We start from the raw sequence: 57,671 nt of genomic DNA on the forward strand, positions 1-57,671 counted from the left end.
CGCGGCGGGCCCTTCGGCCGCGCCCAACAGCAGTCGGGTCGCCACGAGGACCCCGAATCCCACGTTGGCCACCATCGGTAGCTGGGCGGCGGACCACAGCAGAGCCATGATCAAGAGGAGTGTCGTGGTCCTCATCCGGCGCGTGAGGAACGACCCCAGCAAAGCCGACAGGCTGAACAGTGCGAAGAACGCCGTGGAGGCCGCGCCGAACTCGCTCCGGGTCAGGTCCATCTCCTCCATGATCGGCGTCGCCGCCAGGCCGAGCACGGCTTTGTCGGCGAAGTTGACCAGCATGAAGCCCAGGAGCAGCCAGGTCGCCCGCCAGCCCTGTCGCAGCACCGCGTCGTGTCCGGGCGTCGCCGGGGCCCCGGTCCGGGTGTCCGACGTCATGACGCACCGCCCGTGGGCGGGATCCTGGGGACTGTCATCTTCATCGCTTCCTCCGCGACGCCGGGGCGGGCCGCGGGCTGCCATGACGCCCCCCGACCGGCGGCGCTGCCACGTTCGACCGGGGACGGGGCGATGCGTCGGGGAGCGCTTCCCGGCAGTCCGGGGCACGCGTTTCGGGGATTGTGCTGACCTCGTCCCGCGGGGGCCATGGGCCGCGTTCACACGGCCGTGGAGGCGGGCGTGTGACGGGTCACAAGCCGGCTGGCGATCTCGGGTCGCTCCGGCTGAACCCCGGTAAATCCAAATGATGAATCGCTAGTTCTGCATGCTGTAGATCCCTTGACATCAGGCAACAACGATCAAAAACTAAATCTCCATGCACATCATCTCTTGGGAGGTGCGATGAGTCGACGAGTCCTTGTCGCGGGTGTCGGGATGATCCCGTTCGCCAAGCCGGGTCGCAGCGACGACTACGACGTCATGGGGGCCTGGGCGATCCGCGCGGCCGTCGAGGACGCCGGGGTCCCCTACGGCCAGGTCCAGCAGGCGTACGCCGGTTACGTGTACGGCGACTCCACCAGCGGACAGGCCGCGCTCTACCGCGTCGGCATGACCGGCATCCCCGTCGTCAACGTGAACAACAACTGCGCGACCGGCTCCTCCGCGCTGTGGCTGGCCCGCCAGGCCGTGGAGTCCGGCGCGGTGGAGTGCGCGCTCGCGGTCGGCTTCGAGCAGATGCAGCGCGGAGCGCTCACCACCCACTGGGACGACCGGCCGAGTCCCACCGCGCGCTTCAACGCCCTGTTGGACGAGTTGCACGGCATCGAAGAATCGCTGCCGCGCGCAGCCCAGCTCTTCGGTGGCGCGGGCGTCGAGTACGTCGAGAAGTACGGGGTGGATCCCCGGCTGTTCGCCAAGGTCGCCGTGAAGTCCCGGGCGCACGCGGCCGACAATCCGTACGCCGTGTTCCGGGACCCGGTCACCGAGCAGGAGGTGATGGACTCCCCGCACATCTTCGGCCCGGTCACCCGTCTCCAGGCGTGCCCGCCCACCTGCGGTGCGGCAGCGGCCGTCGTGTGCAGCGAGGATTTCGCCGAACGCCACGGCCTGCGCGCCGACGTGGCGATCAAGGCGCAGGCGATGGCCTCGGACCTTCCCGGGACCTTCGAGAAGAAGAGCATGATCGAGCTGGTGGGCGCCGGGCTGACGCGTTCCGCTGCGCAGCAGGTCTACGAGACGGCCGGCGTCGACCCGAAGGACATCAAGGTCGTCGAACTGCACGACTGCTTCACGGTCAACGAAGTCCTGACCTACGAGGCGCTCGGGCTGTGCGAGGAGGGCGGGTCGGAGAAGTTCGTCGCCGAGGGCGACAACACCTACGGGGGCCGGGTCGTGGTCGGGCCTTCGGGCGGGCTCATGTCCAAGGGCCACCCGCTGGGCGCCACCGGCCTCGCGCAGTGCACCGAACTGGTCTGGCAGCTACGAGGCGGAGCGGGGGCACGCCAGGTGGACGGCGTCACGCTCGCCCTCCAGCACAACCTCGGCCTCGGCGGCGTCGGCGTCGTCACCCTCTACGAGAAGGTCTCCTGAACATGCCCCTGGACCGATCGCTCATCGGCACCACCTCGCCCGAACTGGTCGTCGACGTCGAACGCGGCCGGCTGCGCTTCTTCGCCAAGGCCACCGGCCAGACCGATCCCGTCTACCGCGACCTGGCCGCCGCCAGGGCCGCCGGCCACCGCGACCTGCCGGCGCCGCCGACGTTCCTGTTCTGCCTGGGCATGGAAGTGCCGAACCCCTTCGAGTACCTGGAGGAGTTGGGCATCGACCCCGTCACGGTCCTCCACGGCGAGCAGGGCTTCGAGTACCTCGCTCCGGTGTACGCGGGCGACACGCTCACGTACTCCACCCGCATCTCCGACATCTACGACAAGAAGAGCGGTGCGCTCGAATTCCTCGTGCGCACCACCGAGGTGACCCGCGAGGGCGAACTCGTCGCCCGACTCACCGCGTCGGCCGTCATCCGCAACAGGACCCACCAGGAGGCAGCCGCATGAGCGCCCCGCGACTCTCGCCCGGCGACACCGTCCAACTCGACGTGCCGAGGATCAGCCGGACGACGCTGGCCCTGTACGCCGGCGCTTCGGGCGACCACAACCCGGCCCACGTCGACATCGATGCATGCCAGGCCGTGGGCATCCCCGACGTCTTCACGCACGGGATGCTCTCGATGGCGTACCTGGGCCGTCTGCTGACCGACTGGGTGCCGCAGGACCGCATCCGCGCCTACCGCGTGCGCTTCGCCGCGATCACCCCGGTGAACGCGGAGCCAGTGTGCCGCGGGGAGGTGACCGTGGTCGAAGACGGCCTCGCGCACCTCGACCTCACCATGAGCCTGCCCGACGGCACGGTGACCCTGAAGGGTTCCGCCGTCGTCGCCACCGACTGACCACCACGCACCGCCCACCACGTAAGGACGTCACACCATGGGAACCCTGGACGGCAAGGTCGCCCTCGTCTCCGGCTCCGGCCGCGGCATCGGCCGCGCCATCGCCCTCAAGCTCGCGTCCGAGGGCGCGGCCGTCGTGGTCAACGACCTCGACCCGGCCCCGGCCGAGGAGACGGCCGCGGACATCAAGGCCGCCGGCGGTCAGGCCGTGGTCTGCGCGGGCTCCGTCACCGAGGACGACTTCGCCGAGCGGTTCGTCGCCACGGCGGTCGAGTCCTTCGGCGGGCTGGACATCATCGTCAACAACGCCGGGTACACCTGGGACACCGTCATCCAGAAGATGTCCGACGAGCAGTGGGACGCCATCCTCGACGTCCACTTGAAGGCGCCCTTCCGGATCCTGCGCGCGGCCCAGCCGTACTTCCGCAACAACCCCGTCGACCACCACCGCAAGGTCGTCAACGTCTCGTCCACGTCCGGCCTCGCCGGCAACCCCGGTCAGGCGAACTACTCCTCCGCCAAGGCGGGCGTCATCGGACTCACCAAGACCATGGCCAAGGAGTGGGGCCGCTACAAGGTCAACGTCAACGCCGTCGCCTACGGATGGATCCTCACCCGCATGACGGAGGCCACCGCCGGCGACAACGCCTTCGTCGAGATCGAGGGCCGCAAGCTCCAGGTCGGCATCAACCCGCAGGTCGCCGAGACCCTCGCCCGCACGATCCCCCTGGGCCGCCCCGGCACCCCGGAGGAGGCCGCGGGAGCGGTGTACCTGCTGTGCACCCAGGAGGCCAACTACGTCTCCGGCCAGTGCCTGACCGTCGACGCCGGCCAGCGCTGACCCCTTCCGGCGCATCGCCGCCCTCCTGTCCGGCCGTGCCTCCTACGGCCGGACAGGCCCCGCCCCGTGCTCCCCATGGCCCGTCGACGCCGCCGGGTCGTCACCGGAGGATGTCGTGTACCTCACCCAACCCCTGCACAGAGCACTCCAGCACGCACCCGACGCACCGATGACCGTGTGCGGCGAACGGACGAAGTCCACCCGGCAGGTCGTCGACAGGGTCGCCCGGTTGGCCTCCGCCCTCCAGGAACTAGGCGTCGCCGCGAAGGACCGCGTGGGGATCCTCACGCTCAACTCCGACCGCGTCCACGAGTCCTTCCTCGCCATCTGGTGGATCGGCGCGGCAGCACACCCGCTCAACGCCCGCTGGTCGTCCGCCGAGATCGCCTACGCCCTCAACGACTCCGGGGCCGAGGTCCTCCTCGTCGACGACGACTTCGCCGGACTCGTCCCCGAACTCCGCGCGCGCTGCGTCGAACTGCGCACCGTCGTCCACTGCGGCGACGGCCCCGCACCCGACGGAATGCTCCGCTACGAGGACCTGATCCGCTCCAGCACCCCGGTGCCCGACGGGCGCCACGGCGGGGACGCACTCGCCCTGATCCTCTACACCGGAGGGACGACAGGGCTGCCCAAGGGCGTGATGATCAGCCACCGCAGCCTGTGCAGCTCGCTCTTCGGCTCCATGCTGGCCATGCGCAACGTCGACCGGGGCGGGGTCACCCTGGTGACCGTCCCCCTGTTCCACATCGCCGCGGTGTGCAGTTGGTACGCGCAACTCCTCATGGGCGGCACGCTGGTCTTCCTGCCCCTCTTCCGCCCCGCGGACTTCCTCCAGGCCGTGGAGCGGCACCGCGTCACCACCTGCATCCTGATCCCCACCATGGTGCAGATGCTCTGCGAGCACCCCGAACTCGGCGACCACGACGTCTCCAGCCTCCGCAGCATCACCTACGGCGGCGCGGCGAGCTCCGACACCCTTCTGCACCGGGCGATGGAGACCTTCCCCGGGGCCGGTTTCTCCCAGGGGTACGGCATGACCGAGACCGGGGTGCTGTGCACGCTCGGCCGGGAGGAACACGTGCGAGGCGGCGCCCGACAGCGTTCGACCGGACGCGCCACCCCCACCGTCGAGATCGCCGTGCTCGGCCCGGACGGCTCCCGGCTCCCGCCGGGGCGGGTCGGCGAGATCGCAACCCGCGGCGACCACGTCATGCTCGGATACTGGGGCAAGCCGGACGAGACGGCCCGGGCACTGCGCGACGGTTGGATGCACACCGGGGACGCGGGACGACTGGACGACGACGGCTACCTCTACGTCGTGGACCGACTGAAAGACATGATCATCACCGGTGGGGAGAACGTCTATTCCGCCGAGGTCGAGAACGCCCTCGCGGCCCATCCCGCCGTCGCCTCGTGCGCCGTCATCGGGGTGCCCGACGACCGCTGGGGCGAACGCGTCCACGCCGTCGTCGTCCTCCGGCCGGGCCGCACGGCCACCGCCGAGGAGATACGGACCCACGCCAAGTCCCTCATCGCCGGCTACAAGGCGCCGCGCACCGTCGAGTTCGCCGAAACCCTGCCCACCTCCGCGGCCGGGAAGATCCTCAAGCGCGTCCTACGAGACGCACCCCGCCCCGCCGCAACCTGAGACCTCAGCCAACCACCCCTGCACAGGAACGAGACGAGATCCATGAAGCGCTCCGTCTTCACCGAGGACCACGAAGCCTTCCGGGCCGTGATCCGCGACTTCATCCGCAACGAGGTGGTGCCCCACTTCGACGCCTGGGAGGAGGCCGGCCTGCCGCCGCGCGACCTCTTCCGGAAGCTGGGCGCCCTCGGCGTGATGGGCTTCGGCGTCCCGGAGGAGTACGGCGGACCGGGCGAGACCGGCTACAAGTACCAGGCCGTCCTCAACGAGGAGTGCGCGTACGCCGGCGTCATGCTCGGCCACTACGGCGTGAGCACCAGCATCGTGCTGCCGTACCTGCTGCACCTGGCCGACGCGGAGCAGCGGCGGCGCTGGCTGCCCGGCATCGCCACCGGCGACATCATGCTGTGCATCGCCATGACCGAGCCCGGCACCGGCTCGGACCTGGCGGGCATCCGCACCACCGCCAAGCTCTCGGCCGACGGCACCCATTACGTCCTGAACGGCGCGAAGACCTTCATCACCGGTGCCCGCAACTCGGAGTTGTGCGTCGTCGCCGCCCGCACGTCGCCCGCGACCGCCGAGGACCGTCGGGCGGGGCTGAGCCTCCTCGTCGTCCCCACGGACAGCGAGGGCTTCGCGTTCGGCCGCAAGCTGGAGAAGATCGGCCTGCGCTCCTCCGACACCAACGAACTCTCCTTCACCGACGTCCGCGTCCCCGTCGAGAACCTCCTCGGCGAGCAGGACCGCGGCTTCTCCTACCTGGGGAACAACCTCGTCCGTGAACGCCTCGCCATCGGCGTCGAGGCCGTCGCCCGGGCACGCGCGGCCGTCGACTTCACCCAGGAGTACGTCCTTCAGCGCACCGTCTTCGGTCAGCGCGTGGGGGCCTTCCAGAACACCAAGTTCGTGCTCGCCGAGTGCGACACCGACGTGACCGCGGCGCAGGCGCTGTGCGACCGGGCCCTGGACCTGGAGGAGACCGGGGACCTCACGCCCGCCGACGCGGCCCGCGTCAAGCTGCACGGCACCGAGGTCGCCGGCCGCGTCATCGACAAGTGCCTCCAGCTGTACGGCGGTTACGGGTACATGCTGGAGTACCCGATCGCCCGGATGTACGCCGACGTCCGTGTCAACCGGATCTACGGCGGCACCAGCGAGGTGATGAAGACGATCATCGCCAAGGACATGGGGCTGTGAGCGCGCCCGCCTTCCGGCCGCTCCTGCGCTCCGACCAGCACGCAGGGCCAGTCGGATAGCCTGGTCGGCCGGCGGGGGCGGGATCGTCCCGGCCCGCCGAGCGGACCGGCTCCAACCGGCATGGGCACCGGCATTCGGCATAGGCATTCGACGGAAGAGCGAAGACGTGGCAGCGCGCAGACCCCCCAACCGCAAGGCGCTCATCCGCTCCGCCGCCACCGGTCTCTTCGTCCGCCACGGCTACCACAACGTGTCCATGGCCGACATCGCCGAATCCGTCGGCATCACCCCGGCCGCGCTCTACCACCACTACCGCAACAAGCAGGACCTGCTGCTACACACCGTCCTGGAAGCCCTCGACGCCGTCGACACCACCATCCGCGAGGCCGACGACCTGGACTCCGCGATCCGCACCATCGCGGCTCTCGTCGCCGGCCCCGGCAACCTGCTCGCCGTCTGGGAACGGGAGTCCCGCCACCTGGAGGACTCCCAGCGGACGGCGGTCCACGAGCGCGAGTCGGACATCGTGGCGGACTTCCTCCACCTGCTCCGGGTCGAGCGCCCGGAACTGGACACCGCCGATGCCGAACTCGTCGCGCGCGCCGTCCTCGGCGCCCTCGGAGGCCAGTCCCTGCGCCGTGGCGCCCCTCGGCGCAAGGGCGCGACCTTGATCTTCCGCCTGGCGTCAGCGGTGGCACGCGCCCCGTTGACCCCGGCTGCACCGCAGCGGGCGGAGCCGGGGCCCGAGCCGTACGGCGCGGTCCCCCCGGTGGCCCGCCGACGCCGCGACCAACTGCTCGCCGAGGCTGTCCGACTCTTCGACGAACGCGGCTACCAGACCGTGACCATGGCTGACATCGGTGAAGCCGTCGGGATCGTGGCCTCCGGCGTCTACCGGCACTTCCCCAGCAAGACCGACATCCTGGTCACCGCCATGTACCGCGGCGGCGAACAACTGCGCACCGGCACGGACCGGGCCTTCGCCCTCGCCCGCACCGCCGAGGAGGCGCTCGAACTCCTCCTACGCGCCCACATCGCCGTCACCGTCGAACAGCGCCACCTCGTGGGGCTCCTCAGCCACGAACGCAGCCACCTGCCGGACAAGGAACGCACCGCGCTGCGCCACTACCAGGTCGACTACATGAACGTCTGGCTCCAGGCCCTCGACGCGGTCGACGCCGGGCACGACAGCTCCGACCTCCGCACCGTCGTCCACGCGGCCCACACGATGATCCACTTCGTGGTCCGCACGACCGCCGTACCCCCCTCACCCGATCTTCCCGAGCGCCTGACCGAGCTGGGCAAGGCCCTGTTCGCCTCGTTGTCCTCCGAGTGACGAGCTTCGCGGCCTCGCCGATCGACCCGGCAGGAGGCGGCGGTGGCTCTTGAGGGCGCTGTCGAGGCTCCTGTGGCCCATCCATGGGGCGACGTCGGTGATCAGGATGCCGTTTCCCCGGCGATGACCGAGCGGCCGTCGACGACGGTCCGCAGACATCCGGTGACGCCGTGACCGTCACCGCTTGGTGTCGCAGACTTCGAACTTGCCCCCGCGCCGATGCACGTCCTGTAGCCGCGGCCGTGCGGGAGCTTGACTCCGACGTCGGCGGCTCCGATGTCGGCAGCTTCGGCAGCTTCGACAGCGGGTGTGCCCTGGCGTCGACACGAGGCTCCAACGGCATCGAAGGGCGAACTCGCAGCCCCGATCGGGGGCGACGCAGAGGTAGCCGACCTCGCCGTCGTCGACCTTGCCGGAGACGGTGGCAACGGGCTCGTCGAAGTCCGTCGGCTCGCTCCCGGTGGTCGGCAATGGCCCGCGCCGGCGTGCCTGGGCCCCGCATCGCGTCGGCGGTTCCGCGGCCGCAGGTCCAGCGGGACGGGCCCGCCCAGAACGTCGGCTGTCCGTGCGGCGCTGAAAGGGGCGAAGCGCGGACGGCGGGCCCGGAGCTGCTTTCTGGTCCCGCCGGACGGCACCTCGTGGAAACCAAAGCGCCCTGCCATCCGACTACATGTCAGAGACGGCAGCCGCACGGCCGTCGCCCCCCACTCAGCACCGAGGAGACACCCCATGACGGAGCAGCAGTACCAGGTGACGGGCATGCCCTGCGGCCACCGCGTCGAGCACATCACCAAGGAGGTCGGGGTGGAGCAGGTGGACGTCGGTCTCGACGCGAAGGCCGTCGGCGCCGGCGGCGCTCCCCTCGGCGATCACGTGATCCGGCAGGCGATCACCGAGGCCGTCCACAGCGCCAACCTGGGCTGACCTCACCCGGCACGTCATGGGAATCGGAACCGGAGCGGGACCCGGCGCACCCGTCGTCCGACTGCGTGGGCACGACGGGGCGGAAGTCCGGCCCGGTTCCGCCACGAGGCGGACGAACGAGGGGCTGAGGATGGACGGACTGGACATAGAGATGCGTGAGGTCACTTGCCGGCACGGACGGGTGGCTGCCGTCGCCGGTGTGGATCTGGAGGTCCCGGCCGGTGAGCGCGTCGCCCTGACCGGTACCAACGGTTCGGGGAAGACGACCCTCCTGAGGGCGGTGCTGGGACTGCACCGGCAGTTGTCGGGTTCGATCCTGGTGGGCGGGCGGGACACCCGTTCGTCGGCCGAGTGGGCGTGGCGGCGGCGGTCGTGCGCCTGGATCCCGCAGAAGCCGGCGGCCGGACGGTTCCCACTGCTCGGTTCCGAGCTGCTGGCCAGCAGCGGCGCACCCAAGGAGGCCGGCCGAGCGGCGGACCGGCTCGGGGTGGGCCCGCTCGTGGAGCGGGCCCTGCACACCCTCTCGGGAGGCCAGTTGCAGCGGATGTACCTGGCACGGTCGATCGGCTGCGTCGCCGCGGGCGCGCAGGTGCTGCTGGCTGACGAACCCACCGCCGCCCTCGACTTCGCGGGCCAGGCAGCGGCGGCTGAGGTGCTCGTCTCGCTGCCGGTGACACTGGTCGTGGTGACGCACGACCGCGCGCTGGCCCAGCGCTGCGACCGGGTGCTGGAGATGGCCGCTGGCAGACTGCGGGAGGTCCGGTGACGCTCGCCCTCGCCGACGTCGGTGCCCTGCTGGAACTCGTACCCGTCCAGCGCGCCGGATTCGCCCTGCTGCTGGCCGCGATCGGGCTGCCCGTCGTCGGAGTGGTCATCGTCGGGCTGGACATCATGCCGGTCCGGTTCGCGATGATGCACGTGGCCCTGCTGGGCATCGCGATCGGCATGCTCACCGGGCTCGACCCCATGCTGTGCGCGCTGGCCGCCTGCGCTCTGGCCGGTGCGGGGGTCGCCCCGCTGGCCGGCACCCCGAGTGGGCTGTCCGGGGCGATGGGGCTGCTGATGAGCCTGGCCATCGCGGCGGCGCTGCTGCTGCTCTCCGTGTCCGGGGTCAACGCGTCCGGGGCGTTCGCCCTGTTGTGGGGATCGATCCTGTCGGTCGACACCGCCGACCTGGTCGTGCTCGGCGTGCTCGCCGTCGTCGTCCCGGGACTGTTCTGGTGGCGTCGGCGGGACATCGGGCTGCTGCTGTACGACCGCGAACTCGCCCACTGCTCCGGCGTCCCGGTCCGGGCGCTCACCGCCGCGCTCCTGGTGCTGGTCGCCGTCGCGGTCGCCGGGGCCATCAAGCTCACCGGAGCCCTGCTCGTCGACGCCCTGACCCTGCTGCCCGCCCTCGCCGCCCGCCGACTCGGCACCTCCCTGCGGTCGATCACGCTGTGGGCGGTCGGCATCGGCATCGTCGTCAACGTGACGGGGTTCCTGCTGGCCCTGTGGCTGGACTGGCCACCAGGACCAGTCCTCGTCCTGACGGCGGGGATCCTCGTCCTCGCCGTCCACTGCATACCCGAACGGAGAATCACGGCATGGCGCGCACCCGCGTCCGCACCCCTTCCCTCCTCGCGCTGACCCTGACGGCGGCCCTGATCTCGGGCTGCGGCAACGACGACACCTCCTCCGACGGCGCCGCGAACGCGGGACAACCGCACGAGGGGAAGCCCGCGGTGGTGGTGACCACCACCTGGGAGGGCGCCATCGCGAAGGCAGCCGGCGCCGAGGACATCGAGGTCATCGTCCCGCAGTCGGTGCACCACGCCCCCGACTACGATCCCAAGCCCTCCGACCTCGCCACCGTCGCCAAGGCGGACTTCGTGCTCTACGCCCCGTTCGAACCGTACGCGGCGAAGATCAAGGAAGCGGCGGGGTCGAAGGCGGAACTGGTCGAAGTGAAACTCGACCACGACCCGGACGAACTCAAGGCCGAAGTCACCCGGCTGGCCGGTCTCTTCGGCACCGAGGACGGTGCCACCCGGTGGAAGGAGGAGTTCGACACCGAGTACACCAAGCTGCACAAGGACCTCCGGGCGGCCTGGCCCGGCGGCAGGAGCCCGTCCGTCGTCAGCCAGGTCTTCACCACCTGGGCGGCCGAGTTGGCCGGTGCCACCGTCGCGGGTACCTACGGCCCCGAGCCGGTCACCCCGGCCCAACTCGCCGACTTGTCCGCGAAGAAGCCCGTGCTGGTCCTGGAGAACGCCCACATGTCGACCGGTACGGTCCTGCCGGACTCCGGCGCCAGCCAACTGGAGATCGTCAACTACCCCGCGGACGACCTCGATCTGCTGGCCGTCCACCGCGACGCGGCGGCCGAGCTGAAGAAGACCATGGCCGGTTCCTGACGCTCCCACCGGACCGGGTGGGGCCTGACCGAGCCGGGCACGGGTGATCGGGGCTTCTTCGCCCTGGGCCTGTTGCCGGCCGAGGGAGCCGGGCGGCGCGGGCCGCCGCTGCCGTAGGTCGGGATCACCGACCGCCGGGTCAGCGGCCGGTGATCAGTCGGGGCAGGTCCGCCAGGGCGGTGCTGATCCGGTCGGCGGGTGGTCCGCCGCCCTGGGTCAGTTCGGGGGAACCGCCCGCCCCGTTCCCGCAGGCCCCAGCCGTCCGTCCGGAGCACGGCCACTCCGCTCACGAGACGCCGTCGGTCGTACGGGCGACGGGGTGCAGGGCCGCGTACTCCAACGGCGCGGACGGGTCGACGGACAGGTCGAGCTGTGCCGGATTCGCATCCGCGCGCACCAGGAGGTCGCCGACGGCGGCGATCATCGCCCCGTTGTCGGTGCACAGCGTCAGCGGCGGCACCCGCAGCTCCACCCCGGCGTCGGCGCACCGCTCCTCCGCCAGCGCGCGCACCCGGGAGTTCGCCGCCACCCCGCCCACCACGACCAACGTCCCCACCTCGTACGCACGGCAGGCCGCCAGCGCCTTGCGGGTCAGCACGTCGGCGACGGCCTCCTGGAGGGAGGCGGCGCCGTCGGCCAGCGGTAGGTCCTCGCCCGCCAGCCGGTGGCCCTCGGCCCAGCGGGCGGCGGCCGTCTTCAGCCCGGAGAAGGAGAAGGAGTACGGGTGGTCCTTCGAGCCCAGCAGCGGACGGGGGAAGGCGACGGCGCAGGGGTTGCCCTCGCGGGCGGTGCGGTCGATCGCGGGACCGCCCGGATACGGCAGCCCGAAGACCCGGGCCACCTTGTCGAAGCACTCGCCGGCCGCGTCGTCGACGGTGTCGCCCAGATGAAGGATCGGGTCCCGCACCAGGTCCCGCACCAGCAGCAGCGAAGTGTGTCCGCCCGAGACGATCAGCACCATGCACGGGTTGGGCAGCGGCCCGTGCTCCAGGGTGTCGGCCGCGACGTGCCCGGCCAGGTGGTGCACCCCGTACAGCGGCACCCCCGCGGCATAGGCCAGCGCCTTCGCGCCGGACAGACCGACCTGGAGCGCTCCGGACAGCCCGGGACCGGTGGTCACCGCCACGGCGTCGACGTCCCGCAACCGCAGGCCCGCCTGCCCCAGCGCCTCCTTCACCACCGGATCGAACGCCTGGAGATGGGCACGCGAGGCGATCTCCGGCACCACCCCGCCGAAGCGTGCGTGCTCGTCCATGCTCGACGCCACGACGTGCGCCAGCAGCCGTCCGCCGGAGACGATGCCCGCCCCGGTCTCGTCACAGGACGACTCGATGCCCAGCACCACCGGAGGAGAACCCACCGCGGGCCCCTTTCGCCATTGCCATGCACTTGCGAGCGATGTGCAATAAGGATACCGGGCGGACCCGGTCGGCCGGCTCGTCGGCGTCGTACCGCTGGTCGCGCTCCTCCAGGCCGATCCCACGGGCCGGTTGGCGGACCTCGCGGACCCGGGCCCACCGCGCCCCCGACCTCCGCATGAGCGAGGACGAGCAGCCGATCGAAGGCGAGCCGTCGCCCAGGGGCGTGCCGGGCGAGGCGGACGAGGTCCGCGGGGCGCTCGGCCGGGTGCGGACCGACGCGGGCTACGGGCCGGAATGATCCTGCTGCGCTGCTACCTGCTGCTGCTCGTGAAGGCCGTCCGCCTCGGTACGGGTTGACTACCCGTCAGCAGTGGGGGAGCGCTGCCGGGCGGACCGCACCAACACTTCGGCGGTCTCGTGCGACACCCCCAGCCGGCTGGTCAGCCACGCCACTCCGTAGCCGTGCCGGGCCAGCACCCACGCCTCCTCGACCCGCGCCGCGTCGACACCGGTCAAACGGCCTGCCCGCGTCAACTCGGCCTCCGGGAAGCCCTCCAGAAACCGGGGGGAGAACCACGCCCCGCCCCGGTCGCCGACCGTCCGCAGCCGGTCGTGCTCCGCCGTACGACGTCGGTGCAGTACCACCGCCCACCACGCCAGCGACCCCAGCGCCACCACGCCCGCCGCGACCATCCCCACGTGAGGACGCACCGATGACGGTACGGCGAAGGCCACCAGCTCCGCTGTGAGCGCGAGCACCCCCACCAGCAGCACCACGACCCCGTCCCGAGGCGGGTGGCTCGTCCTGGCCACGGTCACCACCTCCACACCTCCATCATCACCCCGCGACCCACGAGGAGGCGGCCTCACGCACCGTCGTCCAGCAGTACGAAGCGGAGGCCAGCGCGGGTTCGCACACGAGCCTGGAGGTGCGTTGCCAACATGACCGGCGGCCTGCACAAAAGCTCGGCCCCGAACCGGAGGACCCGCGAAAGCGCGCACCGTGGGCGGCCGCGGGTCCGCCGTTCATCAAGACGGCGACCCCGAGGCCGCTGCGGTGATCGACTCACGTCTTACGGCGGACGAGTGGAGGCCGTCCCCCGCATGCAGGCCGCGACCCGTGGTGCAACGCGTCACCGCCGGCCACGAGGAGATCCTGGGGCGTGCACAGAAGAACCCTCCTCTCCGCAGGTGCCCTGGGCGCGGGCGTGCTGCTCGCCGGTACGGGGCAGTCACGGGCCGTCGCAGCGGCCCGCCGGTTGCCCGCCGTCAGCGACCCCCGCTACCTCACGCCGATCGCGGACGCCCGCGCCGTCCCCCGTTTCGTCAACGCCCTGCCGCGCCCGACCCGCCTCGATCTGGGCGAGCGGGGCAGTGCGACCCTCGCCATGGTTCCGACCACCCAGGACGTCATCGGTGGCGGCCTCGGCCTACGGACGCCCGTGTGGGGATTCACCGCGGCCGGCGAGCCCGGAACGGGTCGTCCACCCGCGTCCTGGCCCGGCCCCACGCTCGTGGCAAACGCCCACCGGCCGGTCAGGGTGCGCTGGGTCAACGCCCTCCCGTACCGGCACTTGCTCCCGGTCGACACCACGGTCCACTGGGCCTTCGCCGGCACGGACCGGACCATCGAGGCCGATGGCGTCCCCGCGGTCGTCCACCTGCACGGCGGCCACACCGCCGCGGACAGCGACGGCCACCCGGACGCCTGGTACACGCCCGGTGGCGTCACCGGGCCGGCTTTCAGCGGCACGCGGTTCACCTACGACAACAGCCAGGAGTCCGCGACGCTCTGGTACCACGACCACGCCCTCGGCATCACCCGTCTGAACGTCTATGCCGGCCTCGCCGGCTTCTACCTGTTGAGGGACGAACACGAGAAGGAACTCGTCGGGCGGGGCGAACTGCCCGGCGGTTCCTACGAGGTGGAACTGGCGATCCAGGACCGAGACTTCCGCCCCGACGGCGCGCTGGCCTTCCCCGACCTTCCCGCGGCGGCGCAGGACTGGCCCGGCGGCCCGTCCGTGCGGCCCGAGTTCTTCGGCCAGGTCATCACGGTCAACGGTGCCGCGTGGCCGGTCATGGACGTGGAGCCGCGCCAGTACCGACTGCGTCTGCTCAACGGGTCGAACTCCCGCTTCTACCGGCTCTCGGTCGGCGGCGCCTGGCCGTTCCCCACGACCCAGATCGGGACCGACGGAGGCTTCCTGAACGCTCCGGTTCCCCTGCGACAGCCACTGCTCCTCGCACCCGGGGAGCGGGCCGACGTCGTGGTGGACCTCCGGGGCCGCGGCGGGCAGTCCTTCGACCTCACGAACGACGCCCCCACCCCCTTCCCGGACGGCACCGCTGTCTCTCCGCCCGCGGACCGGGTCCTACGGCTGAGGGTCGGCCTGCCGTACGACCGACGGGTCCCCGAGCCGTCGCTGCCCCGCACGCTGCGCGCCGCCCCCTGGCACGAAGGAGGCGACCCGGTGCGCACCCGTCGGCTGGTGCTCACCGAGGGCATGGACCAGTACGACAGGCCGAAGCCCATGCTCGGGACCGTGGACAAGGGCATGCTGGAGTGGATGGATCCGGTCACCGAGACTCCGGCCCTGGGCACCACGGAGATCTGGGAGTTCTACAACACCACAGCGGATGCGCACCCGATCCACCTCCACCTCGTGCGGTTCCAGGTGCTGGACCGAGCGTCCTTCACCGCGGTGAAGGACCCGGAGACGGGCGCGTTGTCGGAGATCCGCACCGGCAGGCGGCAGCCGCCCGAGGGGGGAGAGTCGGGGCCCAAGGACACCGTGCGGGCGCTCCCGGGCCAGGTCACCAGGGTCAGAGCCGTCTTCGACCGCCGGGGCCGCTACGTCTGGCACTGTCACATGCTCGACCACGAGGACCACGAGATGATGCGCGAGTACGAGGTCACGTAGAGGTCGGTCACGTGTGCGTTCGGTACGCCGGGGCGGGTGGACCGGTCGTCCCGTACGAGGGGGCCGAACGGCTCAATGCGGGTCCGTGCGCCGCAGGGCAGGCTGGAGGGAGAGGTGGTCCGCCACGATCCCACGGGAGCGGAGCATGCTGCATCACCGGACCGTAGCCGACCTCATGACCAGGGACGTCGTGTCCGTACGGCGTGAGACGGCGTTCAAGGAGATCGTCAAGGCACTCACGGAGAACGACGTGAGCGCAGCGCCCGTCCTGGACGTGGACGGGCGGGTCGTCGGGGTGGTGTCCGAGGCCGACCTGATGCGGAAGACGGCCGATCAGGCCGGCCCGTTCGGTCGGATCCCGCTGCCGGAGGTGTCCGCGGAAGACCTGACCAAGGCCGCTGCGTTCCGCGCCGAGGACCTGATGTCGGCGCCCGCCGTGTGTGCCGGCGCGGAGTGGAACGTCGTGGAGGCCGCCCGACTGATGACGGTGCAGGGCGTCAAGCGTCTCCCCGTGGTCGACGACACCGATCGCCTGGTGGGCATCATCGGTCGGGCCGACGTGCTGCGCGTGTTCCTCCGCAGGGACGAGGCGATCCGCGAGGAGATCCAGCGGGACGTGCTGGAGGACGCCCTGGCTCTGGCGCCGTCTGCCGTCACCGCCGAGGTCAAGGAGGGCAGGGTCACCCTGACGGGGACGGTCGGCCGTGCTGCGGTCATCCCCGTCGTCGAGCGGCTCTGCCAGAGCGTCGACGGGGTCGTCTCCGTGCAGAGCCGCATCACACCCAGTGACGAAGGCTCGGCAGCGGTCCTGGACGACCGGTCCGCCGACCCGCCCCGCGTCGGGAAGTGACCGGCGATGGCCTCCACCCCAGTCACCGTCGGACTCGACGGCACCCGAGAAAGCCTGGCCGCCGCCCACTGGGCAGCCGAAGAAGCAGTGGCGCGCGGCACCTCCCTGAACCTGCTGCACGCCTGGGTGCTGCTCACCCTCGAACGCACCGATCCGCCGCCGGAGCAGGACCCGGACTACTGGGCCAAACGCATCGTGGCGACGGCGCAGAAGGAGATCACCGCCCGCTTCCCCGACTTGAGCGTCACCGAGGAACTGGTCGCCGAGGACCCGAGGGCAGCACTCCTGCGTGCTGCCGAGGAGTCCCGCATGGTGGTCGTGGGCTCGCGGGGACTGGGCCGGTTCGGCGGGTTCTTCCTCGGTGACACCGGCCTTGACATCGCCGGCCGGGCGGGAGCGCCGGTCGTGCTCGTACGCGCCCCCAGCGCCCCGCCCCCGAACACCGCCGGCGGCGCTGCGCGCGTCGTCGCCGCGCTGAGCCTGCACGGCCCGTGCGGTGGCCTGCTCGACTTCGCCCGGGCGACCGCGGACGCCCGAGGGCTGCCCCTCAGCGCGGTGCACTGCCGCCCGTTGCCCCCGCACGCCCACGGCCCGGGGGCTCCGAGCCGGCAGGCGCGGGACGACGCGGCCGCGCAGGCCGAACGCGACCTCTCCCGAGCGCTTGCTCCCTGGCGCGCTCGGAACCCGGCCGTACCGCTCCCCACCGAGGTCCACCTCGGTAGCCCGGCGCGCGAGACGGTTGCGGCCGTCGAGGGCGCCGCCCTCCTCGTGATCGGCAGGCGCACCCCTCCGCTGCCCGTCATCCCGCACCTGGGCAACGTGGCGCAGTCCTGTCTGCACCACGCGTCGTGTCCGGTTGCCGTGGTGCCGCACGAATGAGGACGCCCCCGCTGCCGCACTCGTCCCGTCCGGACGGGGCCGCGCAGCAGTGGACGGGAGGTCCCATCCACTTCTCGCGGATCCCGATCGTGTGGTGAACGGTCCGCGTTCGACCGCTTCTCCACATCCCTCACAGGGCCTCCCGTCACCTCCAGTGCACCACCTTGCGGCGACGGACACCAGGGCCGAGCGGGCCCCTGCGAGGACCGTGCGACCCCTCGACCGGGCCGGCCTCCCCACGGCGGGGTTCGTCCGCTGGCCCGGTCGGGCCGGTGGATCGATAGTGGAGGAGAGGAGCGCCCCGGGCCGGGACGCCCCGGGGAGGAGCGCCCTACGGTCGGGAGTGATGCTGCGTGCATGCACACATCGGTGACCGACTCATCGTCGAGAGTCCGACGACGGGAGCCACCAGGAAGGACGGCGAGATCGTCGGACTCCACCACGCCGACGGCACACCGCCCTATGACGTGCGATGGTCCGACAGCGACCGCGTCACACTGGTCTTTCCCGGCCCCGACGCCCACGTCCACCACTTGGTGCCGGGGCCGGAAGCACGAGGATGACCGGTTCGACGGAGGCGGCTCCCGCCGTGGCGGGAGCCGCTCGGCGTCAGCCGCGTGTCCGTCGTCGGCACCCAGGACCGGACTCGCGCTCGCCCACTCGCATGAGGACGAGGACGGAGTCGAGGTCGTCGCCCTGGCGCGGATCGTGGGCCATGCGGTTGCGTCGGCGGGCGCCGCAGCCGGTGCACTGGTGGACGAGCATGTAGCCCTTGGCCGAGTGGTGCTCGACGGCCACCGGGCGCATCAGCGCGCGGCAGTCGTTGGCACGGTCCCCGGGCGAGACGTCCACGTGCAGCGAGTGCAGGCAGAACGGGCAGTGGTTGCGATAGCTCCCATTGACCAGTGGTGCGACCGTCGTGCCGCAGTTTTCGCAGGTGAAGCCAGTGTTTTCAGTTGTTCTGCTGATGGCGCTGCTCCTCAGCGAGTCGAAGGGGTCTTCAACTCGGAGGCGCAGGGTTCCGTTCGCTCTCCCCCTGCTGGAACAGGGGTCGCAGGCTTGACCGGGGAGTGACTCGGTTCACCGCCCCTGCGGGGCGATTACTTCCGGCTCCAGCTTCACCAGGGCGCTTTCGCGTCCCTGGATCCGGACCACGACTGGGTTTGTGTGTTTGCCCCAGCCACTGTCACGCGGGTGTCCCACGTGCCGCCGGTAGGTGTCCATCCGGTCTCACTGCCGTCGGCGTCGTCCCCTACTCGGCAGCGCCGGCAGCTACGCGCTTCAACGCGGTCACGTCACCTCCTGGGTCTCGGTCCTCTTCGGCCCGCGGACGGCCACCGAACTCGCACGATCCTACGGGGGACGACACCCGGACCCGTCGTCCGTCGGGGGCGGTACCCGGGTCCGCGGGCGGCGCAGACGGTCACGACCTACTGTGGAGGGTGATCTCGCTTCCCGGACCGCGGCACCTTCCCGGAGGGCTCATGGCAGGGGACGGCAACGGCTCCGGTCGGGTCCCCCGGCTGCGGCTCGACGAACTGCTCGACGAACTCCAGTCGCGCATCGACGAGGTGCGGGGCACGCGGGATCGGTTGAACGGCCTGCTGGAAGCCGTGCTCGCGGTCGGTAGGGAGCTCGATCTTCCGCAGGTGCTGCACGGGATCGTTGAGGCCGCGGTCGTGCTGGTGGACGCCGAGTACGGGGCGCTCGGCGTGATCGGCGAGGACGAGCAGTTGGCGGAGTTCTTGCCGGTGGGGATCGGCCCGCGGCAGCGCGAGGAGATCGGTGCCCTGCCGTCGGGACACGGACTGCTCGGTGAGTTGATCAGACACCCGGAACCGCTCCGCCTCGCCGAACTCTCCGAGCACCCCGCCTCCGCCGGCTTCCCTGCGCGCCACCCGCCGATGCACTCCTTCCTGGGGGTGCCGATCCGGGTGCGCGACGAGGTGTTCGGCAACCTCTACCTGACGCAGAAGCGCGGCGGCGCGGAGTTCGACGCGGAGGACGAGGCGGTGCTCGCCACGCTGGCGGTCGCGGCGGGCATCGCGATCGAGAACGCACGCCTGTTCGCGGAGGTCCGCTTCCGCGAGCGCTGGCTCGCGGTGAGCGCCGAGGTCACCAGCGCCCTGCTGTCGGGCACCTCCGAGACCCGGGTGCTGGACATGATGCTGGAGCGGGCGCGCGCGATCACCCGCGCTGATCTCGGCGTCGTCCAACTGGTGGAGGGCGACGGCGGCTTGCGGGGGGCCGTGGCGCAGGGGGAACGGGCCGCGGCCCACCGCGGGAGAGTGCCGCCGGGCCCCGGCTCGCTGGCGGGGGAGGCCCTGCGCTCGCACGGGCCGGTGACCTCCGTCGACGTCGCGGAGGACGAGCGGATCACCGTCGATCCCGCGCGGTGGCAGGGGTTCGGCCCCGCGGTCGCCGTCCCGGTGGGCACCGGGACGTCCGTACGGGGCGTCCTCCTCCTGGCCCGGAGGACCGGCGCCGCCCCGTTCACGGAGGTCGAGACGGCGCCCCTGTCGGGGTTCGCCGGGCAGGCCGCACTCGCACTGGAACTCGCCGACCGGCGGCGCGACGCCGAGCGGATGGCCCTGCTCGCCGACCGGGACCGGATCGCCCGGGACCTGCACGACCTGGCGATCCAACGGCTGTTCGCCACGGGGATGACCCTCCAGAGCACGCGGCGCTACGTGACGCAGCCGGCCGGAACCGAGCGTTTGACCAGGGCCATCGACGACCTCGACGACACGATCAAGATCATCCGCTCGACGGTGTTCGGACTCAGGGAACGCGAGCCAGCCGCGGGAGTGCCCGGGCTCAGGTTCCGTGCCGTGCGCGCCGTGGAGAAGGCCGCGCCCGCCCTCGGCTTCACCCCCGCGCTGCGCATGGAGGGGCTGGTGGAGACCGACGTGCCGCCGGCCGTTGCGGACCACGTCGTCGCCGTGGTGGGGGAGGGCCTCACCAATGTGGCCCGGCACGCCCGCGCGACCCGTGCGGAGGTCGCCCTGGAGGCGACCCGGGACACGCTGACGGTGCGGATCACGGACGACGGCGTAGGGATCGGACCGGCCGAGCGCCGTCGGTGCAGCGGACTGCGGAACCTCGCCGAACGGGCGGCTGGGCTCGGCGGGAGCTTGGACGTGACGCCGCTCGACGCCCGCGGGACCCGGCTGACCTGGCAAGTACCGCTCAGCCACCCGACACCGGAGTGACGCGCCGAACGGCGACGAACGGGTCGTAGGGCGTCGGAGTCACTCTGCTTCGTCGTCGTGCGCGGCGATCACCGCGGCCTGCACCCGCCGCTCCACCCCCAGCTTCGCCAGCAGTCGGGAGATGTGGTTCTTGACCGTCTTCTCCGAGAGGAAGAGCTCCTTGCCGATCTCCCGGTTCGTCAGCCCCTCCTCGATCAGACGCAGCACCGCGCGTTCCCGGTCGGTGAGCGCGGCCAACTTCCCCTCCCGGGGCGGGGTCGGCTCCCGGTCCTCCCGCAGGGAGCCGATCAGCCGGGACGTGGTCGCCGGATCGAGCATCGACTGGCCGCTGGCCACCGTGCGAACGGCAGCCACCAGGTCGGAGCCGTTGATCTGCTTGAGGACGTAGCCGGCGGCGCCCGCCATGATGGCGTCCAACAGCGCGTCCTCGTCGTCGAACGAGGTCAACATCAGACAGGCGAGCCCCGGCACGCGCGATCGCAGTTCGCGGCAGACCGTGACCCCGTCGCCGTCGGGCAGACGCACGTCGAGGACGGCCACGTCGGGGCGGAGCGCGGGGCCCCGCGCCAGTGCCTGCGCCGCGTCCCGCGCCTCCCCGACGACCTCGATGTCCGCCTCGGCGTCGAAGAGGTCGCGCAGCCCGCGTCGCACCACCTCGTGGTCGTCGACGAGGAACACCCGGACGGGTGCGTCACGTGCTTCGGTGTCGTCGGGCATCTCGTCCCCTGGCGGTCTGGCCGTGTCTCCGATCATGCCCGGAACCCGGGGGCGCGCAACGGGACCGAACGGGCCGAAGGCCCGCGGGCACCCCGGCCGGCACCGGTCACGGGCCCGCGGGCACCGGTCGGGACAGCTCCAGGCGGATGTCGACGGTGCCCTCCACCGCTCGTACGGCGCGGGCGAGCAGGGGCACCAGGGTCCGGTCCGGGAGGTCGCCGCCGAGGGTGACCACGCCGTCCTGGACCGTCACCTCCAGGCGCTCCGCCGCCGGCACCCGGTCCAGGACGTCGCGGCGGATCTCGGCCGCGATCTCCTCGTCCGTGCGCAGGAACACCTTCAGCAGGTCGCTCCGGCTGACCACGCCCTCCAACAGGCCGCCCGCATCGACCACCGGCAGCCGCTTGATCCGGCGGCGCGCCATGATCCGTGCCGCCTCCGCGATGGTGGCGTCGGCCCGCACGGTGACCGCCGGGGCGGACATCAGGTCCCCGGCGGTGAGCGCGGCGGCCTTGGCGGACCGCTCCGGCGGGGTGTCGGTCCTGGTGGGGTCGTCGTCCCGGTGCTCTTCCTTCAGCAGCAGGTCGGCTTCGGAGACCACGCCGATGACGCGTCCCTCACCTGCGAGCACCGGCACCGCGCTGATCTTCCACTGGGCCATGAGCTCGACGACCTCCTTGTACCCGGCGTGGCGCCCCACGGCGACGGCGGTGTGCGTCATCACGTCACTCACGGAGTGCGGGGAAGCGGCCATCACGGCCTCCCAGGGTCGGCTCGTACGCTGTGTTGCCCATCTCCCGCCAGCGTGGACCGACCCGGGGCGGACGGGGAAGGGCCGCCCGGCCCAACCTTCGATGCGTTTCGGCACCGGCCGGTCAGTCGGTCCCGTCGCGCTGCGTGTTCCGATACCTGCGGTACGCGGCCACCGCGGTCGGCAGCGTGGGGAAGACCCGGTCGGGGTCGACCACTTCGGTGAGGCCGTACGCGTCGAGTTGGTCGAGCAGGTCCTGTTTGACCCGGGCCATGGCGAACACGACGCCCCGTCGGGCCAACTCGGCGCGCAGCGAGGCGAGCGAGTCCAGCGCGGTGATGTCGACCTCCACGTTGGCCTCCGCGTTGAGCAGGAACCACACGACGCGGTCACCGCGCTCCTCCTGCTCGACGACGGCCGCCAACGCGCGCCGTCTGAAGTCCTCCGCGTTGGCGAAGAACAAGGGCGAGTCGTACCGGTAGACGAGCAGCCCGGGCACGGTCTCGGCCTGCGGATAGTCGTCGACGTCGTGCATGCCCGCAACGCCCGGCACCAGGCCCTCCACCGCGTCGTGCGGGCGGGCGACCCGAGCCAGCAGCTCGGCCACCGACAGCCCCACGGCCAGCAGCACCCCGTACAGGATGCCCAGGGCGAGGACCCCGATCAGACAGGCCAGAGCCAGGGCGAACTCGCGGCGCCGGAAGGACGCCAGGCGGCGGAACCCCGCCAGGTCCACCAGCCGCACCGCCGCGTAGATCACGAGCGCGCCCAGCACCGGCACGGGGACGAGCGCGAGCGCCGGCCCGAGGAACAACAGCACCGCGAGCACCACGGCGCCGGTCACCAGCGAGTACGCCTGGGTCCGCGCCCCCGACGCGACGGCGAGCGCCGTACGGCTGGCGCTGCTGCTCACCGGGAAGCCGCGCAGCAGCGCAGCGCCGACGTTCGTCGCGCCGAGGGCGAGCAGTTCCCGATTGGCGTCGGGTCGGTCGCCGCCCGCGCGTCCGGCGAAGGCGCGCCCGGTGAGGATCACGTCCGTGTACCCCACCAGCAGTACTCCGACCGCGGGCAGCACCAATTCGGGCAGGTCGGCGAAGGACGGCAGTTGCGGCCGGGGCAGTCCCGCCGCCACCTCTCCGACCACCGCGATGCCGTGCTCCCGAAGGGGGAAGACCGCGACCGCCGCCGTTGCGACCACGACCACCAGGAGAGGGCCCGGCAGAGTGGGCACGAACCGGGCCGCGAGGAAAAGGAAGACGAGCGCGGCCACGCTCAACGCAGTGGTGGCGGGCTGGAGGCCCGGCAGCCCCCGGGCGAAGGACACGAGCCGGGGAAAGAAGCCCTCGCCACTGGTCGGCACCCCCGTCACCTTGGGCAACTGATCCACGATCATGATCAGCGCGATCCCGGTCAGATAGCCCACCAGCACCGGCCGGGAGAGCAGATCGGCGACGAACCCCAGCCGGACCACCCAGGCCACCAGGCACAGCAGCCCGACCGCCAGCGCCAGCCCGGCGGCCAGCGCCGCGTAGCGGTCGCTGCTCCCGGCGGCGAGCGGTGCGATCACCGCGGCCGTCATCAGCGCCGTGGTCGACTCCGGCCCCACGGAGAGCAACCGCGACGTGCCGAGGACCGCGTACAGCACCAGCGCGGGCAGCGACGCCCACAGCCCGGCCACCGGCGGCAGTCCCGCCACGCCCGCGTACGCCATGACCTGCGGCACCAGATAGGCGGCGACCGCGAGCCCGGCGAGCAGGTCGCCGCGCAGCCAGGCCCGCCGATACCGCCGTAGGACGGCCGCTCCCGGAGCCACGGCGGAGAGGAAGCCGCCCCGCGCCCGGTCGTCGCTGCCCTGGGACATGCGCCTCCTTAACCCGTGTCCCCTCAGCATCCCGCCGGGGGCGGGCGGCTGCGACGTACGACCGGGAGCGCCGCGGGCCGGACCTGCGTCAGTCGCGGGGCCGGGGCGTCGCGCCCATCCTGGAAGAGAGCGAAGACGCACCCGGCACGGGAGGTGCATGCGATGGTCCGCGCCGTCACCGTCGGTCTCGACGGATCGAGGGAGAGCCTGGCGGCCGCCGAGTGGGGTGCTCGCGAAGCCGAACTGCGGAAGGCGCCGCTGCGGCTGGTGAACGTGTGGCCGCCCGACGGCGTCGTTCCGCAGTCGATGGCGGATCGCGCAGGGCAGCGGCACTGGGCCGAGCGGGTTCCCCGCCATGCCGCGGAGGAACTGCGCGGACGCCACCCGGGGCTCGACGTCGCTGCCGATCAGCTCGTCGGCTGGCCCAGGGAAGTCCTGCCGGAGGCGGCCGCGGCGGCCGAACTGCTGGTCCTGGGCTCCCGGGGCCTCAGCGGCGTCGGACGGTTCCTCGTGGGGGCGGTGGGCCAGGCGGTCCTCGCCCAGACGGACCGCCCCGTCGTGTTCGTCCGTGCGCCGGAACACGGGCACGTGCCGCCCGATGCCCGCGGACCGGTCGTTCTCGGCCTGGACACCGCGGCGGACCCCCTCCTGGAGTTCGCCTTCGAGGAGGCCCGACGGCGTGGGACCGGCCTGTGGATCGTGCACGCCTGGAACCTCCCGCCCTACTTCGGCTACGGCATGCCCCCCGACTCCTCCCTGAACGCCGACCTCACCGCGAGCGAGGCGGCGAAGCTGGAGGACGGCGTCAGGCCCTGGCGGAAGACGTACCCGGGCGTCGAGGTGACGGAGGACTCCAAGCGGGGGCGGACCGTGGACCTGCTGGCGGACGTCGCACGTGACCAGGACGCCGCCCTGGTCGTGGTGGGCCGCCGGATCAGGCGCTCGTCGCTCGGCGGCCGCGTCGGTGCGGTCACCTACGGGGTGCTCCACCACGTGGCGGCGCCGGTCGCGGTGGTGTCGCACGCCTGAGCCGGGCCCCGGGGCCTCGGGACGTCGCGCGACGGAAGGGGGCGGAGGAAGGGACGGAACCATGGAACTCCCGCTGGTCGTCGGGGTGGACGGATCGGAGCCGAGCCTGCGGGCCGTGGACTGGGCCGCCGACGAGGCGACCCTGCACGGTCGGGGACTGCATCTCGTCTACGCGTCGAAATGGGAGCGTTACGAGGGCCTGGCCCTCGCCCACGGCCTGGGGAAGCCGTCGGAACGGGTGTTCGCCGAGAACATCGTGGGCTCCGCGACGGAACGGGCCCACCACAGGCATCCCCAACTGAAGATCACTGCCGAAACCCCGGTGGAGGACGCAGCCGCGGCGCTCCTGAACGCCGGACGCAACGCATCCCTGCTCGTCACCGGCTCCCACGGCCGCAGCGGCGTCGCCGACCTGCTCCTCGGGTCCGTCTCCCTGACGGTGGCCGCGCGCGCGGACTGCCCCGTCGTCGTGCTGCGCGGGAACCAGGACGACCGGGTCGGCGCCGGAATGAACCGCAGCATCGCCCTCGGCGTGGCCGATCCCGGCGAGGGCGACGCCGCCGTACGGTTCGCCGTCCGGGAGGCGGCGGCCCGAGGAGTCTCCCTGTGGGCCGTGCGCGCCTGGCGCCTACCGGCGCTGGAAGCCGGCGGACATCCGTTGACGGCGGGGGACGCGGCACGCCACCACGAACGAATGGCCGCCGCACGCATCGAGGACGCCGTGCGCGAGCCGGCGGCACGGCATCCCGGGGTGACGGTCCACCAGCAGACCGGAGAAGGGCCCGCGCGCAGGGTCCTGTTGAACGCGTCCGCCACCGTGGACCTGATGGTCGTCGGGGCCATGCGTCGCCCCGGCTACTTCGGCCTCCAACTCGGCCCGGTGGCCCACACGCTGCTGCACCACTCCGCCTGCCCGGTGGCCGTCGTACCGGAGCGGGCGACACCACCGTGACCCGGGCCGAGCCCCGGGGCGCGCCCGCAGTGACGGCCTTGCGCGGCCTGGCAGCCGTGGTCTTCGACACCGACGGCGTCCTCATCGACTCGGCACGGCTGCACGCCGCAGCCTGGAAGACCGCCTTCGACGCGTACCTGCGTGACCACCCGCCGCCCGACCCGTCCCGGCGGCACCCGTTCGACCCGGACGACGACTACCCGCGCCTGGTCGACGGCAGGTCCCGCCTGGACGGCGCCGCCGCCTTCCTCACCTCCCGGGGCATCGAGCCCGACCCGGCGACGGTCCGGGCCGTCGCCGACGCCAAGGAGCGTCTGTTCAGCGCGCGCATCGACGAGGGCGCAGTGGCCGCCTACCCCGGAGCGGTACTACTCCTGCGCGCACTGCACGAAGCGGACGTGCCGCGCGCCGCCGTCTCCGCGTCCCGGCACGCAAGCGAACTCCTCACCCGCACCGGCCTCACCGACCTCCTCGACGTCCTGGTGGACGGAGCCGAGGCGGCGCGGCTGCGCCTGCCCGGCAAGCCCGATCCGGCGCTGTTCCTCGAAGCCGCCCGCCGGCTGCGCGTCCGGCCGGGGCGCACCGCCGTCGTCGAGGACGCCCCGGCGGGCGTCGAGGCCGGCCGACGGGGCGGATTCGCGCTGGTCGTCGGGGTCGACCGGGCCGGCACCGAGGCGGCCCGCAGCCGCCTGTTGGAGCACGGCGCACACCTCGTGGTCGGCGACCTGGCCGACCTCGTCGACGAAGCCGCGCCGACCCGGGGCGGCGCGCAGTGAACGACTGGACCTGGGAGTACGAGGGCTACGACCCGGCGCAGGAACGACTCAGGGAGTCCCTGTGCACCGTCGGCAACGGATACTTCGCCACCCGAGGTGCCGCTCCCGAGTGCCGCGCCGACGAGGTGCACTACCCCGGGACGTACGCGGCGGGCTGCTACGACCGACTCACCTCGACCGTCGCGGGCCGTCAGGTGGAGAACGAGGACCTGGTGAACCTCCCCAACTGGCTCCCCCTGCGCTTCCGCCTCCCCACCGCGGACGATCCCGCGCCCGCCTGGATCACCCCCGACACCCACCACGTCCTGGAGCAGCGCCTCACCCTCGACCTGAGGTCGGGGACCTTGGAGCGCACCGTCTCGTACGACGTGGCCGGGCTCGTCCTGCACGTGCGCCAATTCCGGTTGGCGCACATGGAGCAGCCGCACGTGGGGCTGCTCAGCACCCGGTTCGCCGCCGAGGGCGGAAGCGGTGACCTTGAGGTCGAGTCGGCGCTCGACGGCACGGTCACCAACAGCGGGGTCGAGCGGTACCGATCCCTCGCCGAGCGGCACTTGACGGCCGTACGGACCGGACAGTCGGCCCCCGACACCTGCTGGCTGGCCTGTCGGACGGCGTCCTCGGGGATCCAGGTCGCGCTGGCCGTCCGCACCGCCGGGGCCGGGGCGGTCGAGCGCCGCACGGTGCGCGACGACGCCCGGGTGGCGCAGCGACTGCGCTTTCGCCTCGCCCCCGGCACGCCCGTCACGGTCGACAAGACGCTCGTGCTGTACACGTCCCGGGACCGGGCGATCAGCGACCCCGTGAGCGCCGCGAACGAACTCCTGGCCCGCACGCCCCCGGCGGATGAACTCATGGCGGGCCAGCGCGGAGCATGGCGGCGGCTGTGGGCGAACACGGCCGTGGACGTGCCGGGCGACGCCGGAGCCGTCCTGCGACTCCACCTCTTCCACGTGTTGCAGACCCTCTCCCCGCAGACCGCCGAACTGGACGCGGGCGTCCCCGCCCGGGGCCTGACGGGCGAGGCGTACCGGGGTCACGTCTTCTGGGACGAGCTCTTCGTGCTCCCCTACCTCAACCTGCACTTCCCCCAGGTCTCGCGCGCCCTGCTCGACTACCGACACCGGCGCCTGGACCGGGCCTGCGCCGATGCGCGGGCCGCCGGCCGACGCGGCGCGCAGTACCCGTGGCAGAGCGGCAGCGACGGCGGGGAGGACACCCAGGAACTCCACCTCAACCCCCGCTCGGGCCACTGGCTCCCCGACCGCTCCCGGCTCCAACACCACGTCGGGCTCGCCGTCGCCTACAACGTCCTGCAGTACCACGAGGCCACCGGCGACACCGGATACCTCCACACCAAGGGCGCCGAGATGCTGCTACAGATCGCCCGCTACTGGGCCGCACTCGCCGAGCACGACCCGGTGACCGGCCGTTACCACGTCCGCGGCGTCGTCGGTCCGGACGAGTACCACGACGCCTATCCGGACGAAGGCCGACCCGGAATCGACGACAACGCCTACACCAACGTCATGGCCGCCTGGGTGATCAGCCGCACGCTCGGCGCCCTCGGCACCCTGCCCACCCCCCTCGCCGCAGAACTGCGCGAGCGCACCGGTCTCGACGCCGCCGAACTCGACCACTGGGACACGGTGTCCAGGAAGCTGTACGTCCCCTTCCACGCCGGAGTCATCAGCCAGTTCACCGGCTACGGAGACCTCGCGGAGCTGGACTGGGACGCCTACCGGGCCCGTTACGGATCGATCCGCCGGCTCGACCGGATCCTGGAGGCCGAGGGCGACGACGTGAACCGCTACCAGGCGTCCAAGCAGGCCGACGTCCTGATGCTCGGCTACCTGCTCAACCCCGTTGAACTCGGGACCGTCTTCCACCGTCTCGGCCACCGCCTCGACGCCGACACGTGGCAGCGCACCGTCGACTACTACCTGCGCCGCACCAGCCACGGCTCCACCCTGAGCAGCCTGGTCCACGCCTGGACGCTGGCCCGGGCACGTCGGAGCGAAGCGTGGACGTTCGCCCGGGAAGCCCTGGCCGGCGACATCGCCGACCTCCAGGGCGGCACCACCGGCGAAGGCATCCACCTCGGCGCCATGGCCGGCACCCTCGACCTCCTCCAGCGCGGACTCACCGGGCTGGAACCCCGCGGCGGGGCGCTACGACTGGACCCGGTGCCGGTGCCGCACCTGTCCGCGTACGGATTCTCCATCCGGTACCGCGGCCACTGGGGCATCCGACTGGAGGTGCGGTCCGGGCGGCTGCGCATCACCGTTCCCGCATCCGACGCCGCACCCATCAGCGTGGAACTGCCCGACCGGACCGTTTCCGTCCATCCCGGCGAAACGTGCACGCTCGCCCTGCCGGACGCGTGAGCGTCCCGCGCGGACGGGTCAGCGTCCGTGCGCCGACCAGTCGGGAGCGGTCTTCACCCAGTCCCGCTCCCACTCGACGAGGTGGTGGTGGGTGCTCAGCGCGTTGGCCGTGAGCCGTGCTCCCCCGACGACGAGGAACGTCGCCGCCGTGACGACCGATCCGGTTTCGATGGCGTCCGCGGCGATGACGACGTCGCTGCGCACCGGCGGCACGACGTTCCCCCGGTCGTCGACACGGATCTGCACCGAGCCACCCTGCTCGGTCCCGGCGGGCACTTTCGCCACGCCGCTACGGGTCCCGTCGGCCGTCGTCCAGCGCACCGTCGCGGGCAGCAGCACCCCACCTCCGACCTGCTGGGAGTCTGCGTCCGGCCGGGGGAGCCGGTCGGTGACGACGGCCTGGACGGAGTGCGACGTGGCGCGCAGCCGGTCGGCCTGCGCAGCTTCCTGCGTGTGGACCGCCCAGCCGGTCAGTGCTCCGGCGAGCGGCGCCCCGACGAACAGGAGGACGGCCAGCAGCAGTCCGATCCAGGCGTCCACCACGTCCGACCGGCGGCGCAGCGGGTTCCGCCGCCACCGCCACGCCCGCCCGGGGGCGCGCGGGCCGGCTCTCGACGCGTCGACCACGGCCGCCACCTCCTTCTGCGAGCAGATCGGCTCAGGGCATCGGCGATGGGCGGGCGCGTGGCGGCACACTCAGTGAGCACTCCACGTCCACCACTCCCTCGACACCCCGGGCCAAGCGTTCCACCAGCGGGACCAGTCCGTCGTCACGCACCGTCCCCGACAGGGACACCACCCCGTTGCTGACGGCGACCTCCACGGAATGGTGGGAGACGGGCAGCAGACGGTCCACGACTTCCCGGCGCACCTCGGCCGCGACGTCCTCGTCGGGCCGCAGGAAGACCTTCAACAGGTCGACCCGGCTGACCACGCCCTGAAGCACTCCGTCACGGTCGACCACGGGCAGGCATTTCACCTGGTGCTCGGCCATCAGCCGGGCCGCGCGCGGCAGCGGGTCGGTGCTGCTCACCGTGATCGCCGGCGTGGTCATCAGATCGCCGACGGTCACGGCGCCGGCCTTGGCGGTGCGATCGAGGTCCCGTTCCTGTTCGACCAGCCCGGGAACGCGGTCGCGGTACTCCTCCTTGGCCAGCAGATCGGCCTCGGAGACCACGCCGACGACCCGCCGGTCGCCGTCCACCACCGGAACGGCGGTGACCCGCCGCGACTCCATGGCGGTGACGACCTCCTTGAACCCGGCGGTGCGGGCGGCGGCGAGCACGTCCCGCGTCATCACGTCACCGACGGTGTACCGACCGTGGGCCATGGCGTGCTCCCTTCCGGAATCGTGCGCCTGCTGGTTCCAGGGTCCTTCCTCCCACGGCCCGCCGGTAGGGGCCGGTCGGGCCGGTACCGGACCTGTCCGGCCCAAGCGTCCGCGCCGGCGTCCGGATCACGCTGAGGGGGACGGAACCCGGACACCCGCCAGGGGAGTGAGGCGACGGACATGCCATCCACCGGCAAACCGAGCCAGCGCAGCGACATCGGTCGCCGGGTCACCGCCCGCAGGGAGGCCCTGGGCATGACCCGTCAGGAGGTCGCCGAGCGCAGCGGTGCCGCGCCCGCGTACATCGCCTACGTCGAGGAGCGCGCTTCGGCCGTCCCCGGCACCGGCATGATGCTGCGGCTCGCCGAGGCACTGCAGACCACCGTTCCCGAACTCACCGGCTCGGCGGCGGAACGCGTGCCGGGCCGGGGCAGCGGGCTCCGGGACGCCGAACTGAGGGTCCTCGACGAGGGGGAGTGCCGCGAACTGCTCGCCACGGGAGGAGTGGGCAGGATCGCCGTCACCACGTCGGAGGGGCCCGCCGTCGTACCGGTCAACTACGCCGTTTCCGGCGACCGCATCGTCTTCCGCACGGCTCCCGGCACGGTACCCGCCGCAGCGGCGGACACGGAGGTCGCCTTCGAAGTGGACCGCATCGACGACGCCTTCAGCAGCGGATGGAGCGTACTCGTCGTGGGCGACGCGCAAGGCGTCACCGACCCCGAGCTCGTCCGCGCCCTGGAAGAGCACGCCGACGACCTGTCGTGGGCGGGCGGCGACCGCTCCCTGTGGCTGGAGATCGTGCCACGCCGCGTCTCGGGCCGTCGCATCGTCAACGCCGCGACACCGCAGACGAAATGACGGGAACGGGTGAACGGCCCCCGGCTGCCGGGCACCGTGGAACCGTACCCGGCAGGAGCCACCCCGGCTACGGCCGCGCACCGATCGCCACCGCCTCGGCGAGTGCGCGGCGGGACCGTTCGGCCTTCTTCGCCGGGACGCCCCGGCCCGCCCGTGCGGGCGGGCCGGGGCGGTTTGATCAGATGCGGTAGCCGAGGCTCCGCAACTGCTGACGGATCGCCTCGTCGTCGGCCGCAGCGGTGCCGCTGGTCGCGGCGCCCGAGTCGGTCGGAACGAGCGTGACGTGCTCCTCGCGCATGTTCTCGGTCACTGGTTCTCCTCTCCTGTGACTTCGGTGTTCATTCTTGTCCGGTCGGACAAGCTCGGTGCCGCCCTTAGGGTGGCGGTATGGACGGCGACATGGATGACCTGGCCTACGACGCGACCGGTACGCCGACGGTTCGGCTGCGCCAGTGGGAACGGTGCTGGCCGCAGGATGACCCGCACGCCAACTTCAAGGCCGAGGTGGTCGAGTACGGGCTCCTCGATCCGCTGGTGACCGTGCGCGGCATGTCCCGGAACCTGGACATCCCGGTCGGCCCGATCGTCCGGTACGTGCTGGCGAAGTGGGCCACCGGGGGCAGCGGCGGCCTGCTCGAACTCGGGCCGGTGATGGTGCCGCGCCTGTGGGAGCCCATCGCGGCCGCGGAGGAGGCCGACTCCGACGAGCAGCGACTCGCGGCGTACCACCAACTCCGGCAGATGATCTCTTGGCTGAAGGTGCCGCTGGACGACCCCACGGTGTACCCGCCTCAGCAATCGGCCGACTGATCGGCGCTCAGTGCGCACGGCGCACCACCCCGGTCACGCAGCCGATCCCGCCGGCCGCCCGCAGGTACTCGCCGATGTCGATCTCGTCGACGGCCGCACCCGCCCGCTCCAGCTTCCGCCGGATTCCCGGGCACCCAGCGGACATCAGCACCCGCCCCGGCGCGAGCACCAGCAGGTTCATCCCGCGCCGCACCAGCAGTTCTTCGTCCGGCGGCAGCGCGATCACCCGGTAGCCGTACTCGGCGAGCAGCGCCATCAACTCCGGTGGGCTCGCCGCCCGGTGGACGACGGCGGTGGACGAGTCGAGGAACATCACCGTCCCCAGCAGGTGCTGTACGCCCGGCGCCAGGGGTACGGTCACCACCCGCGCCCCCAGTTCCACGACGGCCGAGGCGATCTCGGCCGCGCCGGCCGCGTTCGTGCGGAACCCGGTACCGACGATCACCGTCGACGGGTCGATCCACAGCGCGTCGGCGCCCTCGAACGCGGCGGTGCCGGACACCGTGCGCAGGATCGGGAACCCGGCCTCGGCCAGTGCGAGCGCGGCATGCCGTTCCTCGCCGGCCCGCTGCACCGACGCCATCCGCGCCAGCACCGCCCCGGCCGGGGTCATCCAGAACAGGTCCCGCGCGAACACCACGTTCGGCGTCGCCGCGGGGGACGTCAGGTGCACCTCGACCCCGTTGTCCCGCAGGCGGTCCGCCAGCGCGTCGCACTGCGCCCGCATCGCCGGCAGGTCCACCGGCCCGAGCATGAGGGAGTCCCCCGGCCGTTGCACCGCAGCGATGCTGTCCGGCGGGCGGACCAGCAGCACCGACCGCAGCGTGGCCGTCTCCGACCGGTACCCGCACCGCGCCCACACGCCCCCGGCCGCGACCTCGTCCACGTGCGACGTCAGCCGGGGGACCCATCCCGGGCCGCCGTGGGTGCTCAGCTCAGATCCAGTGGTCGTCATGGGCATAGCCAAGCCTTTCTGCCATCGCGAGCACGTCGCCGCTCAGCGCGGGCCGGATTTGCTCCTCCCGCGCCCGCCACCGGCCGGGGCGTGGTGCGGCGGTGGCCACGGTGGCGGCGATGCCGTCGGTCGCGGCCCGCTTCAGCGGCCCGTCGAACGGGATCCCCAGCCAGTCCGCGATCCGCTCGACGGCGTCCGCGCGGGCCGGCGGACCGCTGATCAGGTCCTCGAACCGCACCGTGTGGTCCGCACCGTGCGCGAGAACCGCACGGTGACTCGACGACCACTGGTGGGCGCAGACCCGGGGCAGGTCGGCGGTGGTGTACGCGGGCCAGCCGGGCGGCAGGTCGAACTTCCACCAGTGCCGGTCGGCCGGCCGCACGTCGGCGTATCCGGCGATGTGCAGCGGTTCGTCCAGCCGGTACGCGTGGAACCCGTGGTGCAGCCACCCGTCGATGAGGCCGTTGATCGACGCGGCCGGGTTCCGGGTCAGGTGCAGCACCCGCAGGCGCGCGTTGGGGAACACCGCCCGCAGGAAGCCGAACCGGTGGACGTTGCCCGGAGTCTTGATCACCAGTGGTTTCGCGGCGAGATCGTGTTCGTCCGCGGGCCGCCACGGGCGGGGGAGGACGAAGGGCGGCTCTTCGAGCAGCAGTTCACCGGGCGGCCCGGCCGGTCGTGGTCCCGGTGGCCGCCCGGGAAGGTCGTAGTACCACGGGTTCACGCCGGCCATGCCGATCAGCGCCCGCGCGAACCGGGGCAGATCACGGTCCAGTACCGCCTCGGCGGTCCGCACCAGGTCCACGGGGTCGAGGCCCAGCTCCGGCCACTGCATGACCAGCCGCCACGCCGCGTCCACCGCCAGGTTCTCCACGCCGGTGCCGGGAGAGCCCGCGTCCAGGGCCAGTTCCGCTTCGAACAAGGCCCGGGACTCCGGCTGAAGCCCGTGCCAGTGCGCCGCGTCGAGCACGTCGGACCCGGTGCCGCTGTGCGGGTGGTCGAGGCCGACCAGCCGCAGCAGCGGATTCAGCTCACCGCGCAGGTGCAACAGGTGCGGCGAGGACCGCAGCAACTCGGCGAGCATGCTCGACCCGCCCCGCGAACTCGACGCGACGACGACGAGATCGCGCACCTTCGCGCGGAAGTGCGGCACCGGCGTGCCCCGCAGCGGCCGCAGCTCCGCCAGCCCGCGCACGACCTCGGCGACCGGGCGCTCCACGGTGCGGCTAGGCATGGGCGGGTTTCCGCACCGAGTACACGCACCACCGCCACCGGTCGCGCACCGAGCCGTCCGGCAGCACCTCGAACGGGTGGACGTCGCGCACCTCGCGCGGCGCGTCGTAGTAGAGGCGGTAGATCTCCTGCCGGTTCGCCGGTGTCGTCTCGTGGGTGTCGATCCACCGGTCGATCGACTCCCACAGGAAGTACTCCTCCATCCGCACGTCGGTGAACCCGCCGTCGGTGAGCAGCGCCCGGAAGTCCTCCTCGCGGAACATCTGGTACAGCAGGGGCTGCTTCTTCTTGAACACGCGGAACATCCAGAACGCGTCCACGTCCGCGTACGGCACGATCTGCCCGACGATGAACTGCCCGCCCGGCCGCAGCACCCGGAAGATCTCCGACACCGGCCGCTCCGGCTGGGGCAGCAGATGCAGCACCTCCCGGGTGACCACGAGGTCGAAACTGGCGTCGGGGAACGGCAGGTCGTAGACCGTGCCCTGGTGCACGACGTCCAGCCGGGTGGCGGCGAGCGCCGCCATCTCCGGGGTGAGGTCCAGCCCGACCATCTCGCCGACCCGGCCGCGGAACGCGCCGCCGACGACACCGCTGCCGCAGCACACGTCCAGCATCCGTGCGTCGGGCGGCACCGCGCACAGCTCCGCGTGCTTGCCGAGCAGGTCCTCGTCGGTGAGCCAGGCGCACGAGTCGTGCCAGTCCTTCGAGCGGATCCCGAACTGTCGCTGGTAGACCGCGTAGTCGACCTCGACGGCCCGGGTCCGGGAGCGGGCCGTCCGGCCGGCCAGCCGTGCGGCGAGCCGGGCCCGACTCGCGTCGACGGCCCGTTCGGCGATGCGGCGGGCCAGTTCCGGGTCGGCCGCCAGCGCCCGCCGCGTCTGATCGGTGACGACGTCGAACACGCGGGCGCCCGCGTCGTCGTTGCGCAGGGTGCGTTTGGTCTGGCCGTCGAACCGCGCGTCCGGGATCCGGATCGCGATCACCGCGGTCAGCCCTTCCAGGATGTCGACCACGGTCATCTTGTCCGCGGACGGGCCGAGGTGTTCGGCCACCACCCCGGCCAGCGCGCCGCGCAGGGCGTCCACGTGCGACCCGCCCAGGTCGGTGCGGATGGTGTTGACGTAGCTGAAGATCTGCTCCGCGTACCCCTCGGTCCACTGGACGGCGGCGTCGATCACGCAGCCGTCCCCGGCCCAGGTGACGGTGGTCGGCTCGGCGTGCACCTTCTCGGCGTCGCGGGCGCGGTACGCGAGCAGGCCCCGCACCCCGGTCGTCTCGCACAGCGACTCGTGCCGCCCGGTGCGGTGGTCGGTGAGATCGATCCGCAGGCCCGGGTGCAGATACGCGATGTCGAGCAGCCGGGCGTGCACCAGGTCCGCGTCGAGCAGGCACGAGGAGAAGATCTCCGGGTCCGGGCGGAACCACAACCGGGTGCCGCGGCGGCCGCTGTCGCCGACCCGCTTGAGCGGGGTCTCGATCGAACCCCGGGCGAACGACTCGCTGTGGTGCGCGCCGTCGCGCCACACGTCCAGCCGCAGCCACTGCGACAACGCGTTCACGCAGGCCAGGCCGACGCCGTGCAGCCCGGCCGACGTCGCGTACGAGGAGTGGTCGAACTTGCCCCCCGAGTGCAGCGTGGTGAGGACGAGCTCGCACGCCGGGATCCCGGCCTCCGGGTGCGGGTCGGTGGGGATGCCCCGGCCGTCGTCGGTGACCGAGCAGGAGCCGTCTTCGTGCAGCTCCACCGAGATCGCGCCGCAGTGTCCGGCGGCGGCCTCGTCCACGGCGTTGTCGACCAGTTCGAGCACCAGGTGGTGGGCGCCGTCCGAGCCGGTCGACCCCACGTACATCGAGGGGTTGCGGCGCACCGCCTCCAGCCCGGAGTAGACGGTGATCGCCTCGGCGGTGTAGTCGTTGGTCATGGCGCTCCGTTCCCGGCGAACCGCGGCTCGGTCAGCCCGGTGAGGGTCTGCTCCAGCCGGTCCACGTGCGTCTTCTTCAACGTGCACAGCGTCTCCAGCCAGCTCGCCAGGTCGGCCACGCCGTCCGCGTGCGCCCGCGCCGCCAGGCCGGGGTAGCGTTCGGTGGCCTCCCCGAGGTCGCCGCTGATCGCCGCGGCGAGGTTGCGGCGGGTGTCGCCGAGCGCGCGGCCGGTGCCCGGATCGTCGCCGCCCAGCAGGTCGCGCAGCACGTCCAGGTGTCCGTGGGCGGCGCAGGCCACGCTTTCGGCGAGTTCGCCGAACACCCGGGCCGCCTCGGTGTGTCCCTCGATCTCGGCGACCTGGGCGAAGTAGGAGTACCGCGCAGCGGTGGCCGCCTCGGCGAGGAACGCGGCCCGCACGCCGTCGGCGAGGAAGTGGTCCGGTTCCATGTCAGACCCTCGTTCCCGAGGCGACGACGAACAGCATGTGGTCGGTGATCCGCCCGTCCGTATCGGCCACCGCGTGCCGTGCGCGGAACGCGGGTGACGCGCTTCGGTAGCGGTCCCGGATGGCCTCCCGCGCGTCTTCGCCGATCGCGCCGTTGTCCGACCACACGTCCACGTCCTCCACCGACACGTACCGCTGCGACCGCACCGGGTCGCACCCCGCGCCGGCGAGCAGGTCCTCGACGTCGCCGGGCCGGAAGAAGTGCCGCCGGGCCGGATTGCGCAGCCGCAGGATCTCGAAGTACTCGTCGCGGTCGTCGTCCCCGTAGGCGCACAGGTGGGTCAGCACGATCCGCCCACCCGGCCGGGTCACCCGCACCATCTCCCGCAACGCGTCCGGCAGCGCCATGAACTGGATGCCCTGGCGGCACACCACGACGTCGAACGTGCCGTCACCGAACGGAAGTTCCTCCGCCGGGGCGATCACCAGTTCGTCGAGCACGTCGCGCGCCTGCTCGGCCATCTCCGGCGTGACGTCGACGCCGACCAGCCGGCGCACCCGCCCGGCGAAGAGCCGTGACACCAGTCCGGTGCCGCACGCCACGTCCAGGACCGCGTCGTTCGGCCGGGGCGCGGCCGTGGACAGCATCAACTCGCCGAGCGCGTCGTCCGTGCACCATGAACTGGACCGGTCGTAGGTGCTCGCACGGTCGGCGAAGTGGGTGCGGACGCTTCCCGTTTCGTTCATCTGCTCTCTCCTGCCAGGACCAGGGCGCGGCCCGCCTTCGCGCGGCGGCGCAGCCGGCGGACGGTGGCGTCGCGCCGCCAGCGCCGGAAGTGGTTGCGGTCGGTGCGCAGCGATCGCGCCTCCACCGCCAGTCGCACGGCGAAGCCGCGCAGCGCGACGCCGAGCGGACCGGGAGCCGGTTCGTCCAGCGAGGCCCCGTCGAACGGGTACCGAAGCGTCTCCATCGCCCGCGCGGTCACGCTCTCCACCTGCCGCCGCTCCCGCTCGGACAGCCCCCGTTGGTGGGCGCCGATCCGGGACGTGGTGATCGGGTCGCCCGCCGTGCGCCAGGACGCCGACAGCGACGCGGTCACCCGCGCGTTGCCGCTGAGGTGGTGCGCCAGCATCGCCGGCTCGACCGCCTCACCGATGAAGTCGCAGATCGCCCGGATCTCCCGGTCGGGCGCGGACACCAGGTCCTCGTACCGCACCAGGTGCACCACTTCCGGCCCCCATCGCTCCAGGGCCGCCCGGGCGAGCTCCTGTTCGGCCTTCCACCGCAGCGCCATCCGGTACGGGTGGCAGTAGCCGAACACGGCCCGCTTCGCGGACGCGGCCACGTCGCGGGGATCGCGCACCAGCCACAGGAACCGCGCGTTGGGGAGTTCGGCGACGACCTCGTCGACGTGCTCGACCATGAACGTGCTCTTGCACCCCCACCGGGCCGCGCCCTCCGCGACGCGGTACTGGTCGTAGATCGCCGACACCACCCCGAACAGCGACGGCGCCTCTGCCCTCACGGCGGTCTCCCGCACCGCAGCCCGGTCGATCACGTGCGGCCACGGGTGGATGTGGTTGCGCAGCAACCACATCGCGTCGCCCACCATCGCGTCGACGTCACCGTCGTACGGGATGCCGGACAGGTAGCGCATGAAGTGCGGCGGGTGCGGGACCGCGATCCGCGAGTGCGCGTCGAGCACCAGCCGCAGCAGGTTCGACCCGGAGCGCTCGGTCCCGATGATCAGGATCGGGCCGTCCTGAGGGGACACCGGTCAGACCCCGACCGAGAGCTTCTTCGCGCCGCAGTCCATCAGAGTGCTTCCGGCCGCGGCCACCTCCGGGTCGGCCACCTTGTCCAACGTGTACTGCTCGGAACCGGGAACCAGCGGTGCGGCGGCGGAACTCCACCCCTGGCGCCAGCCGGTCCCGGCGTACGACGTCGACCGCTCGGTGCCGTCGGCCGGCTGCGGGTGGAAGTACTGGAAGTGCTCCGGCCAGTGCCGGAAGTCCATCACCGGGCCGGGCTGATAGGCGTCGTACACCCGCTTGTACGCGTCCCGGCAGACCCGCTCGGGCAGCCCGCTCACGTTCAGGAACTCGTCCTCGTGCAGCGCCTGTTCGACCGACAGCCAGTTCAGGTGGTCGACCTCGGTGCGGATCACCTTGTTGCGCACCGCGTCCTGGTACACCGTCGTACCGGGCATGGCCGACAGGTACTTCACCCGGGTCACGTGGTTGTACTGCTCGGCGAACTGCACCATGTGCGACAAGGACTCCTCGGTCTCGTTCGGCAGACCGACGATGAGCAGCGAGCCGAAGCGCACGCCGCCGTCGAACGTGGTGCGCATCGCGCGGACGGTCAGGTTCTCGCTGCTGCCCTTGCGGGCCTCGCGCAACACCTCGGTGCCCAGCGACTCGACGCCGTACAGGATGATGTCCGCTCCCGCCTCCCGCATCGCGTCGATGCGCGGCACGTCCATGTCGGCGCACCGGGTCAGACAGGTCCACCGCAGATCGTGCTGGGAGATCACGTCGCACATCTCGATGGTCTGGCCGCGGTGCGAGCTGAACGTGAGGTCGACGAAGAAGCAGAACTCCACGCCGTACTGGGTCTTCAGCCAGTCGAGGTCGCGGTCCATCTTCTCCGGCGACTTCGCCCGCACCTGCGGGGTGGTGCGGTAGCAGAACGAACAGTCCATCTTGCAGCCGCGGCTGTAGGACGAGATGACCTGCGGCTGCATGCCGAGCGGCGACCGCGACTGGGGCCACAGGTCGAGCCGCATCCTGGGCAGCGCGTCGAGGTCCATCATCTGGCCGCGTGGCGGCGTGCGGCGCGCCTTGCCCTTCTCGTCCCGGTAGCAGATGCCCTTGATGGTCGGCAGATCCCGCTGCCACGAGCCGCGGGCGTAACTCTCCATCAGCTCCAGGATGGTGATCTCGCCCTCGCTGATCACTGCGATGTCGCAGTCGGTGTCCGACATGAACACCGACGGCGCGGAAGTGACCAGCGAGCCGCCGCAGATGATGGGTACGTCCGGGTGGGACTCGCGGACCATCGCCATCAGCGCGCGGCAGAACGGGAAGTTGTCCTCGAACGTGCACATGCCGAGCACGTCGGTGCCTTCATTGATCTGCTCGTACGCCGCCTGCAGCGGGTTCGGGGTGTAGCGGACGTCGACGATGCGCACCGGATATCCGGCGTTGTGCAGCACGGTCGAGATGTACGTCGCACCCTCGTAGGGTGAGGTGAGGAAGAACTCCCAACCGCGCGGCATGGTGAACGGCGAGGGCCCGACGACGAGGGTGAACCTCGGCAGCGCGGGATCGGTCGGCACCGGTTCGGAGTCCTGATTGCGCATCTGGTCTATGTAGCGCTGGTCGACGGTGCCGTTCGCGTCGGCATACAGCTCCAGGGCCAGGGATAGCTTGCGTGCCATGTGAATTCTCCCTCGCGTCACGGTGGGGGGACGCTACGCCGGGCAACTGTAGGGGTGGGATGCGCTGTTCAGCACGGGTGTTCATGCCGCACTGTTCATCGTTGCCGTACGCAGGGATCCCGTTGTTAGCTGCGGTGCCGCTGGCGTCGACAGAGGAATACAGAGGAATCCCGGTGACCACACAGCCGAACATCCTGTTTATCTCCCTGGATACCGTGCGCGCCGACGTGGCCTATTCGGGGAAGTACCCCGGTGTGGAGCGGCTGCGCGCGGGCGGGGTCAGCTTCACGCAGGCGATCTCGTCGTGCCCGCTGACGCCGGTCAGCCACGCCACGGTGTTCACCGGACTCCAACCGCCCCGCCACGGAGTCAGGCACCTGTTCCGCGAAGCGCTGGACAAGCGGGTGCCGACGCTGGCGGAGTGCCTGTCGGCAGCCGGGTACACGACCGGCGCGGTGGTGTCCTGCCCCGGCCTGAACCAGTGGTACGGGATCGACCGCGGGTTCGACTTCTACGACGACGAGATCCCGCTGCTGCCGGACGGCCGGGACCCGCTCTCGGTCGGCGACGTGAAGCTGCGCGGGTTGGCGCTCAAGCGCGCACCGCTGGTGGTCGAACGTGCCACCCGCTGGCTTGAGTCGTTGGACGGCGACGGCCCGTTCTTCCTGTTCGCGCACTTCTTCGACGCGCACTGGCCGTACGAGCCGCCGGAGGACGTCGGCGTCGAGGTGGCGAACCCGTACGAGGGCGAGGTCGCCTACACCGACCACTACGTCCAGCTCCTGCTGCGCCGCATCGCCGAGATGGGCCACGACGTCGAATCGATGCTGGTGGTGTGCTTCTCCGATCACGGCGAGGACCTGGCCGGGTGGTACCCCAACGACCACGCCGGCGACCTCGGCCACCCGTACGAGGAGGGCCACGGCTGCCTGCTGTTCGACGCGACCCAGCACGTGCCGCTGGTCATCAGCGGCCCCGGGGTGCCGGTGGGGACGAGCGTGGACAGCCAGGTGCGGTTGGTCGACATCATGCCGACGGTGCTCGACCTGCTCGGGCTGGACCCGCGGTCGTCGGACGGTGCCTCGCTGACCGAGTTCTTCGCGGACGGCACCGGGGCGTCCCGCGAGGCGTACTCGGAGACCTACTTCCCGCAGGAGCGGGCCGCCGCCTCCGACGACTACCCCGACCTGAAGGCGCTGCACGCGGTGCGGGCGGACGGGCGGAAGGTGATCTGGGAGGCGGACGGACGGCAGGTGTGGGCCTACGACCTCGCCGCCGATCCCAACGAACTCGGCGGGCGGGTTCTCGTGTCCGATGAGGACGCGTGACGCCAGGGACCACGGCTCCTCGTTCGGTTCGCCGGGTGCTGGTCGCGAGCACGATCGGCACCGCCATCGAGTGGTACGACTTCTACCTGTACGCGACGGCGTCCGCGCTGGTGTTCGGCCCGCTGTTCTTCCCGGGGTCGTCGACTGCCGGCGGCGTGCTCGCGTCGTTCGCCACCTACGCGGCCGGGTTCGTGGCGCGCCCGCTGGGCGGTCTGCTGTTCGGCCACTTCGGCGACCGGGTGGGCCGCAAGGCGATGATGGTGTGGACGTTGCTCGTCATGGGCATCGCCACGTTCGGCATCGGCCTGCTGCCCACCTACGAGACGGCCGGTGTCCTCGCGCCGATCCTGTTGGTGACGTTGCGCGTCGCGCAGGGCATCGGCATCGGCGGCGAGTGGGGAAGCGCGGTGCTGCTCAGCACCGAGCACGGCCCGCCCGGACGTCGGGGCTTCTTCAGCAGTTGGCCCGCGATGGGCTTCGCGGTGGCGTTGTTCGGCAGCAACCTGACCTTCGTGCTGATCTCCAAGCTGCCCGAGGAGGACTTCCTGACCTGGGGGTGGCGGCTGCCGTTCCTGGCGTCGAGCGTCCTGGTCGGCATCGGCATCTGGGTCCGGCTGGGGGTCGAGGAGACGCCGGAGTTCGTGCGCGCCCGGGCGGAGAACCGCGCCGCCCGGGTGCCGGTGGTCATGGTGCTGCGGCGGTGGCCGCGCCGCGTGGTGATCGGCATCCTCGCCTCGCTCGGCACCGGGTCGGTGATCGCGATGTTCACCGTGTTCCTGGTGGCGCACGCGGCGAAGGCCGGGCCGGAGGTGCGGTCGACCGTGCTGACCGGGTTGATCATCGCGGCCCTGGGAGAGTGCGTGACCCTACCGGTGTTCGGCGCGCTGTCCGATCGGTTCGGCCGCCGACCGGTCATGATCTTCGGCTACGCGGTCGCGGTGGTGGCGATGATCCCGGCGGGCGCCTGGCTGTCCTCGGGCGATCCGACGCTGGTCGCCCTGGTGTTCATCCCCGCGCTGGCCATCGCGCACGGCGCGATCTACGGCGGCCTGGCGGCGTTCCTGGTGGACCTGTTCCCGACCATGGTGCGGTTCTCCGCGATCGCCGTGACCTACCAGGTGGGCGTCACCATCTCCAGCTTCTTGCCGCTGGTCGCCGTCGCGATCACCGGCGACTCGTCGGCGCTGCTTCCGGTGGTCGCGCTGTTCGCGGTGGTCGAGTTGGCGGCGGCGATCGCCGTGGCGTGCGCGCCGGACTCACGCGCTGACGCTGACCTGGTCACGGATCCGGCAGGCGAGCGCCGACCAGTCAGCAGCGCAGTCCACGGCGAGATCGGCAACGACCGGTGACCAGCGCGGCGGGACGGCGGCGGCGAGGCGGTCCCACTGCGCGGCGTCGAGGGTGTTGGCGTCGAGCAGCCGCAGGAGCGCGCGCCCGATCTCGGAGCACCGCAACGACGGATCGGCGCGCAGCGAGAGCAGGAACCGGCTTCGTTCGGCGCGAGGGGTGCCGGTGGTGCCGTGGGTGCCGCTTTCACCGCCTGTGTTGTTGCCCGGTGCGTTTTCCGGTGCATTGTTTTCCGTGCGGTTTCCAGCGGAAAGACGTTGCCGCGACGGAATGGGATCCTCGCCGCGGCGCATTCTTTCCCGGACATCCCGGGCGGTGCCGACCGATATTCCGGCGATTCGGGCGATCTCCCGCAACGAAAGATCTGGATTGTTCGAAATCGCCCGGCTCGCAATCGTGCGTCCATGGGAGGCGTCGAGCGGTCGCACTTTCCCGTCGCGGCCGAGGCGGGTGTTCAACTGAGTCATTTCCCCAGTTGAACAGCGTCGGATCGCGGCCACCGTCTTGGTGGACAACCCGGCCGTCGACGCGATCAGGCGGTCCGACAGGTGCGGATGCGACGAGAGGATCCGGGCGGCGGCGGCGGTGCGGTCGGCCAGCGTCAGCGGTAAACCCTGGGTCACGTTGGCGCTCACGGCCAGCATGAACGCATCTTCCTCGGTGCCGTCGACGAAACGCACGCCGATGGTGGCGTCCCCGCGCAACTTGGCCGCGCGCAGGCGGTGCACGCCGTCTACAACCTGCATGGTCGGCCGGTGAACGAGGATTGGCGGGAGGTCGTCCGCGCACTGCGCAAGCGCGCTGACGTGGTCGGGGCTGGAGCCGGCGACCCGCACGAGACGCGTTTCGGTCACCTGGTCGACCGGCACGAACGCCGGCGGCATGTCAGTCAAACAGTCACTCAACGATGTCCCGCTCATCCGAACTCCTCCAGATGGGCCAACCCATTTCCGGGCACGACGTGGTCACGCTCGGTAGCGGGCAACTGATCAGGTCTCGGGAAGCGGCTACAAGGTACTGGTCAGGTTATGGCAAAGAACAGACCGGCGGAACAAAGTTTCCATGAGCAAGTTCTCATAATTGTCATTGCGCTCGGCGCATCGGGTATCTAGGTGTGCGCCTCGTCGATCTCGTTGACATCGATCCGCGTCATGGGACAGAGTTCCCCTCGTTCCCCTATTAGATTTCCGTGGGTCACGGAGTGTGAAACGCAGTGAACGCGCGATTAGATACGGCGAATCCCTTGCCGGCCGAGACGATGGTGGGGATGTTCCGGCGCCAGGCCGCCCGAGACCCGGAGTCGATCGCGGTCGTCGCCGCTGATGCCACCCTCACCTACGGTGAACTCGACGCCCGCGCCTCCGCGGTGGCGAACGGGCTGCGAGACCGCGGGGTCGGGCCGGACGACATCGTCGCCGTCGAGGTCCCGCGCGGCGTGGACATGGTGGTGGCCGTCGTCGCCGTGCTCGCCGCGGGAGCCGCGTACCTGCCGATCGACTCCGCCCAACCGCAGGACCGGGTGGCCGCCGTGCTCGCCGACGCCCGTCCCGCCCTGGTGCTGACGCCGGGGAAGCTGCGGGCGCTGGAGGCCGCGGCGGCGTCCGCCGCCCCGGTGGCGGAGCCCGATCCGGCGTGCGCCGCCTACGTCATCTACACGTCCGGCTCGACCGGGAAGCCCAAGGGCGTGGTCGTTCCCCACACGGGGATCGCTCATCTCGTCGCGGCGCAACGGGAACGCTTCGGTGCCCGACCCGGTGCCCGGGTGTTGCAGTACGCGTCGGTCGGCTTCGACGTGGCCGTCGCGGACCTCTGCATGACGCTGCTCACCGGGGCGACGCTCGTTCTCGCGCCCCCCGAGGGCCTTCCGCCCGGCGAGCCGTTCGCCCGGTTCGTCGCCGAGCACCGCGTCACCCATGTGTGCATGCCGCCGAGTGCGCTCGCCACCCAGCCGGACATGGCGCTGCCTTCGGTCGCCTGCCTGATCGTCGCGGGGGAGGCGCTGACCCCGGACCTCGTCGCCCGGTGGTCCGGTGGCCGCCGGATGATCAATGCCTACGGCCCGACCGAGACGACCGCGTGCGCCACCATGAGCGCGCCGCTCACCGGCGGCCCGGTGGTGCCGATCGGCACGGCGATCCCCGGCACCGAACTACGGGTGCTGGACAAGACGTGCGCCCCGGCCGGCGAGGGCGAGCTGTACATCGCCGGCGCCGGGGTCGCCCGTGGCTATCTGGGCTGCCCCGGGCCGACCGCGCAGCGTTTCGTCGCCGACCCGTGGGGTCCGCCCGGGGCGCGCATGTTCCGCACCGGCGACCTGGTCCGGCTGCTGCCGGACGGTGACCTGCTGTTCCTCGGCCGGGCCGACGACCAGGTGAAGATCCGCGGGCACCGGGTCGAACCGGCCGAGGTGGAGGCCGCCCTCGTCGCTCACCCGGCGGTGGCGCGGGCGGCGGTCGTAGCCCGCTCCGGACCGCTCGGTGCCTACCTGGTGGGGTACGTGGTGCCGCGCGAGGAGAGCGTGCCGAACCTGCGCGCGCACCTCGCCGAGCAACTGCCGGCCCACCTCGTCCCGGACACGATCGAGGTGGTCGGAGACTTCCCGTTGACCCCCAACGGAAAGCTGGACCGGGCCGCGTTCACCGAGCCCGCGCCGCGGGCGTCGGGCGCGCTCGCCGACGACCTCGCCCGGTTGTTCGCCGAGGTGCTGTCGGTGGATTCGATCGCGCCGGACGACGACTTCTTCGCCCTCGGCGGCACCTCGCTCATGGCCACCGCGCTGGTCAGCCGGATCCGGGTCGAACTGGCCGTGGACGTGTCCGTGGCCGCCGTGTTCGACGCCTCCACACCCGCCGATCTCACTCAAGCCCTGTCCGCGATGGACGCGATGGATGAGATGGACACGGTGACCTCGGTGGATGCGGTGGCCTCGGTGGACTCGGACAGGGGCCGGACATGAACGTCGTCATCGTCGGAGCGGGTATGGCCGGAACCATGCTGGCGATCCGGCTGGCCCGCCGCGGCCACGGGGTGGACGTCGTGGAGCGGCGCGGCGACCCGCGCGCCACGAACGGCCCGGACGCCGCGTCGATCAGCATCGGACTGTCCGAACGCGGGCGGGCGGCCCTGCGCGACATCGGCCTCCTGGACCGGGCCCTGGCCCAAGCGGTCCCCATGCGCGGGCGGATCGTCCACCACGGCGGCCGGGTCACCTACCAGCCCTACGGTGCGAACGACACCGAGGTGCTGCACTCGGTCCGCCGCCACGACCTCAACATAGCCCTGCTCGACGCCGCCGAATCGATTCCCCAGGTGCGGCTGTGGTTCGAGCACCGCGTCACCGGCCTGGCCGGTACCGAGGTGCGGACCCCGGCCCGGACGTTCCCGGCGGATCTCGTCGTGGGTGCGGACGGCGCGTACTCGACCGTGCGTGCGCACCTGCACCGCCGGGTGCGCGCCGAGTTCCACCAGACGCACCTGGACTGGGGCTACCGGGAGTTCACCATCCCGGCCGTCGAGCGACCGGATGCGTTGCACGTGTGGCCGAGCAAGAGGGGACTGGTGGTGGCACACCCCAACCCGGACGGATCGCTCACCGGCACCGTGTTCCTGCCCTTCGACGGCGACACCGGATTCTCGGGGCTGCGCGACCCGGCGCGGGCCGGGGCGTTCCTGGCCGAGGAGTTCGGCGACCTGACCGATCTGGTGCCGGACCTGGTCACGCAGTTCCTCGCGCACGAGCCGGGCAGCCTGGTGTCGGTGCGCACCGCACCCTGGCAGCACGACCGCGTCGTCCTCGTCGGCGACGCCGCGCACGCCGTGTTCCCCTTCTACGGGCAGGGGATGAACGCCGCGTTCGAGGACTGCGCGGTGCTCGACGACTGTCTCGCCGAGCACGCCCCGAACGAGGCGCTCGCCGCGTTCGAGGCCCGCCGCCGCCCGCACACCGACGTGCTCGCCGAACTGTCCGAGCGCAACTTCGTGGAGCTGCGCGACCGGGTGCGGTCACCGGTGTTCCTGGCCCGCAAACAGATCGACTTCACGCTCGGCCGCCTGTTACCGGGGTGGCGGACGTTGTACGCGATGATCAGCCACAGCAGCCTCCCGTACGGCGACGCGCTCGCCCGGGCCCGCCGCCAGGACCGCCTCCTCGGTGGACTCGCCGGGCTCGGCGGAGTCGCGTTGCTCGCTGCGGCGCGGCGGAAGCGGAGCGGGAGATGCTGAGCCACCCGACGGGTGACGTCGCACTGTTCGAGCCGGACCACCCGGACCTGCCTCCCGCCGCCGAAGTGGTGCTGGAGTGGGCGCGGTCCTACCTGTGCCGACCCCACCCCGATCTGGGGCGGAGCGGCGACGTCTGCCCGTACACGGCGGTCTCGCTGGAACGGGGCGCGCTCTTCATCGCCGTGCACCCCGGCCGGCCGGACCTGCGGGCGGTGATGACCGCCTACCGCGACTGGTTCCCCGACCTGCCGCCGCGTGAGGGGCCGCAGGCCAGATACCGGACGGTCCTGGTGGTGCTGCCGGACGTCGCCACCGGGGAGATCGACCGCACCCAGCAGGAGCTGAAGCACGGGTTCGTGGAACGCGGCCTGATGATCGGTGAGTTCCACCCGGGGCCGCCGCCCGCGACCGGTCTGTGGAACGCGGACTTCCGGCCGATGCGCAGCCCGCTGCCGTTGCTGGCGGTGCGACACATGGTCGCCGCGGACACGCCTTTCCTGCGGGCCGACCCGGAGCACCTGGCGGCGTACCGGCGCCGGTTCGGAGATCGGGGAGCGCACCGATGACGGATCCGCTCCCGCCCGGGGCCCGGCGACTGTGGTTCCTTGAGGCGTTCGCCGACGGCGCACCCCTGCACAACAATCCGGCGGTGTTCCGGTTGGCCGGCCCCGTGTCGGTGGACGCGCTCCAGCGCGCGGCGGATCTGGTGGTGGCCCGGCACCCGGTGCTGCGAACCACTTTCGACGAGGTCGACGGCGCGCCGGTCGGACGGGTGGGGCCGGTGGGCGCCGCGGACGTCGTGGTGCGCACGGTGCCGGACGCAGACGCCGCGGCGTTCGCGGCGCAGGCCGCACGGGAGCCGTTCGACCTGCGTACCGGGCCGCTCTTCCGGATACGTCTGGGCCGGATCACGCCGACCGACCACGTGCTGGTGATCAACACGCATCATGCGGTCGTCGACGGTACGTCACTGTCGGTGCTGTGCACGGAGATCAGCGCCCTGTACGCCGACCCGGCCCGGCCACTGCCGGATCCCGGAGCGCCGCCGGACGTCATCGACCAGGACCCGTCCCGTCGGGTGTCCGATCTGGACGGCGTGCCGGACCTGCTCACCCTGCCCACCGACCGGCCCCGCCCGAGGATGCGCGCCTTCCGGGGTGAGTTGCGCCGCCACGCCGTACCCGAGGGGCTCACCGCGCGGGTCGACGCGCTCGCCCGTGCCACGCGCGCCACCCGGTTCGTCGTGCTACAGGCTGCCTACGCCGCCACGTTGGGCACGACGGCGGGTCAGGACGACGTGGTGGTCGCCACCCTGGTGTCCGGGCGGCCGGGGCCGGAGTTCGCCGGCGTCGTCGGAATGTTCGTGAACCCGGTGCCGTTGCGGGTGGGGATCGGCGGCGATCCGACGTTCCGCGAACTGGTGGCCGGGGCCCGCCGCGCGGTCGCGGCGGGACTGGGCGGCGCGGCAGTCCCGTTCGACCGGATCGTCGAGGCGGTCGGCGCCTCCCGCGACCCGAGCCACGCGCCGCTGTGCCAGGCGCACCTCGTGATGCAGGAACCACCCGAGGTGGCGTTCCCCGGCGTGCGGGTGGACCGGATGCCGCCGGACACGGGCACGGCCGACGTCGACCTCACCTTGATGGTGGAGTCCGGCGCCGCGGAGATGGCGGTGGTCACCGAGCACGACACGGACCTGTTCGACGGCGCGACGGTCGACGGTTTCGCCGGCCGGCTGCTGGCCCTGCTGGACCGTGCGTGCGCCGACCCCGATCGCCGGTTGTCGGCGTTGACGGCAGCAGGGTCTTCGGTGGTGGCTGCGTCGCCGGCCAGGGCTCCGGTGCCGTCGACCGTACTGGACCTGATCCGGTTCGATGCGGACGGCCCGGCGGTGGGGGAGTTGTCCTACGCCGAGTTGGAGCGCCGTTCGGCGGCGCTGGCCTCGGTGCTGCGGGCGAAGGGCGCCGGGCCGGAGGCGTGGGTCGCGGTGGACCTGCCGCGCGGCACGGACCTGGTGGTGGCCGTCCTCGGGATCTGGCGGGCGGGCGCGGTGTACGTGCCGGTGGAACCGTTGTGGCCGGAGCCCAGGCGCCGGGCCGTCACGGAGGCCGCCCGCGTCGTGCTGACCGAGATCCCGGACCTGCCGGAGGAGTTCGACCGCGTCGATCCCGACATCACCCCCGAGTCACTGGCGTACGTGTTCCACACCTCCGGGTCGACCGGCCGCCCGAAGGCGGTGGGGGTGCCGCACCGCGCGGTGGCCGGGATGCTGGCACGGTCGACGGCGTTGGTGGGGCTGGGCGCCGGGGACGTGGTGGCGGCCATGATCTCGCCGGCGTTCGACATCTCGGTGTGGGAACTGGTGGGGCCGCTGACGGTGGGCGCCCGGGTGGTGGCGGTACCGCCGGAGACCGTCGTGGACGGTCCCGCGCTGGCGCGGCTTCTGAAGGCCGAGGGGGTGACGGCCGTCCAGGTCACCCCGTCGGTGTGGGCGGTGCTGGTGGCGGCCGAGGGCGTGCCGGAGTGCGTGCGGGTCCGGGTGTCGATCGGGGAGGTGCTGACGCCGGAGCTGGCCGGGTCGCTGGGCGGGGCCGAGCTGTGGAACGCGTACGGCCCGACCGAGACGACGATCTGGTCGACCGCCGAGCGGGTGCATCAAGGCAGCCGGTTCGGCATCGGCGATCCGCTCGACGGCGCGGCCGTGTACCTGCTGAACGCGGGCCTGCGACCGGTCGACGACGACGTGGTCGGCGAGGTGTACCTGGGTGGCTTCCCGCTGGCGCGCGGCTATCTCGGCGCGCCGGGCCGGTCGGCGACGAGGTTCGTCGCCGACCCGTTCTCGCCGGTCCCCGGCGCGCGCATGTATGCGACGGGCGACCTGGCGCGGCGCCGGCCGGGCGGTCTCGTGGAGTTCGTCGGGCGGGTGGACGCGCAGCTCAAGGTGCGTGGCCACCGGGTGGAACCGGCCGAGGTGGAGGCGGCGCTGCGGGCGGACCCGGAGGTCTCAGACGCCCGGGTGGCCGGTGACGGCGACCGCTTGGTGGCCTACGTGATCCCGGCCGCCGGGCGGCCCCGCTGGCCGAGGGTGCGGGAGCGGCTGAGCCGTGTCCTGCCCGCCTATCTGGTGCCGTCGGCGATGGTGTCCGTGGACGCGTTCCCGTTGACCAGCTCCGGAAAGCTGAACGTACGCGCTCTGCCCCCACCGGCCGAGGACGTCGCCGCTCCTGATCCCCACCCGGGTCTGGAGACCACGATCGCGGAGATCTTCGCGCTCCTGCTGGCCCGCCCGGTGAACCGCGACGACGACTTCTTCCTGTCCGGCGGCCATTCCCTGGCGGCAGTGAAGGCCGTCGCCACGATCCGGGCGTCGGTCGGTGCGGAGGTGACGATCAGGACCCTGTTCGCCAACCCCACCGTCGCCGCCCTGGCCGCCGCGATCGACGCGGGCCGGGCCCGTCCCGACGATGTGGGTCAGGGCCGTCCCGACGACGCGGGCCGGGGCCTTCCCGACGCTCCGAAGATCCCGGACACCCCAGACGTCGCGGAGCCGGTGTCCGCTCCACCAGGACGGCTGTCCGGCCCGCAGCACGGACTGTGGATCATCCACGAGGCGGGTCAGGACGACGGTGCCTACGTCGTGCACGCCGCTTTCCGGTTGGCGGGCGCGCTCGACGAAGCGGACCTGCGCGCCAGGTTCGCCCGCACCCTGGCCGCCCATCCGGCCCTGCGTTCGGCGGTCGTCGTCCATGACGACACCCCGCAGTTGTGCGCGGCGCCCTACACGGACGAGTTGTTGGCGAGGGCCTGGCGCACCACCGACCTGAGCGCTCACGCGGACCCCTGGCCGGAGGCCGAACGCCTGGCCGCCCGGGACGCCGACCACCCCTTCGACCTGACCCGGCGCCCGTTGGTGCGCGCGCATCTGATCAGGACCGGCCCCACGACCCACCTCCTGACGATCACCGCTCACCACATCATCTGCGACGACACGTCAATATCGACCCTGCTGACGGCCCTGGCCACCGCGGATCAGGTCGCCACGCCCGTGTCCGATGCCCCGAACGTCCAGGGGCGGAGGGCCACGCTCAGCACGGCGACGGGTGCACCGGGAGTACCGGTCCCCGCGCCGGCAGCCGTGGGTCCACGGCAACGAACCACCGAATTCTGGGCCGAAGCGCTCCGCGACGCCCCGCCCGTCTCCGGACCCTCGCCGGACCACCCGTACGGCACGACCCCGACCCCCGTGTCGGGCGGATCGCCGCACCCGGAATCCGACCAGGACCCGGCTCACCCCCGCCGCGCGGGCGCCGTCCCCGGCGCCACCCACCGGTTCACCGTCCCGGCCGGGCTCACCCGCCGCTTCGCCACCTGGTGCCGGGGCGAGCGGGCCACCACCTTCGCCGGTCTCCTCGCCGTCTTCGCCATCGTCTCCGCCACCCGGGACGGTGGTGACGACCTCGTCGTCGGCGCCCCGGTCAGCACCCGACCGGCCGGGTGGGACGACGCGATCGGCATGTTCGTCACGACCCTCCCGCTCCGGCTCCGCACGAACCGTCGCGCCACCCCCCGCGACCTGCTCGCCGACGCCACCGGGGTGGTGGCCGACGCGATGGACCACGCCGACATCTCCCTGGCCGAGATCCTCAGCACGGTCCCCACCACACGGGAGGACCACCCCCTGTTCCGGACGATGCTGGTCCTCAACCGCGAGACGGCCCCCGTCACCTTCCCCGGCCTGACCACCACCCCGCTGCCGATCGACCGCGCCACCAGCCGTTTCGACCTCACCCTCCACATCAGGGAACGCGAGGGCGACTGGCCCGCCCTCATCGACTACCGCACCGACCGCTTCGAGGCGGACACGATCACCAGGATCGCCGACCAAGTGCTGGCGGTCATGGCGGCCGTGGCCCGCCACCCCGGCGTCCCGCTGGCCCACCTCGACCTGTTGTCCCCGGCCGACAGCGCCCTCCACACCGCCCTCGACACCCGGCCCGAGCCAACGACCCCCGGTGGACCGGACACGCCGTCCACCCCGGCCGTCCACCCCCGACCGGCCGCCACGACCGTCGTTGACCTGATCGCCGCCCGCACCGCCCGCACCCCCGACGCCACCGCCGTCCTCGACCTCGCCGCCGCCCCCCTCACCTACCGCGACCTGGACCGCAGATCCTCAGCCGTCGCCCGCCACCTGCGCGAGGCCGGCATCCGGAGTGAGGACCCGGTCGCGATCACCATCCCGTCCAGCGCCGACGCGATCGTCGCGATCCTCGGCGTGCTCAAGGCGGGCGGGTGCTTCGTCCCCGTCGACCCCGCCCAGCCGGCCTCCCGCCAACACGCCCTGATCGCCGCCAGCGGTGCGAAGACCGTCCTGACCCGCGACTCCCTGGCCGCCACCGGCCACCACGAACCCACGCCCATCCACCCCTCCCAACTCGCCTACGTCGTCCACACCTCCGGCTCCACCGGCGAACCCAAGGGCGTCGAAGTGCAGCACGACACCCTCCTCAACCTCACCACCGCGTTCATCGCCGAACACGGCCTCACCGCCGCGCACCGCCTCCTCATGGTCCCGCCCCCGCACTTCGACGCCGCGTTCGGCGACATCTTCCCGGTCCTCGCGGCCGGGGCCACCCTGGTCATCCACCCCGACCCGGGCGGCCTCACCGGAGCGGACGTCCTCGGGCTCTGCGTCGAGCACCGGCTGTCCGCGGTGGACACGGCGGCTCCCCTCTGGCAGCGCTGGGTGGCCGATCTCGCCGGGGAACGCCTCCCGTTGGAGATGATGATGGTCGGCGGCGACGTCGTCCCGGCGGCGACCGTCCGCGCGTGGGCGAAGCACGGCATTCCCCTCTACAACCACTACGGGCCGACGGAAGCCACCGTCTGCGCGACCAGCCATCGCACCGTCGACGGTGCCGAGCACCCCACCCGACTGCCGATCGGCCGCCCGCTGCCGAACGTCCGCGTCCACCTCCTCGACCGGGCTCTGCGCCGGGTGCCCGTCGGCGTGATCGGTGAGGTCTACATCGGCGGGACGGCGCCCGCCCGGGGGTACCGGGGAAACCCCGCCGCGACCGCCGCGGCGTTCTTCGCCGACCCGTACGGCGCCCGCCCCGGCGCCCGGATGTACCGGACCGGTGACCTCGCCCGGCTGAACCCGCACGGCACGCTCGAATTCGTCGGCCGGGCCGACGACCAGGTCAAGATCCGCGGCAACCGGGTGGAGCCGGGGGAGGTTGCGGCCGTGCTCGCCGCGCACCCGGCCGTCACGGAGGCCGTGGTGGTGGCCAGGGGCGACCGCCTCATCGGCTACGTCGGCGCCCCGGCTTCGACCGCACCCACCCGGAACGCGCCAGGTCCGACCGTCCCCGACCCGTCGGTCGCCGTCCCGGACGTTCCCGGCCTGCGCGCCTTCTGCGCCGCCCGGCTGCCCGCGCACCTCGTGCCGGACGCCGTCGTCGTCCTCGACGCCCTTCCCACCCAGAGCACTGGCAAGGTCGACAACTCCGCCCTCCCCGAACCCCCCACCGACCTCACGGTCCCGGCGGATCCGCCTCGGACCGCCACCGAGCGAGCCGTCGCCGCCATCTGGGCCACCGTGCTCGACCGGCCCGACGTGGGCCGCACCGCGGACTTCTTCGCCATCGGCGGGCACTCGCTCATCGCCGCCCACGTCCTCGCCGCCGTCCGCGACCGCCTCGGCGTCACGGTGCCTATGCGCACCCTGTTCACCGCCCCCACCGTGGCGGCGTTCGCGGCAGCCGTCGATGACGGCGCCTCGGCGGACCTGCCCACGGTCGACCGGCTGCGCGCCGACGCCGTCCCCCCACCCGACATCCGGCTCCGCGCCGTCCACCCACCCGCCGTCCCCCCGGCCGGCGCGCCGCGCCGAATCCTGCTCACCGGCGCCACCGGCTTCCTCGGCCGCCACCTCCTCGACCAACTCCTGGCCCGGACCGACGCCCGGATCCACTGCCTCGTCCGCCAGGGCTCGATCGATCGGCTGCCGGTCAACGACCGCGTGATCCCGGTCCCCGGCGACCTGTCCGCACCCGGCCTCGGTCTGTCCACGGAGGACCACGACACCCTCACGACCGTGGACGCGATCTACCACAACGCCGCCGTGCCGCACTTCGCCGCGCCCTACCACGCCCTCAAAGCCGCCCACGTCGACGCCACCGCCGCGATCCTGCGCCTGGCCGGCGACAGCAACGCCCCGCTGCACCTGATCTCCACCCTCGGCGTCTTCCTCGGGGACGCCTACGACGACCGCGTCGTCACCGAGACCGACGCTCCCACCGACCCGAGCGGTCTCACCAGCGGCTACGACCTCAGCAAATGGGTGGCCGACGCCATGGCCACCGCCGCCCGCGGCCACGGCCTGCCCGTCTCGATCCACCGCATCGCGGCCATCGTCGGCGACACCGCCACCGGCGCCGCCGACCCGCGCTCCGCGTTCAGCCGCTGGCTCACCGGGTGCATCGCCGCGGGCGCCGTGCCGGACACCGCCGAGGTGCTGGACATGGTGCCCGTGGACACGGTGGCCGCGGCGATCGTCGCGCTCTCACAGACCCCGGACACCCTCGGCCGGGACCACCACTACCACGGCGACGGCGGCCTCACCCGTGCCGCCCTCGCCACCGCCCTCACCTCGGCCGGTCACCCGACCGAGGTGGTGCCGTACCACCGATGGCGGGAGCGGATGCTCGCCGACCCGGCCGGGCCCTTCGCCCCGCTCGCCTTCTCCCTGCCCGAACGCCCCCGCCCGCACCCGCGGTTCGACTGCTCCCGCACCTGGGCCGCCGCGGCCGGGGCGGGGGTGGGGTTCCCCCCGGCCGACGAGCGAATGTTGCGCAGGCACCTGGACTTCCTCACCGGTGCCGGCGCGCTTTCCGGAAGTGGATGACCATGCCTTTGCCCGAAGAATCCATCGGTGTCCCGGCTCCGGTTCTGGACCGGCTCGGCGCGGCCGGGTACCGGGCCATGATCGCCGGTGTCCGGCTCGGGGTGTTCACCGCGCTGGAGGACGGCCCGCTGTCCGTCGATGAGTTGGCCACCAGGGTCGACGGTGACCCGGCCGGGGTGCGCAGCCTGGTGAACGTCCTGGTGACCTTCGGCTACCTGCGGCGCGACGCCGACGGCGACGGGGTCACGACCGCCGCGCCGCTCGGCCCGGTGGACGGCGAACTGTTCTGGCACGAGGTCCTGTTCGAGTACTGGGCCGACGTCGAGGACACCATCCGCACCGGCACGCCCCGCCGCGACTTCTACACCTGGCTGCGCGAGCGCCCCGCCACCGCGGCCCGCCTGCGCCGGACGTTCGCCGGCGCCGCCGCGGCACTGGCCGACGACATCGCCGCCGCGCTGCCTCCCGCGGCGACCGTCCTGGACGTCGGGGGCGGCCACGGCGACCACACCGTCGAACTGTGCCGCCGTCGCCCGGACGTGCGGGTCACCGTCTTCGACCGGCCCGAGACGATCACGGGCCTGCGCGAAGACGCCCCGCCCGACCGGGTGACGGTGCGGGCCGGCGACTACCTCACCGACGACCTGGGTTCCGGGTACGACCTGGTGCTGCTGTTCAACGTCGTGCACGGCCACCACCCCGAGGAGTGCCGCGAGCTGCTCCGGCGCGCGGCGAAGTCGTTGTCCCCCACGGGAAGCATCGCCGTCCTCGACCACGACCGGGAACCACCGGCCGGGCTGGGTCCGGCCGCGGCCGGGTTCCTCGGCACGTTCGACCTGACCCTGTGGCTGGGCCAAGGCGGCGGCGTGCACCACTACGCCGACCTCGCGGCATGGCTGGGCGAGGCCGGGCTCACCGAGACGCGGGTCGTACCGCTCGCCGCGTCCCCGCTGGAGAAGCTGCTGATCGCCGGCCGGCCGTCGTGACCGCCGACCCGTACCCGGGCTACGCCTGGTTGCGCGAGCACGACCCGGTCTGCCCCGTCGACGACCCGCACGTCCCGGGCCGGACGTGGCTGGTGACCCGGTACGACGACGTCCGCGCCTGTCTGGCCGACCGCCGCCTAGGCAGCGGGGCCCCGGTCAACCCCGACCCGCACCCGCCCGGGCTGTCCAATCTGGACGATCCCCAACACGCCGGGCTGCGCCGCCTCGTCGCCGCGGCGTTCACCCCCGCCGTTGTGTCCCGGCTGCGCGATCGCACCGCCCGGACCTGCGCGCACGCCGTCGAGTCGTTCGCCGGGCGGGGCCGCGCGGACCTCGTCGCCGAATACACCCGGGAGGTCCCGGTCGCCGTCGTGCACGACCTGCTCGGCATCCCGGAAGCCGAGCGCGCGCCCGCCGCCGACGTGCTGGACATGTGGTACCGCGCGAAGTTCCAGCAGCCGCGTGACGAGGCGAAGCTGTCCGAGGTGCTGGGTTACGTCCGGAGGCTGGTGGCCTACAAGCGATCGCACCCGGGGGACGACCTGCCGACCCGGTTGATCGAGTCGGGCGCACTGACCGGGGACGAGCTGGAGGTGATGGTCATGACGTTGATCGGCGCCGGTCACATCACCACGATCCAGTTCCTCGGCACCACCATCCTGCGCCTGCTCGGCCACCCCGACCAGCGAGCCGCCCTGCTCGACGGCGACGTGGACTGGTCCCAGGCGATCAACGAGCTGCTGCGCCTGGACTCGCCGGATCACGTGGCGGAGTACCGGTACGCGGGCGAGGACCTGACGATCGCGGACGCCCGCGTGTCGGAGGGCGACGTGGTGCTGCTGTCACTGGCGGCGGCGAACCGCGACCCGAACAAGTTCCCCGACCCCGACGCCCTGGACCTCACCCGTGACGCCCGCCCCCACCTGGCCCTCGGCCACGGCGCACACACCTGCCTGGGCAGCCATCTGCTGAAGCTGCAGACGGAGATCGCGATCACCACGCTGTTCGAGCGCCTGCCGGACCTGGCCCTGGACATCCCGAGCGGCGACATCGACTGGGGCTACGCCCCGACGTTCCGCGGCCCCAAGGCCCTCCCGGTCACCTTCACCCCCTCCCTGGCACCCCTGCCAACAGCCGATGGCCGGGTCTGCGCGTCGTAGGTCCCTCAGGGTTCATTCGGATTCGGATGCGGTGGGACGGGCCGATTGTCGTGGGGCCGCTGCCGCCCAGGCGACGGCGTCGTCGAGCTGCTCGTAGCCGAAGTGTCGTACCTCGGCCCGGACGAAGTGGTTCGCCAGGTGGGGCATCAGGTCGGCGAGCCTGGTGTCCGCCGCCAGGCCGATCCTGCCGATCCGCCGGTGGTGGTCGCGCACGAAGCGCAGATGGCTCAGCAGGCCGCCGACGTTCTCCCAGCCGGGGAAGTCACGGGCGTGGAGCACGACGCCCGTCAGTTCCTCGTGGGTGTCGAGCCACGAGTCGACGGTGGAGGCCAGGGCGTCGAAGTCCTGGGTCCGCAAGGGACTGTCGATCGTCACCAGGAGCACGCCGGAGTCCGGCAGGATCCGGTGGGACACGCCGGGGCCCTCGGGGAGCGAGGCCAGCCAGCGCAGGGCCTCCGCGCGTTGGTCGCCGTCGTACGCCCGCACCGGACAGGGCATCAGGAACCTGGTGAGCCGGGTCGCCTCCCGGATCCACCCGACGTCGCTGACGATCGCACAGCCCTCGAACAACCGCATGGAGCGGGTCCCGACCTTGAGGTCCTCCCAGGCGGCTCCCGGAGCGAACGACTGGAACTCGGGACCGAACTCGCACAGGATCCGGATCCTGCGGCCTTCGGCGCGAGCCGCGTCGACCAAGGGCTCGATGACCGTCTCGTAGTCGTTCCGAGAAACGACCCCCACCGCTTTGAGTGCGTCAACGCCGGCAGGCGCGTCACTCAGCCGTTCCAGCATCCCGCCCTCCCTTCCTCCAGGCGATCCCGAGGCACGCCCCG

At 72.2% G+C, this 57,671-nt stretch carries 49 protein-coding genes and 1 pseudogene (1 of these 50 cut by a window edge); 31 read left to right on the forward strand and 19 right to left on the reverse strand.

The window, feature by feature from the left end; translation table 11 throughout:
• Positions 1-390 carry the beginning of an MFS transporter gene (locus tag ACH4E8_RS26860; RefSeq protein ID WP_398452675.1) on the reverse strand. The gene continues 933 nt to the left of window position 1, outside the view, so the window shows 390 of its 1,323 coding nt (coding positions 1-390); the start codon lies at positions 388-390; its stop codon lies beyond the left edge, outside the window.
• Between the two features lie 402 nt (positions 391-792).
• Between ACH4E8_RS26860 and ACH4E8_RS26865 the strand changes: the two genes are divergently transcribed.
• From ACH4E8_RS26865 to ACH4E8_RS26915, 11 genes are all read left to right on the forward strand, one after another.
• Positions 793-1,980, forward strand: a complete 1,188-nt coding sequence (locus tag ACH4E8_RS26865) for a lipid-transfer protein (RefSeq protein ID WP_398452678.1) — start codon at positions 793-795, stop codon at positions 1,978-1,980.
• Between the two features lie 2 nt (positions 1,981-1,982).
• Positions 1,983-2,447, forward strand: a complete 465-nt coding sequence (locus tag ACH4E8_RS26870; RefSeq protein ID WP_398452680.1) for a MaoC family dehydratase N-terminal domain-containing protein — start codon at positions 1,983-1,985, stop codon at positions 2,445-2,447.
• Positions 2,444-2,839 (forward strand): MaoC/PaaZ C-terminal domain-containing protein, encoded by a 396-nt coding sequence (locus tag ACH4E8_RS26875; protein WP_398452682.1) that lies wholly within the window; start codon positions 2,444-2,446, stop codon positions 2,837-2,839. The genes ACH4E8_RS26870 and ACH4E8_RS26875 overlap by 4 nt, the downstream gene beginning before the upstream one ends.
• A gap of 37 nt (positions 2,840-2,876) precedes the next feature.
• On the forward strand, positions 2,877-3,680 hold the full coding sequence (locus ACH4E8_RS26880; RefSeq protein ID WP_398452684.1) for an SDR family NAD(P)-dependent oxidoreductase: 804 nt from the start codon (positions 2,877-2,879) through the stop codon (positions 3,678-3,680).
• Positions 3,681-3,795: 115 nt separating this feature from the next.
• Entirely contained in the window at positions 3,796-5,331 is a 1,536-nt protein-coding gene (locus ACH4E8_RS26885; protein ID WP_398452687.1) for a long-chain-fatty-acid--CoA ligase, read from the forward strand.
• Between the two features lie 42 nt (positions 5,332-5,373).
• Complete coding sequence (locus ACH4E8_RS26890; RefSeq protein ID WP_398452689.1) at positions 5,374-6,531, forward strand: acyl-CoA dehydrogenase family protein; 1,158 nt, start codon at positions 5,374-5,376, stop codon at positions 6,529-6,531.
• Between the two features lie 166 nt (positions 6,532-6,697).
• Positions 6,698-7,867: a TetR/AcrR family transcriptional regulator gene (locus ACH4E8_RS26895; protein ID WP_398452691.1), complete on the forward strand. Its 1,170-nt coding sequence runs from the start codon at positions 6,698-6,700 to the stop codon at positions 7,865-7,867.
• 729 nt (positions 7,868-8,596) lie between these two features.
• Positions 8,597-8,791: a heavy-metal-associated domain-containing protein gene (locus ACH4E8_RS26900; protein WP_398452694.1), complete on the forward strand. Its 195-nt coding sequence runs from the start codon at positions 8,597-8,599 to the stop codon at positions 8,789-8,791.
• Positions 8,792-8,921: 130 nt separating this feature from the next.
• A complete protein-coding gene (locus ACH4E8_RS26905; protein WP_398452697.1) occupies positions 8,922-9,557 on the forward strand; it encodes a metal ABC transporter ATP-binding protein in 636 nt (211 codons plus the stop codon).
• Positions 9,554-10,420 (forward strand): metal ABC transporter permease, encoded by an 867-nt coding sequence (locus ACH4E8_RS26910; protein WP_398452699.1) that lies wholly within the window; start codon positions 9,554-9,556, stop codon positions 10,418-10,420. Before ACH4E8_RS26905 ends, ACH4E8_RS26910 begins: the two co-directional genes overlap by 4 nt.
• A complete protein-coding gene (locus tag ACH4E8_RS26915) occupies positions 10,378-11,187 on the forward strand; it encodes an ABC transporter substrate-binding protein (RefSeq protein ID WP_398452702.1) in 810 nt (269 codons plus the stop codon). Before ACH4E8_RS26910 ends, ACH4E8_RS26915 begins: the two co-directional genes overlap by 43 nt.
• A 286-nt stretch (positions 11,188-11,473) precedes the next feature.
• Here the strand turns inward: ACH4E8_RS26915 and tsaD are convergent, their stop codons facing one another.
• Positions 11,474-12,532 carry a tRNA (adenosine(37)-N6)-threonylcarbamoyltransferase complex transferase subunit TsaD gene (gene tsaD, locus ACH4E8_RS26920; RefSeq protein WP_398453007.1) on the reverse strand — a complete coding sequence of 353 codons (1,059 nt, stop codon included), beginning with the start codon at positions 12,530-12,532 and terminating at the stop codon, positions 11,474-11,476.
• A gap of 191 nt (positions 12,533-12,723) precedes the next feature.
• On the opposite strand from tsaD, the gene ACH4E8_RS26925 reads away from it, so the two are divergent.
• Positions 12,724-12,846, forward strand: coding sequence for a hypothetical protein (locus ACH4E8_RS26925; protein WP_398452704.1), 123 nt, complete (start codon positions 12,724-12,726; stop codon positions 12,844-12,846).
• Positions 12,847-12,905: 59 nt separating this feature from the next.
• Here ACH4E8_RS26925 and ACH4E8_RS26930 read toward each other — a convergent pair whose 3' ends face one another.
• Positions 12,906-13,361, reverse strand: a complete 456-nt coding sequence (locus ACH4E8_RS26930; RefSeq protein WP_398452706.1) for a hypothetical protein — start codon at positions 13,359-13,361, stop codon at positions 12,906-12,908.
• 350 nt (positions 13,362-13,711) lie between these two features.
• Between ACH4E8_RS26930 and ACH4E8_RS26935 the strand changes: the two genes are divergently transcribed.
• From ACH4E8_RS26935 to ACH4E8_RS26950, 4 genes and pseudogenes are all read left to right on the forward strand, one after another.
• Entirely contained in the window at positions 13,712-15,472 is a 1,761-nt protein-coding gene (locus ACH4E8_RS26935) for a multicopper oxidase family protein (protein ID WP_398452709.1), read from the forward strand.
• 148 nt (positions 15,473-15,620) lie between these two features.
• The gene (locus ACH4E8_RS26940; protein ID WP_398453009.1) at positions 15,621-16,322 is read left to right on the forward strand and encodes a CBS domain-containing protein; all 702 of its coding nucleotides are present in this window, start codon (positions 15,621-15,623) and stop codon (positions 16,320-16,322) included.
• A gap of 6 nt (positions 16,323-16,328) precedes the next feature.
• Positions 16,329-17,201, forward strand: a complete 873-nt coding sequence (locus ACH4E8_RS26945; protein WP_398452711.1) for a universal stress protein — start codon at positions 16,329-16,331, stop codon at positions 17,199-17,201.
• Positions 17,202-17,554: 353 nt separating this feature from the next.
• Positions 17,555-17,746: pseudogene (locus ACH4E8_RS26950) on the forward strand (DUF1918 domain-containing protein); the annotation flags it as partial.
• A 64-nt stretch (positions 17,747-17,810) separates the two neighbouring features.
• Here the strand turns inward: ACH4E8_RS26950 and ACH4E8_RS26955 are convergent.
• The gene (locus tag ACH4E8_RS26955) at positions 17,811-18,218 is read right to left on the reverse strand and encodes an RNHCP domain-containing protein (RefSeq protein WP_398453010.1); all 408 of its coding nucleotides are present in this window, start codon (positions 18,216-18,218) and stop codon (positions 17,811-17,813) included.
• Positions 18,219-18,685: 467 nt separating this feature from the next.
• Between ACH4E8_RS26955 and ACH4E8_RS26960 the strand changes: the two genes are divergently transcribed.
• Positions 18,686-20,413, forward strand: coding sequence for a GAF domain-containing protein (locus ACH4E8_RS26960; RefSeq protein WP_398452714.1), 1,728 nt, complete (start codon positions 18,686-18,688; stop codon positions 20,411-20,413).
• 39 nt (positions 20,414-20,452) lie between these two features.
• Here ACH4E8_RS26960 and ACH4E8_RS26965 read toward each other — a convergent pair whose 3' ends face one another.
• The 3 genes from ACH4E8_RS26965 to ACH4E8_RS26975 all read right to left on the reverse strand — a co-directional run bounded on the left by ACH4E8_RS26965 (position 20,453) and on the right by ACH4E8_RS26975 (position 23,742).
• The gene (locus ACH4E8_RS26965) at positions 20,453-21,130 is read right to left on the reverse strand and encodes a response regulator (RefSeq protein ID WP_398452716.1); all 678 of its coding nucleotides are present in this window, start codon (positions 21,128-21,130) and stop codon (positions 20,453-20,455) included.
• 106 nt (positions 21,131-21,236) lie between these two features.
• A complete protein-coding gene (locus ACH4E8_RS26970; RefSeq protein WP_398452719.1) occupies positions 21,237-21,884 on the reverse strand; it encodes a CBS domain-containing protein in 648 nt (215 codons plus the stop codon).
• Positions 21,885-22,005: 121 nt separating this feature from the next.
• A complete protein-coding gene (locus ACH4E8_RS26975) occupies positions 22,006-23,742 on the reverse strand; it encodes a SulP family inorganic anion transporter (RefSeq protein WP_398452721.1) in 1,737 nt (578 codons plus the stop codon).
• 162 nt (positions 23,743-23,904) lie between these two features.
• Between ACH4E8_RS26975 and ACH4E8_RS26980 the strand changes: the two genes are divergently transcribed.
• The 4 genes from ACH4E8_RS26980 (at position 23,905) to ACH4E8_RS26995 (ending at position 28,886) form a co-directional block, all read left to right on the forward strand.
• On the forward strand, positions 23,905-24,771 hold the full coding sequence (locus ACH4E8_RS26980; RefSeq protein WP_398452724.1) for a universal stress protein: 867 nt from the start codon (positions 23,905-23,907) through the stop codon (positions 24,769-24,771).
• Between the two features lie 61 nt (positions 24,772-24,832).
• Complete coding sequence (locus tag ACH4E8_RS26985; protein WP_398452726.1) at positions 24,833-25,723, forward strand: universal stress protein; 891 nt, start codon at positions 24,833-24,835, stop codon at positions 25,721-25,723.
• Positions 25,724-25,752: 29 nt separating this feature from the next.
• The gene (locus ACH4E8_RS26990) at positions 25,753-26,499 is read left to right on the forward strand and encodes an HAD family hydrolase (RefSeq protein WP_398452729.1); all 747 of its coding nucleotides are present in this window, start codon (positions 25,753-25,755) and stop codon (positions 26,497-26,499) included.
• Positions 26,496-28,886, forward strand: a complete 2,391-nt coding sequence (locus ACH4E8_RS26995; protein WP_398452732.1) for a glycoside hydrolase family 65 protein — start codon at positions 26,496-26,498, stop codon at positions 28,884-28,886. The genes ACH4E8_RS26990 and ACH4E8_RS26995 overlap by 4 nt, the downstream gene beginning before the upstream one ends.
• 18 nt (positions 28,887-28,904) lie before the next feature.
• On the opposite strand, the gene ACH4E8_RS27000 is transcribed toward ACH4E8_RS26995, so the two are convergent.
• Both ACH4E8_RS27000 and ACH4E8_RS27005 read right to left on the reverse strand, forming a co-directional pair.
• The gene (locus ACH4E8_RS27000) at positions 28,905-29,513 is read right to left on the reverse strand and encodes a hypothetical protein (protein WP_398452735.1); all 609 of its coding nucleotides are present in this window, start codon (positions 29,511-29,513) and stop codon (positions 28,905-28,907) included.
• 31 nt (positions 29,514-29,544) lie between these two features.
• A complete protein-coding gene (locus tag ACH4E8_RS27005; protein ID WP_398452737.1) occupies positions 29,545-30,216 on the reverse strand; it encodes a CBS domain-containing protein in 672 nt (223 codons plus the stop codon).
• Positions 30,217-30,396: 180 nt separating this feature from the next.
• On the opposite strand from ACH4E8_RS27005, the gene ACH4E8_RS27010 reads away from it, so the two are divergent.
• The gene (locus ACH4E8_RS27010) at positions 30,397-31,077 is read left to right on the forward strand and encodes a helix-turn-helix domain-containing protein (protein ID WP_398452739.1); all 681 of its coding nucleotides are present in this window, start codon (positions 30,397-30,399) and stop codon (positions 31,075-31,077) included.
• 178 nt (positions 31,078-31,255) lie between these two features.
• Here the strand turns inward: ACH4E8_RS27010 and ACH4E8_RS27015 are convergent, their stop codons facing one another.
• A complete protein-coding gene (locus tag ACH4E8_RS27015; RefSeq protein WP_398452742.1) occupies positions 31,256-31,387 on the reverse strand; it encodes a hypothetical protein in 132 nt (43 codons plus the stop codon).
• Between the two features lie 77 nt (positions 31,388-31,464).
• Between ACH4E8_RS27015 and ACH4E8_RS27020 the strand changes: the two genes are divergently transcribed.
• Entirely contained in the window at positions 31,465-31,887 is a 423-nt protein-coding gene (locus tag ACH4E8_RS27020; RefSeq protein WP_398452745.1) for a DUF6027 family protein, read from the forward strand.
• 7 nt (positions 31,888-31,894) lie between these two features.
• Here the strand turns inward: ACH4E8_RS27020 and ACH4E8_RS27025 are convergent, their stop codons facing one another.
• The 7 genes from ACH4E8_RS27025 to ACH4E8_RS27055 are packed head-to-tail and all read right to left on the reverse strand — an operon-like array spanning position 31,895 to position 39,890.
• Positions 31,895-32,842: a dimethylarginine dimethylaminohydrolase family protein gene (locus ACH4E8_RS27025; RefSeq protein WP_398452747.1), complete on the reverse strand. Its 948-nt coding sequence runs from the start codon at positions 32,840-32,842 to the stop codon at positions 31,895-31,897.
• The gene (locus ACH4E8_RS27030; RefSeq protein ID WP_398452749.1) at positions 32,823-34,076 is read right to left on the reverse strand and encodes a sulfotransferase family protein; all 1,254 of its coding nucleotides are present in this window, start codon (positions 34,074-34,076) and stop codon (positions 32,823-32,825) included. Before ACH4E8_RS27030 ends, ACH4E8_RS27025 begins: the two co-directional genes overlap by 20 nt.
• On the reverse strand, positions 34,069-36,000 hold the full coding sequence (locus ACH4E8_RS27035) for a methyltransferase domain-containing protein (protein WP_398452750.1): 1,932 nt from the start codon (positions 35,998-36,000) through the stop codon (positions 34,069-34,071). The genes ACH4E8_RS27030 and ACH4E8_RS27035 overlap by 8 nt, the downstream gene beginning before the upstream one ends.
• Positions 35,997-36,449, reverse strand: coding sequence for a rubrerythrin family protein (locus ACH4E8_RS27040; RefSeq protein WP_398452752.1), 453 nt, complete (start codon positions 36,447-36,449; stop codon positions 35,997-35,999). Before ACH4E8_RS27040 ends, ACH4E8_RS27035 begins: the two co-directional genes overlap by 4 nt.
• A gap of 1 nt (position 36,450) precedes the next feature.
• Positions 36,451-37,194 (reverse strand): class I SAM-dependent methyltransferase, encoded by a 744-nt coding sequence (locus tag ACH4E8_RS27045; RefSeq protein ID WP_398452754.1) that lies wholly within the window; start codon positions 37,192-37,194, stop codon positions 36,451-36,453.
• Positions 37,191-38,222: a sulfotransferase family protein gene (locus ACH4E8_RS27050; RefSeq protein WP_398452756.1), complete on the reverse strand. Its 1,032-nt coding sequence runs from the start codon at positions 38,220-38,222 to the stop codon at positions 37,191-37,193. Before ACH4E8_RS27050 ends, ACH4E8_RS27045 begins: the two co-directional genes overlap by 4 nt.
• Positions 38,223-38,225: 3 nt before the next feature.
• On the reverse strand, positions 38,226-39,890 hold the full coding sequence (locus ACH4E8_RS27055) for a B12-binding domain-containing radical SAM protein (protein ID WP_398452758.1): 1,665 nt from the start codon (positions 39,888-39,890) through the stop codon (positions 38,226-38,228).
• Positions 39,891-40,063: 173 nt separating this feature from the next.
• On the opposite strand from ACH4E8_RS27055, the gene ACH4E8_RS27060 reads away from it, so the two are divergent.
• The gene (locus ACH4E8_RS27060; RefSeq protein ID WP_398452760.1) at positions 40,064-41,218 is read left to right on the forward strand and encodes a sulfatase-like hydrolase/transferase; all 1,155 of its coding nucleotides are present in this window, start codon (positions 40,064-40,066) and stop codon (positions 41,216-41,218) included.
• On the forward strand, positions 41,215-42,567 hold the full coding sequence (locus tag ACH4E8_RS27065; RefSeq protein ID WP_398452762.1) for an MFS transporter: 1,353 nt from the start codon (positions 41,215-41,217) through the stop codon (positions 42,565-42,567). The genes ACH4E8_RS27060 and ACH4E8_RS27065 overlap by 4 nt, the downstream gene beginning before the upstream one ends.
• On the opposite strand, the gene ACH4E8_RS27070 is transcribed toward ACH4E8_RS27065, so the two are convergent.
• Positions 42,475-43,485: a ParB N-terminal domain-containing protein gene (locus ACH4E8_RS27070; protein WP_398452764.1), complete on the reverse strand. Its 1,011-nt coding sequence runs from the start codon at positions 43,483-43,485 to the stop codon at positions 42,475-42,477. The two genes, ACH4E8_RS27065 and ACH4E8_RS27070, sit on opposite strands and share 93 nt — an antisense overlap.
• A gap of 338 nt (positions 43,486-43,823) precedes the next feature.
• Here ACH4E8_RS27070 and ACH4E8_RS27075 point away from each other — a divergent pair, with 338 nt between their 5' ends.
• Genes ACH4E8_RS27075 through ACH4E8_RS27100 form a run of 6 tightly spaced genes read left to right on the forward strand, consistent with a single transcriptional unit; the run spans position 43,824 to position 56,838 of the window.
• A complete protein-coding gene (locus ACH4E8_RS27075; RefSeq protein WP_398453013.1) occupies positions 43,824-45,521 on the forward strand; it encodes a non-ribosomal peptide synthetase in 1,698 nt (565 codons plus the stop codon).
• Complete coding sequence (locus tag ACH4E8_RS27080) at positions 45,518-46,786, forward strand: FAD-dependent oxidoreductase (RefSeq protein WP_398452765.1); 1,269 nt, start codon at positions 45,518-45,520, stop codon at positions 46,784-46,786. Before ACH4E8_RS27075 ends, ACH4E8_RS27080 begins: the two co-directional genes overlap by 4 nt.
• Entirely contained in the window at positions 46,780-47,352 is a 573-nt protein-coding gene (locus ACH4E8_RS27085) for a DUF6875 domain-containing protein (RefSeq protein WP_398452767.1), read from the forward strand. Before ACH4E8_RS27080 ends, ACH4E8_RS27085 begins: the two co-directional genes overlap by 7 nt.
• The gene (locus ACH4E8_RS27090; RefSeq protein ID WP_398452770.1) at positions 47,349-54,692 is read left to right on the forward strand and encodes an amino acid adenylation domain-containing protein; all 7,344 of its coding nucleotides are present in this window, start codon (positions 47,349-47,351) and stop codon (positions 54,690-54,692) included. Before ACH4E8_RS27085 ends, ACH4E8_RS27090 begins: the two co-directional genes overlap by 4 nt.
• A 2-nt stretch (positions 54,693-54,694) precedes the next feature.
• On the forward strand, positions 54,695-55,678 hold the full coding sequence (locus ACH4E8_RS27095; RefSeq protein ID WP_398452772.1) for a methyltransferase: 984 nt from the start codon (positions 54,695-54,697) through the stop codon (positions 55,676-55,678).
• The gene (locus ACH4E8_RS27100) at positions 55,675-56,838 is read left to right on the forward strand and encodes a cytochrome P450 (RefSeq protein WP_398452774.1); all 1,164 of its coding nucleotides are present in this window, start codon (positions 55,675-55,677) and stop codon (positions 56,836-56,838) included. Before ACH4E8_RS27095 ends, ACH4E8_RS27100 begins: the two co-directional genes overlap by 4 nt.
• A 12-nt stretch (positions 56,839-56,850) precedes the next feature.
• On the opposite strand, the gene ACH4E8_RS27105 is transcribed toward ACH4E8_RS27100, so the two are convergent.
• Entirely contained in the window at positions 56,851-57,579 is a 729-nt protein-coding gene (locus ACH4E8_RS27105) for an STAS/SEC14 domain-containing protein (RefSeq protein WP_398452776.1), read from the reverse strand.
• Between the last annotated feature and the right edge of the window lie 92 nt (positions 57,580-57,671).

Source organism: Streptomyces sp. NPDC017979 (genome assembly GCF_044328175.1).
Classification (GTDB): domain Bacteria; phylum Actinomycetota; class Actinomycetes; order Streptomycetales; family Streptomycetaceae; genus Streptomyces.

Coding starts and splice junctions, on each gene's coding strand:
- ACH4E8_RS26965 (WP_398452716.1), bottom strand. CDS start 21,130: ATGCCCGACGACACCGAAGCACGTGACGCACCCGTCCGGGTGTTCCTC.
- ACH4E8_RS26975 (WP_398452721.1), bottom strand. CDS start 23,742: ATGTCCCAGGGCAGCGACGACCGGGCGCGGGGCGGCTTCCTCTCCGCC.
- ACH4E8_RS26945 (WP_398452711.1), top strand. CDS start 16,329: ATGGCCTCCACCCCAGTCACCGTCGGACTCGACGGCACCCGAGAAAGC.
- ACH4E8_RS26970 (WP_398452719.1), bottom strand. CDS start 21,884: ATGGCCGCTTCCCCGCACTCCGTGAGTGACGTGATGACGCACACCGCC.
- ACH4E8_RS26915 (WP_398452702.1), top strand. CDS start 10,378: ATGGCGCGCACCCGCGTCCGCACCCCTTCCCTCCTCGCGCTGACCCTG.
- ACH4E8_RS27075 (WP_398453013.1), top strand. CDS start 43,824: ATGGTGGGGATGTTCCGGCGCCAGGCCGCCCGAGACCCGGAGTCGATC.
- ACH4E8_RS27055 (WP_398452758.1), bottom strand. CDS start 39,890: ATGGCACGCAAGCTATCCCTGGCCCTGGAGCTGTATGCCGACGCGAAC.
- ACH4E8_RS27040 (WP_398452752.1), bottom strand. CDS start 36,449: ATGGAACCGGACCACTTCCTCGCCGACGGCGTGCGGGCCGCGTTCCTC.
- ACH4E8_RS27020 (WP_398452745.1), top strand. CDS start 31,465: ATGGACGGCGACATGGATGACCTGGCCTACGACGCGACCGGTACGCCG.
- ACH4E8_RS27035 (WP_398452750.1), bottom strand. CDS start 36,000: ATGACCAACGACTACACCGCCGAGGCGATCACCGTCTACTCCGGGCTG.
- ACH4E8_RS27045 (WP_398452754.1), bottom strand. CDS start 37,194: ATGAACGAAACGGGAAGCGTCCGCACCCACTTCGCCGACCGTGCGAGC.
- ACH4E8_RS27005 (WP_398452737.1), bottom strand. CDS start 30,216: ATGGCCCACGGTCGGTACACCGTCGGTGACGTGATGACGCGGGACGTG.
- ACH4E8_RS26985 (WP_398452726.1), top strand. CDS start 24,833: ATGGAACTCCCGCTGGTCGTCGGGGTGGACGGATCGGAGCCGAGCCTG.
- ACH4E8_RS26890 (WP_398452689.1), top strand. CDS start 5,374: ATGAAGCGCTCCGTCTTCACCGAGGACCACGAAGCCTTCCGGGCCGTG.
- ACH4E8_RS27085 (WP_398452767.1), top strand. CDS start 46,780: ATGCTGAGCCACCCGACGGGTGACGTCGCACTGTTCGAGCCGGACCAC.
- ACH4E8_RS27025 (WP_398452747.1), bottom strand. CDS start 32,842: ATGACGACCACTGGATCTGAGCTGAGCACCCACGGCGGCCCGGGATGG.
- ACH4E8_RS26925 (WP_398452704.1), top strand. CDS start 12,724: ATGAGCGAGGACGAGCAGCCGATCGAAGGCGAGCCGTCGCCCAGGGGC.
- ACH4E8_RS26865 (WP_398452678.1), top strand. CDS start 793: ATGAGTCGACGAGTCCTTGTCGCGGGTGTCGGGATGATCCCGTTCGCC.
- ACH4E8_RS26870 (WP_398452680.1), top strand. CDS start 1,983: ATGCCCCTGGACCGATCGCTCATCGGCACCACCTCGCCCGAACTGGTC.
- ACH4E8_RS26875 (WP_398452682.1), top strand. CDS start 2,444: ATGAGCGCCCCGCGACTCTCGCCCGGCGACACCGTCCAACTCGACGTG.
- ACH4E8_RS27095 (WP_398452772.1), top strand. CDS start 54,695: ATGCCTTTGCCCGAAGAATCCATCGGTGTCCCGGCTCCGGTTCTGGAC.
- ACH4E8_RS26900 (WP_398452694.1), top strand. CDS start 8,597: ATGACGGAGCAGCAGTACCAGGTGACGGGCATGCCCTGCGGCCACCGC.
- ACH4E8_RS26980 (WP_398452724.1), top strand. CDS start 23,905: ATGGTCCGCGCCGTCACCGTCGGTCTCGACGGATCGAGGGAGAGCCTG.
- ACH4E8_RS27010 (WP_398452739.1), top strand. CDS start 30,397: ATGCCATCCACCGGCAAACCGAGCCAGCGCAGCGACATCGGTCGCCGG.
- ACH4E8_RS27030 (WP_398452749.1), bottom strand. CDS start 34,076: ATGCCTAGCCGCACCGTGGAGCGCCCGGTCGCCGAGGTCGTGCGCGGG.
- ACH4E8_RS27080 (WP_398452765.1), top strand. CDS start 45,518: ATGAACGTCGTCATCGTCGGAGCGGGTATGGCCGGAACCATGCTGGCG.
- ACH4E8_RS27070 (WP_398452764.1), bottom strand. CDS start 43,485: ATGAGCGGGACATCGTTGAGTGACTGTTTGACTGACATGCCGCCGGCG.
- ACH4E8_RS26905 (WP_398452697.1), top strand. CDS start 8,922: ATGGACGGACTGGACATAGAGATGCGTGAGGTCACTTGCCGGCACGGA.
- ACH4E8_RS26960 (WP_398452714.1), top strand. CDS start 18,686: ATGGCAGGGGACGGCAACGGCTCCGGTCGGGTCCCCCGGCTGCGGCTC.
- ACH4E8_RS27090 (WP_398452770.1), top strand. CDS start 47,349: ATGACGGATCCGCTCCCGCCCGGGGCCCGGCGACTGTGGTTCCTTGAG.
- ACH4E8_RS26880 (WP_398452684.1), top strand. CDS start 2,877: ATGGGAACCCTGGACGGCAAGGTCGCCCTCGTCTCCGGCTCCGGCCGC.